Below are 57,671 nucleotides of genomic sequence, written 5' to 3'. Positions count from 1 at the left end.
CTACCAGCCTTTCCTGGCGAAGCTCATCGGCCGCGCGGGGGATCCGCAGGCGGACTTCCCCCTCACCTCCAAGCCGTCGGGCACGGCCGAGATGTCGGTCCGGGTCCAGGGACAGACGGTGGATCCGTCCCTCTGGACGTACGACGCCTCGCGCAATGCCCTGGTGTTCAAGTCCGCCGCGGTGCCGAAGACGGGCGAGAACATCCAGATCCGCTACCGCAGCATCTGCCAGGCTCCTCCCGCGACTCCATAAGGAGCCTGGAGCGGCGCGGACGTCACCCCGGTGGCCGGACTCCGTCGGGCCACCGGGTCTTCGCGTTGTGCTTCATGTTGTCGGGCAGCTTCTTCGGCAACAAGGCCCCGCGCAGGTCAGCGCCAGAGAAGTCGGCGTAAATGAGTTTGGCGTCGCGGAAATCCGCCTCCCGCAAGTCCGCTCCGTCGAAGCGGGCACTCGACAATTCGACACCACCGAAGCGGGCCTTGCTCAGATTCGCTCCGGTGAAGACGGTCCGAAAGCACTTGCCCTTGCTGAAGTCCACGCCGCTCAGGTTGGCGTTGCGGAAGATGGTGTCGAAGAGATCCACTCCCGCGAAGTTCGCGCCCGCCAACTTCGCCCCGGTGAAGTCCAGCACCGCCAGCTTGTACTTACGCAGATCCAGCCCCTCCAGCTCGATGCCCTGGAGCGGCGTGGGGAAGTCCTCGCCACGAGCCTCCACGTACCGCTCACGCCAGGCGTTCCACCTCTTGGCGCCGTCCTTCACCTCGCTGCGCAGCAGGGCGCGCGCCTCCGCCGCCGTCGGCAGCAGGAGCTTCATCAGCGCCTTCTCCGTGAAAGGCTTGTACTTCGCCCCCTTGGCCTTCAGGTCGGACTCAACCTTGGCGGAAGGCTTCTCGCCAAGCACCAGGTGGGTGACCTTCGCGTCCGGCTTGGTGGCCACCTCGCCGCCCAGTTCCTTCACGGTCAGCTCCCGAAAGTCCGCGCTGGTTTCCTTGAAACGGCCGACGAAGAGGAAGCGCGTCCCCGCCAGGCGCTTCTCGAACAGGGCTTCCGCCTTCGCAGCCGCTGGCTGAGCCCCTGCTCCCTCCGAGCCCTCCACTCCGAGCAGGAAGGGCGCCTCGGTCTCCGGCTTCACGTCAGCCAGGGTCTTCACGACCACGTTGCCATCCGGCCCCACATACGCCACGTCACTTCCGAGTACGGCCAGCGGCAGTTCCTTCCCCTTCTCACTCTCGGGCCAGACATCCTCCGCCTCCTGGGGCTTGAGCCAGCGCGGCTTCGCCGGGTTGCTCACGTCCGCGAGGAGCAACTGTCCCGAGGAGTCCGGCACCGCGATGAGCGCCGCGCCCACGAAGGCCACCTGCCCCAGCCGCACTCCCGGGCGCTTCAACTGCGCCACCAGCTTGCCGCTGCGGGGATCGGCCAACACGACCGAGCACTGCGCATCGTTGTTGTTGTCGGTCCCATCCACGCTGACGGCGATCCAACCCCGCTCGGAGACAGCGAGCCCGCGTACGTGCATGTCTCCCTCCTCGCTCTCGAACGCGAGCGGGATGTCGCGGATCAGCTCCGGCTCCTCTCCAAGCCGCCAGATATGGAGGTTCGTGTCCGCGGTCACCAGCCACGCGTCCTTCGGGCCAAAGGCGCACGCCCGCGCTGAATTGTCGTGCAGAAGCGCCGCGATGCGCGAACTCCGCTTCAGATCCCACACCTCGACGTTTTCCTGGGCCGGCGCCGCGAGCAGCGCGCCTCCCCGAGAGAGCGCCAGAGGGCCCGAAGCGTACGTGGAGAGGGCAAAGGCCGAGGCCGCGTCGGGATCGAGCTTCTCCCCGACGAAGATGTTCTCGTAGTCCAGCCGCACCAGCAGCCCCGACTCGAGTGCCTTTACGTCGGTCGGAGGGAACCCCGAGAGAATCTCCGTTATCTCGCCCGTCTTGCGATCCCAGGAGACGTAGGTCCTCCCCGATGCAGCCAGCACTGCCTGGGGGGTGAGCGCGAGGCCTTCGAGCCGCGTAGGCGCCGCATTCCGCACAACGGGCTTTCCGTCCTCCGCCGACCAGACACTCAGGGCGCCCGCGGTGGATCCGGTGGCAATCCAGCGGCCATCCGGAGACAGCGCCGTCACCGCGCCCTGCGCATGCCGCCAGGGGACCTCGATCACCCACCCTTCTTCGCCATCCGGAACGCGCCAGGAGCGCAACCGGCGCTCGTTGCCCAGCGAGTACGCACTCTTTCCGTCCGGCGAGAAGCCAACCCACCGGCAGCCCGCATCGCCCCCCTCTGGGAACTCGTGATGGCCGAGGATGGGCGAGAGGGGCTTGAGGCCCTCCACCTGCAGCAGCTCGATTTTTCCCGCACCATGGCCGACGAGGAGCTGCTCTCCGTTGGAAGAGAACGCGAGGGTCAGAGTCTTGGTGCCCTTGCGCTTCGCCTGTTCCTTGCCGCTGCGAGCATCGTACAGGCGGACCATCCCCTTCGAGGAGCCGGTCGCCAGCAACCCACCCTCCGCGCTGAAGGCGATGCCGTAGATGTCCCCTTCCTTCTCCTTCAAGGTATGGACGACAGTGCCCTTCTTCGCCTCCCGGATCTGGGCAGTCTCATCCTCCACGGTGGCAAGCAACGCGCCGTCCAGGCTCACTGCGGCCAGGTGAAGCGCCTGCTCGCCCTTCACCGTCCAGACCGTCTTCCCGCTCGTGGAGACCCGCTGCACCTTCCCCCACGTCGAAACGATGAGATCTCCTCCTGGCAGGACACGAATATCCCTCCAGGTACCTTTGATCTCCTGCTGGCTGGCGACAGCGCCGTCCTCCATGTTGAAGGACACACACCGGGAGGAACCCTCTCCCGGCATGAGTGCCACCAGGGTCTTTGAGTCCGAGGAGAAGCCGATCCCCAAGAACGTGCCGGGAGCGTTGAATCGGGACGAGCCATAGACGTGACGGGGGGTCATGGCGGCGCCATCTAACGCAAACGATCCAGCGGTTCGAGGGACAAGGCGGCTGGGGAAAACCACAACCTCCAGCCACCTCCCTCACGAGAACGTCACTTCACGGTGAACACCAGATCGTCGGTGTCGCTGTACGTCCCAGCGCCGCAGGGCGCGCTGCCCTGGGTGCGGAAGCGCGCACGGACAGCCTGGAGGGTCCCCGTGGGCAGCACGTACGTCGTCGACAGCGTCTGGGCTCCCGGGGCGCTCGGCTTCAACGTGGTGAGGAACTGCCAGTCCGGAGCACCCGCGTCCGCCGCGGTGTAGAGATCCAACCTGTCCCCGGCCGGCTGCGTCCAGGCCCAGACGGTCGCGTCGATGCGCACCGTCTTGCCAGCAGCGAAGGGCGTGCCATCCACGGACACCACGCGGATGCGATCGTTCGACTCGTCCACATGGAAGGTGCCAGCATTCCCGTCCTCGCACGAGCCGTACAAGGTGTTGGACGCGTTCGGCTCCGGCCCCAGCAAGCCACGGCCGAGGAGCAGCAGGCCCGAGTCACAGCTCACATCCGCCGTGCCACACCGGGGCGTCTGGAGGACAGGGTCATAGGAGGCCATGCCTCCACCGGGACCCACGTCGAAGATCATGAACCCGTTCGTCCCCACGTTGACGGTGATCTCCGGGCGCTGGTCTCCATCGAGGTCCGCGACCAGGAGGCTGTCCTGCGCACCCACATTGGTTCCGAGCACCTCGCTGCTCCACGCCTCGGCGCGGCTGGAGCCGTTGACGATGCGCAGCCGCTCCCCGTTGGCAAAGACATAGTCCTTCACCCCATCCGAGGTGAGGTCCACCACCCCCAGGCCGTTGATCGAGCCGGTCGTCGAATAGAGCGTCTGGCTCACGGTGCCGGTCGTGGCGTTGATGACCTGGATGGCTCCGGAGCTGGTGCCAATGAGAATCTCCGATCGCCCATCTCCATTCATGTCCACCGTCTCGAGCGCGGAGACGCCGAGCGTTCCCGTCGTGAGCTGCACGGTCCGGGTCGCCGCATCAATGATGAACAGGCTGGACTGGGCTGCGATGATCTCCAGAGCAGGATCCTCATCCACATTGGCCACGCGCAGCAGCGACAGCGACGAGACTCCCGGAGTGGGAGTGCTCCACTTCAGCGCGCCCGTCGCGGCGTTGTAGACGTAGATCCCCACCGTGCCGCCCGTCTGGTTGGCCACGGAGGTCACCACCTCCAGGACACCGTCCCCATCCACATCCGCCAACTGCATCCCGCGGAAGCTCACGTCATCGAGCTTGATGCGCCACTGCTCAGCATGGGTCAGCCCGTCGTAGCAGAGGAGCACCGCGTCGTACGTGATGCTGCTGGTGACGAAGATCTCCTGCTGGGGGTCGGCATCCACGTTGGCGGTGCGGATGCGCCACAGCCCCGTCCAGTCGAGGCCGGTGGGCTCACCGCTCTGGTACTCCAGCGCGTGGGTGGCTCCGTCATGGATGAAGAAGAGGCCATCGCCATAGCTGCTGTCGGACGTGTAGCTGCCGGACAGCAACTCGACCTGCCCATCCCCGTCCACATCCGACGCGGTGAGCGCGTAGAAGGGACCGCTGATGTCCAGGCTCTGCCAATCACGCACGTGTGTCACCGCGTCCGCCACGTAGAGCCGATCCGGGCCCGTGGACGTCGCCCCCGCTCCCCAGAAGATCTCCCTGGCCCCATCCGCATCCGCGTTGCCCACGGCGATCTCCGTCACGCCATGCTCCGGGTTGCTGACCTTCCACTTCTCGGCACCCGTGGCGCCGTTGAGGATGTGGATGCTGCCCCACTGCGCATCGCCATAGACGATCTCCTGGGTGCCATCGCCCTCGACGTCCGCCACGCGCACGGCCGCCAGGTTGAACACCGGCACGGAGTAGGAGAGCTGACGCGTGTCGCCCTGGTAGACGCGCAGGCCCGTGGTCCAGGCATATCCGGCCACGATCTCATCGAGCCCATCCCCGTCGAGGTCTCCGACCCGGACGATGCCGCCGAAGGTGTCCGGGTTGTTCCACTCGACGGCGCGGCTCTGCCCGTCCACCACGGTGCCGGTGTTGACGACGATCTCCAGCGCGGCATCCCCGTCCACCTGCCCCACGGCGAACGACGAGCCCCCCATGTTGGTGCCGCGGAACTCCACAGCTCCGGTGTTCGCGTCCAGGATGAACAGCGTGGAGTTGCTGAAGTAGGTAGCGTCGGAGAAGACCAGCTCGAGGGCTCCATCCGCGTCCACGTCAGCCACCGTCAGCCCAGTCGCGACACTGGACGGCAGGGTGAGCGTCTTCTGCACCGTCAAGGTCGCGCCGTCGTACACCTGGAGCTGATTGCCATTGGCGACGAAGATCTCGAGCGCGGGGTCCGCGTCGAACTGCGCTACGCGCAAGGCCGAGATGGACAGCCCATTGGAGCTCACCCAGCGCTGGACATACTCCTTGCCCTGACTGGACGCGATGTACCAGTACGAGCCGGCACTGATGACCGCCTCGGAGTGCCCGTCAGCATCGACATCCACGACGTAGAGTCCCTTGGAGCCGATGTTGTAGCCAAAGATGGATCGGAACCACTCACGCGTGACCTGCAGCTCTCCAGAGGCCGCTGCGGGAGCAATGGACTCTGCCGAGAGTCCAGCCCGCCGGGAGAACATCTCCGGGGTGGACCCGCGCGTCGGCTCCGGGAGCGGAAGTGCAGGATGAGCGGAGTCATCCATGAGGTACTGCTCTCCGGTGGCACTGAGGATCTCGCGCCCCTGCAGATCATACTGGGCGGGATTCCCCGGCCGAGCCGGAGACTGCAAGGTGGACGCATCTGCCTTGGGAAGAATGCACAGGAACACACCAGCCAGGATGCAAGTCAGGCGCTTCATCGTTGAACGGCTCCTTGCCTTCTGAGTCGAGGGCACATGCGGGCCGAAAATCCCCCCCCGCTGCCGAAGTGAGCCCACGAGCCCGAAAATGATGCAGGGAATCTCGAGGCGCCTTTTCAGGCCGAACGCAGCAGACGAGGCAGGGCGCTGGAGGCGGGGGACCCGAGGCTCCGTCATCCCTGCCGGAGCCTCCCGTGAAACCTCCCCCCGAAGTTCATGTGGGCGCCCCACCGAGGTCCCCCCTCCCCTCGGTCACGCGAGCCACCACCGCCTCCAGCACCCTGCTCTGGTGACACCCCTCTGCCGAAAATCGGCTCAGGAGGGCCGCCCAGAAATCCCCAGAGGATTGAGGCACCGAGCTGAAAAATGATGCATGGAAAGGCTCACGCGCCCGGCGTTCATGCCTTCATCGGGTCCAAGGTCGGACTTGGGTAGCCACTGCCCGACAGTGAGCTCGAGCCTCCGAGCCAGGGGGCGCGAGGCGCTGCGGGTGACAGAGGTATTCAAAGGCCTGGAGTCCCTGGAGAGCGACAGGCGGCGAGGAACGATGCTCACCCAGTGTGGAATCACGCCGAGATTCCCCTGCTCCCCGGTCTGATTGTCTTTGCGCGTCAGCCGAGTGGGAGCGGTGTCGAGGGCGGAAGTTCCCATCAGCTCGGACATCGAGACGGGAGCGAGCGAAGGGGCCACGGTCTCTCCCACGAGCTCGCCGAAGCCGTTGTATCCCCACGCCCACACCGTACCGTCCTGGCGCACAGGCACGGAGTGCTCCCAGCTCTCGACAGCAGCCAGACCACTCAGTCCCGATACCGGGATGGATCGCTCGGCCTCCCGTGCCGGTTCTTGAAGAATGACCGGCTCCGCGCCTGGCACGCGGTCAGTGACACACAGCTCCACGGATAGTGGAGCGGGAGCAACGAACAGCAGCACCGCGGCTGCCTCGCTGAGACGCCTTCGTATCTGTGAGATGTGATTGTTCACGAGGGTGCTCACTTCGCGCGAGCGAGTGGCTCCCTGACACGAAGAAGCGAGGCAGCGTTTCGGGACGGAACCCCCGAAATCCCAAGCGCCGCTGACCTCTCGCGCTGATCAGGAGATCCGCTTTCCGTGGTCCCTGTAACTACTCTCCCGCCTCTTTCCGGGAATCCGCCTTGAGTGCGCGCAGCGGCGCATCCCGCCCCACCACGATGAAGGGCGCCCAGTAATGGGGATGTGGCTGGCTGTGACGCAACGCGCGCATCGCCTCACGCAGCGCGGCGGCTCGGCCCTGCCCCTCGAGCAGGTTGCGGTAGTAGGACTCCATCAGTTGCCGCGTCGTCTCGTCGTTCACCTTCCAGAGGCTCATCACCACCGTCTCCGCTCCCGCCACCACAAAGGCGCGTCTCAGCCCGTACACACCCTGGCCGAGCTTCACGTCCCCTCGTCCCGTGTCGCACGCCGACAGCACCACCAACTGCGTGCCCCACAGGTTCAGCCCTGCAAGCTCCAGCGCTGTCACCATGCTGCTGTCGGGGGCGGACTTCGCGGCGCCGGATGAGGAAGGCGTCAAGGCGCGCGTTCCCGCAAGAACGAGACCTGAGCGCAGCAACGGATCCGGCAGGCGCGCCAAGGGAGGCGCACGCCCCAGCGCACCAAAGTTGCCCAGGGCACGAGCGCCTTCGGGCACAGGCGCGTCTTCGAGAAAGAAGCCGTGCGTGGCCAGGTGCAGCACGCCCGGTGTGGGCAGGTTCAGCAGCCGCTCCTTGGTGGCCTCCGCGCCCAGGAAGAGCTGCGTCTGGGGAATCAGCCGTCGGATGGCCTCGGCCTCCCGGCGCGTGCCGGGCAGCGGCGTCCAGGACCGCTCCGCCAGGTCCGAGCGCACCGAGGAGAAGAAGCTCTCGAGACTCGTGGAGCGCTCGGCCTGTCCAGGCACTCCCTGGGATGAAGCGACAGACATCCGGGGCGGAGGAGTGAAGTCGGGATCCGCCAGGACCACCACCCGCGAGGAGGGAGCCATGTCCTGCGTACGAGGCAGCACGTCCTTGCCAGAGGTGAGATAGGTGATGTCGAAGGCGTCGACGAGGAACTGGCGGCCATCGTGCAGGGCCGCGAACGGAACGAGGCCGAGCTGCCCGTCCGGCGAGAGCAGGAGCCGCTGGGAGTGGTTCAGCAACGGCAGCAGCGGTTGGAAGACCCGCCGGTAGAGTTCCTGGGCCATCGCCTGGAAGGAGGCATCCCGATCGGCCAGGGCACTGCGCAAACGTGAGGCAGCGCCATCGATGGGCGCGGCGGGTCCCAGGTCCAGGGCACGGATGTCTACACCGGGCGCCAGCACCAGCGCCAGATAGCGGAGCTGGCCGGCCCCCTTGGCTGCGGACGCACCAGGCCTCGGCAGAAGAGGACGATCCGAGTAGGCGATGAACTCGACGAGCGCGCTGTCCTTGGGGAGCGACGCGGCGACGCGATCGACGATCTCCCCGGGAGAGGGCAACCCCGCCAGCGCGCGCAGCGGCGCGGACCGTCGGGCGAGCTCCGCCTCGAGGGCATCTCCCTGGCGGGCGAGTGTCTCGAGGTGACGCTGGTACTCGACGGGATTGAGAGGGCCAGGCCCATCCAGGGACTGCTTCGCGAGCCGGGTCCGAAGTCCTCGCAAGCGGTCCAGGGCTTCTCGATCCTGGAAGCCCAGGCTCCGATAGATGATGCGCGAGGTGTCGGCGGTCTCCTCGACGGAGCGGCCCTTGAGCAGGAGCGCGGCGCTGAGTGCCAGGCGCCGGACCCGGGCATCACTTGGATGGGCTCGCAGGAGCGCATAGAGACGCTCCTCATCGGCTCGCAGGTATTGGAGGAAGCTGGCCAGGCGCGACTCCGAGAAGTCGAGTGCCTCCTGGCGCAGGCGCTGCTCGGAGATGGCGAATGCACGCGTGTACAGCGGCAGAGCCTCATCCAGGCGCTGCTGAGCCAGCCGGATCCGCGCCAGGTTGTTGAGCACGTTGGCCACGAGGGGATGCCTGCTGCCCAGGCTCTTCTCGTAGATGGCGAGCGCACGCTCGAAGAGCGCCCCCGCGCGGCCGTAGTTCCCCTGCTCTGCATAGGAGAGGGCCAGGTTGTTGATCGTGCTGGCCACGTCGGGGTGGTCCTTGCCGAGAACCGCCTCCCGGATGGAGAGAGCGCGCTCGAGGAGTGGCCGGGCCCGCTCATACAGCCCCTGGTTCGCATAGAGGATGGCGAGGTTGTTCAGCGTGGAGGCCACATCCGGGTGGTTCTTCCCCAGCACCGCCTCCTGGATGGAGAGCGCCCTCTGGCAGAGCGGCTCAGCCCGAGCGTAGAGCCCCTGCGCCGAGTAGAGGCTGGCGAGGTTTCCCAGGGAGTCCGCGACGAGCGGGTGCCTGGCGCCCAGGGCCTTCTCGCGGATGGCGAGCGCGCGCTCATAGGGCGGTCCCGCACGGCCATGGAAGCCCTGCTCCATGTAGAGGCTGGCGAGGTTGTTGAGCGGATAGCTGATGTCCGGATGGTTCTTGCCGAGCGCTCCCTCCAGGATGGAGAGAGCGCGCTGGTAGAGCGGTTCGGCGCGCTCGTACAACCCCTGCTCTGTGTAGAGGATCGCGAGGTTGTTGAGGGTCTGGGCAAAGGATGGATGGTTCTTGCCGCGCACCGCTTCCTTGATGGAGAGCGCACGCTGGTAGAGCGGCTCGGCTTGCTTGTACAGCCCCTGGGCCTGGTAGAGCCGGGCCAGGTTGTTGAGCAGCGTGGCCACATGGGGGTGCTTCGGGCCGAGGCTCGACTCCCAGATGGAGAGTGCTCGCTCGTAGAACGGTAAGGCCCTCTCATAGAGCCCCTGGTTCGCATAGAGGACCGCGAGGTTGTTCAGCGTGGAGGCCACGTCCGGATGGCGCTTGCCGAGCACCGCCTCGCGGATCGCCAGCGCTCGCTGGTAGAGCGGCTCGGCCCGGGCGTAGAGCCCCTGCGTGGAGTAGAGCCGGCCCAGGTCATCGAGCGAAGTGGCGACATCGGGATGCTCCTTGCCGAGCGTCGCAGCCTGGATGTCCAGTCCACGCTGGAGCAACGGCTCGGCTCCGGCCGTGTCCCCCTGATTCAGGTGCAAGGTTCCCAGCAACTCCAGGCATCGGGCCACCTCCGGGTTCGTGCGCCCGAGCGCAGCTTCTCGCAAGGCCAGCGCACGCTCGCCCAGGGCGATCGCCTCCGCGTACCGGCCCGCTTCCCGGAGCCTCGTCGCCTCTTCGAAGGCCTTCTGGGCTTCCTGCAGCCGCGCATCGGCGCGCCCTGCTCCCGACGCCACACCCCCTGTCCAACACACGAGCGCGATCGCCAGCCACCTCGCGCCCTGCCTCATGAACTCTCCTCCGGTATTACCGGGGAGAGAAGGAGGCGCAGACTCGCACGCCAATCGCGGCGTCTCGCTGCGTCGGATCCCCGGCCGAGATGTTCACGATATACGCAGCCAGGGAGTCGTAGTACCAGGCTCCTCCCCGGTAGACGACGCGCCCAAGCTCCGGTGTCACGGACCTGGCAAGCTCGTAGGCGTTCCCCGACATGTCCACCAACCCGAACGGGCTCACCGAGGCCGGGTGCGAGCCGACCATGTCCGGCCCGAAGTCCGTGGGCTGCCTGTCATACGTCGTGTCGATGTTGGCATCATCCGGCCCGAGCTCGTCGCCATGGGGGTAGCGGCGGCCGTCCGCGCCCCTCGCGGCGTACTCCCACTCGTGCTGGGTACACAGGCGTGCCCCCGGCAGGCGCTTCGTCCGGTCGAGCCAGTAGAAGTACCCGCCCAGGTCCACAGCGGAGATGCCCACCAGGGGGAACTTGCGCCAGTCGGCCGTGCCTCGCTGGGGGCGTGCCGGATACTGGAAGGGCTCTCCCTCTCTCGCCGTGATGACGATGTCCTCCGAGCGGTAGAGCGTGAAGACCCAGCCCGCGCCCCGCTCCCAACGCAGCGTGACCGCGCCGGACGGACCGAAGTGCGGCTGCTCGAGGATGCGCCTCGCGGGCGCGTCCGGAGGCAGATCGTTCAGGTAGTCCAGCCAGTCGCCCATGGTTACCTCCGTCCGCCCGATGAGGTAGCCCTCGCTGAGACAGAACCGGTGGAGCGGCGGGCTGAGCAGGTTGATCCGCATCACCTCCGGCTCCGCGCTCCCCAGCAGGAAGCAGCCTGGGGGGACGTAGACGAAGCCCTCGGGCACCGACGTCGGCATCACGAGGTGGACCCGCTCATGGGCACCATGGGTGAGCAGCACCGGCACGTCCACCGGCGCTCGCCCAGGGTGGGTGAAGTGGAGGAGGTAGGAGCCCTCCGGCAGCAGCACGCGGGCCAGGGGCGTGGGACCCAGGGCGCTGGCCTCCGGAACAGGCTCTCGCCGCAGCGCCCCTTGCGCTGGGGTGTAACGCTCGATCTCGACATGCGCGCCAGGAGGCTCCGTCACCAGTTCGAGCTCGGCGCGAGCCTCGAGCCGCTCGCGCCACATGGCCCCCTCCTTCGAGGTCTCCACCATCTGCTTCAGGCGCAGCATCCGCTCGGCTCGCTCGCTCTGTTGGTGGAACCGCTCGGCGAGCAACACCCGCTCGTAGGTGACCTCCGCGAGCAGCCGGCGCAGGCCCGCGTGGGTGCGATCCCGATCCAGCGCCTTCTCGAGGATCTGGCTCGCATGGACGTAGGCCGTGTCAGCCTGATCGCGCAGGGCGAGCGCCTCCGCCCACTGCCGCCGGGTGGTCTGCCCGAAGGCACGAGGCCCCGCCAGGATCTCCGGATCCACGGAGGGAGAAGGACGGCCATCGAACACCGCCAGCGCCTCCTCCCGCCGCGAACTGGCTCGCTCCGAGAGGGACCGCCCCTCCGAGAGCGCGGCCTGAGCCTCCTCGATCTGGGCGGCGGTGTGGCGCGTCTCCGCGAGGCTCGCCTGCAGGCGGACCCCACCATAGGAGACACCTCCTGCGAGCACGATCCCGAGCACGACGAGCGACCGGCCCCACCGCTCCCGCGCCACGGCACGCCGGGAGGCCTGGAGGAAGGCGCGCTCGCTCGGCCCGAGCGTGGAAGTGTCGAGCAGCCGCGCCTCGTCGAGCTGGCGCTGCCTCCAGAGCGCCTCCTTGGCGCGGAGCATGCGCTCCCACTCCGCGCTCGCTGCCTCGAGCCGCTTGCGCACCGCGCGATGGCCGATGTCGGCGTCAAGCCAGCTCCGCAGCGTGTCCCAGCTCTGGATGAGTGAGTCGTGGGCAACCTCGCAGCGAGGCTGGCCTCCCACGGTGCGGGTGTGCAGCAGCCGGCCCTCCACCAGCGCGCGGAGTGCGGCGCGAGAAGCCTCATTCGAGGCCTCGAGCAGCTCCTCCTCGCCGCGCTCGACGCGCGTGCCCTCCGCTGTCACGAGCCGAATCAAGAGGCGCCGTGCCGCCTCGCGCTCGGCGGGCTTCAGACGCATCAGCACGCCGTCCGCATGCCGTGACAGCGCTCCGGCCACGCCGCCCATCGCTTCAAGCGCGGCCTCGGTGATGAGCTCCTGCGCCGCGCTGCGCCGCTCCCACAGCTCCGCGAGCGCGAACTGCAAGAGGGGCAGGCTCCCCGCGCCGTTCGCCGTGGATGCGACGAGCGTCTGGATGAGCCGGTGGGACTCGAAGACCACACCGCGGCTGCGCGCGGGACCGACGATGGCCTCGCGCTCGCCCTCTGGTGACATGGGACGAAGGATGTAGAGCGCCCGCTCGGCCTCCTCGCCCAGCCCTGGCAGGGCGCAAAGGCGCGTCAGGAAATCACCGCGCACCGCCAGCAGCACACGCACCCCGGCCGCCGGCAGGGCGAGCTCTCCGAGGACACGGGTGAAGTGCGCGGCCTGGGTGGCATCCGAGAGGGTGATCAGCTCTTCCAACTGGTCGACGAAGAGGAGCAGGCTCCGCCCGTCGTTGTGCACATCACGCAGCGCCCTGCCAAGCCACGCCGACGGCCCCTCGAGCTCGGTGACGAGCTCCGCCTCCTTCCGCCCGAGCACCGGCGCGAGCGCGGCAGCCAGGGCCTCCAGCGGACGGGCTCCGGGCCAGAGGGTGATCGTCGTCCGCCCGCGGCCGTCATCCAGGGCGCCCGCGGCCACACGTGGCAGCACCCCAGCACGGCACAGAGAAGACTTGCCGACCCCAGAATCCCCGGCCACCAGGACCAGGGGGCGGTAGCGCAACCGCTCGATCACCGCGCGGATGTCGGCGTCGCGTCCGAAGAAGACATCCCGATGCTCGGCCTCGAAGGGTGCGAGCCCGCGGTACGGATTGCCCGCCACCAATGGAGCAGGCTCGCTCACCCGCTCCAGGTGCTCGAGCACCTCACAGAGGGCCTCGGCCGAGGCGAACCGATCGAGCGGATCGCGCGACAGGCATTGCGCGATGACGGCGGCAAAGTCCGGATCCGCCCCTGGCCCGGGCGCGAGCGGTGGAGAAGGAGCCTCCTCGGGCCGGCCGGTCGTACGGCGGGGCATCTCGCCGGTACACAGCTCGTGGAGGATGAGGCCCAGGGCATAGATATCGCTGCGCGGAGTGGCCGGAGCGCGCCCCAGGAGCTCGGGCGCCATATACGGCAACGTCCCCACCATGAGTTGGGACGCGACCGATGAAGTGTCCTCTCCAGGCTCGAAGCGCTCAGCCAACCCGAAGTCGAGCAGCTTCACCTGCCCTTCCTCGGTGAGCAGCACGTTGGAAGGCTTGAGGTCCCGGTGGAGCACGCCATGGCGATGCGCCGCCGCGAGCCCCCGAGCCAGCCCGACGCCCACCTTCAATACCCGCCGCCACTCCACCGGCAGGGGGAGCTCCGCCAGACTCTCCCCCACCACGTACTCGGAGACGATGAACGGATGGCCATTCACCTCGCCGACACGAAACACATTGACGACATTCGGGTGCTGCAACCGAGCCAACGCACGGGCCTCAGTCTCGAAATACTCGCGAACCCAGGGTTCCGGGTGACTCGCGGCGATGAACTTGATCGCCACGCGTCGATCCAACCGGGTGTCGTGCGCCAGGTAGACCACGCCCATGCCGCCACGCCCGAGCAGACGCTCGATGCGGAACTCGTCGAACGCATCGGGAGGAGTCCAGTCCACCCCATGTGAACCCTGCTCGACGGCAGCGGGGGCGGTCTCCTCCAGCTCCGCCTCGTCCGAGCCCAATCCACCGCGAGTGATGGAAACGATGAGGCTCCGGCAGGCCTCGCACCCGGCGGCATGGCGGTGCACCAGGGCGAGTTCACCGTCCGGCAACCGGCCATCGACGATGTCCAGCAGGACCTCGTCCGTCAGACAATCGGCCGCGGATGCCCCGTCGTCGTTCACCTTCGACAGACTCATGGAGGGAATGACCTCAGGCTAGCGACCGGCCGGGTGCCATTCAATGGCACACATTGCGGGTCTGGCAAAACGCGTGGTACTGCATCGGCAATGGAACAGGTGTCCGGGCTGGCGGCGACGTTTCTCGCGCACGCGAAGGTGCGCTTCGTTCCACAGCCCGATCCCGCCGCGCTCGAGCCCCTGCTGGCCAGCGCCTGGGAGGGCTCCCGCACCCAATGGCCTGGAGTGGAGCTCCCTCCCACGGTGTTCGTCGCGCACCTCGCTGAGCGCCTGTCCGACACGAACCCTCCCGTCTCCGTCGAGTCGCTCCTCGAGCAGGTGTCCACGGAGGAGCTCTACCTGGCGTGCGCGTGTCTGCGGGGTGTCCCCACGGCCATTGCTGCCTTCGAGCGGCAATACCTCGCGAAGCTGCCCAAGCTGCTCAAGAGCCCGGGACAGCCCGCGGCGATGATCGACGACGTGTGCCAGCTGGCGCGCGAGAAGCTCCTGGTCGCCGCTCCTCCGGAGAAACCCAAGCTGGCCGAGTACTCGGGCCGAGGCTCGTTGATGGGCTGGGTGCGAATAACCGCCGTGCGCATCGCCACCCGGCAGCGCATGGCCGAGAAGCCCGCGCCCGACCGGGAGGCGGAGACGATCTTCAAGGCCCTGCCCGCACCGGGGCTCGACGCGGAGCTGGACCTCATCAAGCGGCGCTACCACGCCGACTTCAAGGCAGCCGTGCGCGAGGCCTTCAGCGGGCTGTCGGACGACGAGCGCCATCTGCTCCGCCTCTACTTCGTCGACCAGCTCTCGACCTACGAGCTGGCCACGCTCTACCGCGTCAATCAAGGGACGATCTCCCGCTGGTTGAAGAGTGCTCGGCAAACCGTCTACGAGGAGACCCGACGCCGCCTGCAGTCCCGGCTGGGCCTCACCACCCGCGACTTCAAGAGCTTCCTCGCCGTCCTCGACAGCCAGCTCGAGCTGAGCATCAGCCAGCTCCTGGGAGAGGACGACGCGAGGCCCCGTACCACCGGGCCTCGCTGACCACGGCCACGCCTCACGGCGTCTTGTACGACATGTTGCGCAGCATCGGCTTGCCCGGAGCCGCGCCCGCACGCTGAACCGTGCAGCGGTCCCCCTCGCCCAGCTCGAGCGCCGCGCCGGTGCGGAACCGGTCGGGGCACTCCTGGAGGATGGTCGACATGGCCCGCCCGTCCCGGGTCTTCGCCAGGCAGAGGGCTCCATCCGGCGCCCACGCCGCCTCGAACGCGGCCCGCCGGGGATCCCACTCCGACGAAGTCTCCGTCGTCCGCGTGAGCACTCCGAGCCTGTCGTAGATGTCGATGATGGTGTCCTGGTGCGTGTGGCTGCGCCCGTTGCCGCAGTAGTCCGCGCGGGCCATGCGCGTACACGCCTGGTGCAGGTCGGCCAGCGACTGGCCGTCACGGCTCGCCCAGGGCTTGTAGCCCCAGCGGATGCACTTGGTGATGGCGCCGTTCTCGCACGCAAAGGTGAACTTGCCAGCCGAGGCCTTGTGCGCACCGCTCGCGTCCCAGACGCCTGCTACCGCGAGCGCCCGGGGATCCGGCACGCGGTCCAGGGCAACGCAGGGGTTCTCCCACTCCTGGGCCACCGCGTTCCAGGCCTCGATGCGGTACCACGTCACCTCGGGATCCTCGGTGGAGGGCTCGGCGCCGCAGAGGGCGATCTCCACGGGCTTGCCGTCGCTGTCCGTGCCCTGGAGCACGGTGCCGACGATGCCCTGGGTGGCGGAGGCCTGGGTCACCAGCCGGCTCCCCTCGAGCTTCAGGGCCTTCACCCCGGCGTCCGCCTGTCGCAGGGGCTCGAAGTCGGCGGAGACGAGCACGCTGCGGTTCTCATCGGTCGGCTTCTCGGTGTTCCAGTCCCGCTTGGTGCCCCACAGCATCGTCCCTTGAGGCTTGTTGGTGCGGTAGGAGCCCTGGGACTGGCACCGGCGCGCGTAGCGATCGGCCACCGGAACGGCGGGGGCCACGCTCGCGGCCTTGGAGCGCTCGGACTTCGCGGAAGAGGGGCCGGCGGCATGCGCCAACGCCGGCAACTGGAGACACATCCAGGTCAGCAGGAGCTTCTTCATGGAAGTCATGGTTCTCTCCTTTGGGTTGGCAACGGTGGGCTGGACCCGGCGACCCACGGCGAGAGAGAGCCAGCAACCCGGCGAATGATGCAGCGAATCCACGGCCCGGAGTCCAGGAACCCGCCGTGGACCCCAGCCAGACCCACCTTGCTCCCCCAGGAGTAGCCCCCAGGGCTGTAAAACCCGCGAGACGGACTTCCGATCACCGCCCCCACACGGCTATCGTTCCCGGTACGTGGAGACCTTCGGGCGCTATGAGCTACTGCGCAAGCTCGCGGCAGGCGGGATGGGGCAGGTGTATCTGGCCCGGCAGAAGGGGCCCGTCGGCTTCCAGAAGCTGCTCGTGGTGAAGCGGCTGTTGCCCCACCTGTCCGAGGACGACGAGTTCATCCAGATGTTCCTGGACGAGGCGCGCATCGCCGCGCTCCTCAACCACCCGAACATCGCGCAGATCTACGACCTGGGAGAGGTCGACGGCATCTACTACATCGCCATGGAGTACGTGCATGGCGAGGCCATCGCCGAGGTGAACAAGCGGGCCACCCAGCGCAAGGGAGCCATGCCGCTGGCCCTCAAGTGCCGCGTCATCTCGGATGCGGCCGCGGGGCTCGACGCAGCGCACCATGCGCGCAGCCCCTCGGGGCGCAAGCTGGCGCTGATCCACCGGGACGTGTCTCCGCAGAACGTGCTGGTGGGCTTCAACGGCGCGGTGAAGCTCATCGACTTCGGGGTGGCCAAGGCCATCAACAAGTTCAGCCAGACGACGGCGGGCCAGATCAAGGGCAAGCACGCGTACATGTCTCCGGAGCAGGCCAAGGGCGAGCCGCTGGACCACCGCTCGGACGTGTTCGGCCTGGGCACGGTGTTCTACGAGCTGCTCACCAACACCCGCCTCTTCAAGCGCGAGACGGAGATCGCCACCCTGAAGGCCGTGGTGGGCACCAAGGTGACGCCCCCGTCCGAAGCCGTGCAGGGCATCCCCAAGGCGCTGGACGCGGTGGTGCTCAAAGCGCTGGCGAAGAACCGGGACGAGCGCTTCGCCACCGCGGGCGAGATGCAGCTGGCCATCGAGGACTTCCTCTTCAAGCAGCAGCTTCCGGGCACCACGGCGCACCTGGCCGCCTTCATGCGGGAGATCTACGCCGAGGAGCTGGAGGAGGAGTTCTCCAACGAGCCGACGATCATCGCGTACGATCCGCGGCTGCCGAACCGCAAGGCGCCCCCGCCCCTGTTGGACGAGTCCGCGCCGACGACGCAGATGCCCGCGCACAAGCCACCCTACGCGGATGCGCCGGCCTCCAAGCCCTCCACGGTCAACCCCATCCCCAAGGCGCCCAAGGCAACGCCAGCGCCCAAAACGAGCGCCGAGTCCTCCAACAAGGAGACCTCCAAGAAGACCTCCCGGACCGGCAAGGGCGACAAGTAGCGCCGCCCGTCCGGCCTCAGAGGCTGGCCAGGGCCACCCGGTAGAGGGCGCGGTAGCCCATGCGCGGCGCGGGCTCGAAGCGGTCCGCGCTGAAGACGTTCTTCAGCAGGTCCTTGCCCTCGTCCGACTCGCCCAGCCCCAGCAGCGTCGACTCCAGCGTGCTGGCCAGCTCCGCCGACACGCTCATCGCCACGGGCACCCCATCGTTGGGCGCCTCCTCGGTGTATGCGAGCAGTTCGAACTGATCCGCCGCCTTGGGCCCCAGCACCTTCTCCACGCCCGCGCTGAAGCTCAAGCCCGTGGAGGCCGGCGGGCAGAAGACTCCCGCCACGTCCGCCGCCCCCGAGAGCACCTCCTCCAGCGCCCCTCGGTAGGAGCTCGTGAAGTGCTGAGCGGTGAAGGTCCGCGACGGCTCGATGCCCTGGGACTTCAAGTACGCCACCGGCAACAGGTAGCCGGCCACCGCATCCCGGTCCACCCACGCCGCCGTGGTGCCCTTCAGGCGCTCCAGCGACAGCCGCTTGCCCGCACGGCACACCAGCGCCGCCCGGTAGGACGACATGCCCAGCCGCACGCCCCGCACCAGCACCCTCACCCCCATGGCCTCCGTGCGCGCACACACGAACGGGGGCGCCCACGCCGCGTCCACCTTCCCGGCCAGCAGATCCTTGGCGAGCGCCTCATAGCTGGGCGCCACGCTCACCTCCACCTGCTTGCCGAGCGCGTTCTGCAGGAACGCGAGCAACTTGTCCGCGCGATCCCGGGCGTTCTCGCTGCCGAGCGAAGGCGGCAGCACGAACCGGAAGGCGTTGCGAATCGGAGTCGGAACGTTCACGGACATACGCCCGCCTAGGCCCCCGCTCCCTGATCGAGGCGCGACACCTCGTCATCCGCCAGTCCAAACGTCGCCTGCAACAGATCCAGGATGCGTTGCTCGGCGGCGCTGGCCTTGCCCGACGCGTGGGCGATCTTCGTCGCCAGCCGGTAGGCCTTCACCCGCTGCGGGTGCGTGGCCAGCCCGTGGGCCAGCACCTGCAACCGCTGCGGCAACCCCTCGGTGGCCAGCGCGGACACCGCCTCGCTCACGAAGCCCTGAGCGCGCTCCGGGCTCACGTTGTGGAAGAGCGGATCGGCCGCGAAGCTCTCCACCAACGCCCGCGCCTCCGCCTCCTTGAGCTTCCCGTCCGCCGCGCTCACCAGCACCATCACCTCGGCGTACAGCCGCTCCAGCGGCTCACCCAACGCCTCGGACAGGCTGCCACCCTGCTCGATGATGTCGATGATCTGCGCCACCTCGTCCTCGGAGATACCGAGGGCGGCCTGCATCGTCTTGAGCAGGCCCAGTTCCATGCGCGTGGCGCGCTGGTCCGCGAAGGCCACCGCCGCCGCCAGCCCGAAGGCCAGCATCCGGTTCTTGTGGTCCGGCAGCCGCGTGCGCAGCGAGCTGAGGATCTCCTGCAGATCCTTCGCCTGGGACATGCGCTCGGCGCCCGACTGCACCAGGGCGTTGAGCTCCTCGGGCTTGGTGCCCTCGAACTCGGGGCGCTCGATGACCCGGCGCAACAGGGCGCGCAGCTCCACCTGGGACACCGAGCCATCCGCCATGGCGGCCAGGAGCATGGCCTCCACGAGTGCGGCGTTGCGCTGCTTGCGCGCGTTCAGGGCCTGCTCTCGAGCCATGGGCTGGCGCTCCCTTCCTTGGGCTGCGGGTTGGACATCGCGGCCTCTTCCTTCGCATCCGGCGACAGAAAATCGAAGAGGTTTCGATCCAGCAGGTGGCTGGGCCGCACATTGCCCATGGCCGAGAGGATGCTCTGGCGCACATTGGGAATGTCCTTGCCCAGGTCCTCCACCAGCTTCTGCATCCGCTTGCGCTGCAGGTTTTCCTGCGAGCCGCACAAATCGCACGGGATGATGGGGAACTGCATCAGCTCGGCGAACTTCGCGATCTCCTTCTCCGGCGCATAGCACAGGGGGCGGATGACGGTGTTGCGACCGTCATCGCTCTTGAGCACCGGCGGCATCGCCTTGAGCGAGCCCGCGAAGAAGAGGTTCAGGAGCAGCGTGTGGATGAGATCGTCCCGGTGGTGCCCCAGGGCAATCTTCGTGCAGCCCATCTCCACCGCCGCCGTATAGAGGATGCCCCGGCGCAGCCGGCTGCACACCGTGCACTGCGTCTTCCCGGGCGGGGTCTTCTCCAGCACGATGCTGTAGGTGTCCTCCTTCAGCATCTTGTAGGCGTAGCCCTCGCGCTGGAAGTAGGACTCCAGCTTGTCCGCGGGGAAGCCGGGGTGCCCCTGGTCCAGATTCACTGCGAGTAACTCGAAGCGCACGGGCGCGCGCCGCTGCAGCTCTCGGAGCAGGTACAGGAGGGTGTAGGAGTCCTTGCCACCGGACACCCCGACCATGATGCGGTCGCCTTCCTGGATGAGGCCGTAGTCCGCAATGGCCCTCCCCACGTGACCGAGCAGGTTCTTTTCCAGCCTTTGGATGTCACTCATGGCGTGCCCATCCTACCGGCGGCCGGAGAAAAAACACGTCACACGTACACTTCCCGGTCCGCTAGCCTGCCCGCCCCAATGCCGACCTTTCCCCAAGGTGCCGTAGATGTAGTGGACGCTCCGGGAGCCCAGGCTGCGGCTCGCGCGCTGGAGGGGACACGAGAGCTCGCCGTGGACCTGGAGGCGGACGCCATGCACGCCTTCCGAGCCCGGCTGTGCTTCCTCCAGGTCGGCACCGACGCGGACGTCTTCCTCTTCGACACGCTCTGCCCCGGGGTGGATGCCGGCCTGCTCGCTCCCTTGATGGCTGACCCGGAGCGCACCAAGTTCTTCCACGCCGCGCAGGGGGACCTGCAGTACCTGGCGGAGACGGGCGTGAGGGTGCAGGGCCTCTTCGACACCCACCGGGCGGCCACGCTGCTGGGCTGGCCGAAGGTGGGCCTGGCGGACATCGCCCGGGAGCGGCTGGGCGTGGAGTTGCCCAAGGAGCACCAGCAGTCGGACTTCTCCCTGCGGCCCCTCCCTCCGGGGATGCGCGAGTACATCGCCAACGACGTGCGCTACCTCTGCGAGTTGGGCCGGCAGGTGCGCGAGGAGTGCAGCAAGGCGGACATCCTCGAAGAGGTGCTCCTGGACTGCGCGCGCATGTGCGAGGAGGCCGCGGTCCGTCCGGACGTGGGTGCGGACTTCAAGCCGAAGCTGCCGCGCTCGGGGCTCTCGCCGGCGCAGCTCACGCTGGCCACGGCTGTCGCCCACACACTGCACCGCAAGCGCCTGGAGTGGGCCGAGAAGGCCAACGTCCCCATGGGGCGGATGCTCTCCAACATGGCCATCGGCGACATCGCGGTGAAGCTGCCCACCAACCCTCGGGAGCTGGCGCGGGCCGCGGGCGTGCGCGGAGCCTTCGTGCGCGAGCATGGCGAGGAGGCGCTGGCCCTGATCCGCGAGCTGCTCGAGCAGTCCCGCCGTGGGGAGCTGAAGCTCGAGCGGGACGCAAAGGACGGGAGCCGCGATCCCAACCGGCGCAAGCGCGAGGACGCGCTCAAGACGTTCCGCTCGGAGAAGGCCACCGCGCGCAAGGTGACGCCCTCCGTGGTGCTCACCAACCCGCTCATGGATGCGCTCTCCTCCCAGCCCCCGCGCAACCTGGAGGAACTGGCCCTGGTGCCCTGGTTCGGCGAGAAGCGCGTTCGCCTCTATGGAACGGAGCTGGTGACGCTGTTGTCACAGTTCCCCTAGGTTTTTCCAGACTTCCTCGGAGATCGGCCCAGGGCTCCGGTGTGAGCCTGCGCGTACAGAGCGAAGCATCCACCAGCGATCAGATCCCCCTGCGCCGAGTGCGTGCGTGATCGGAAGCAGTTGCGAGCCCCAGGGCCATGCATAGCTTTGGTTCCGCTGTGGAGGTGGCCGGCATGACGGGTGCGAGAACGGGCGTGGCGAGGTCGGACATCACTCAGTGCATCACTGCCAGCTTGCGGTGCCAGGCCTCCTGCGAGGCGGGCATGGCCAGGCTGGTGTCCGAGGGCCACGCGGCAGATAGCGAGACGGTGCGCCTGCTCCGGCAGTGTGCGGAGCTGTGTGAGCTGAATGCGCGGGCACTGCAGAAGGACAGCGTGCTCGCACGGCGCACGGCGAGCATCTGCTTCGAGCTGGGCAGCCAGGTGGCGCGTGCGGCGTGGCTGGACACGAACTCGGCGAGCGCGGCCCTGGCGAGGGATGCGCTGTTCCTGGCGCGGGCCTGCCGGCTGATGCTGTTCGCGGCCTGAGCGCCCCGAGGAAAAGCTGACGGCTCAGAGCGAGGTGCCGTACAGCGCGCTGTACTTGCCGCGCAGGTACTGCAGGAAGTCCACGTCCGTGAGGCCTTGCCCCGTCACCTGACGGATGAGCTCCTCGGCGGGCAGGCGGAAGCCCTGGCTGTGGATGTGGGTGCGCAACCAGTCCGTCAGCGGGAGCAATTCGCCCCGGCGGATGCGGTCCGTGAGGTCCGGCAGGGCGCGCTCGGCGGCGCGGTAGAGCGAGGCGGAGTACAGGTTGCCCAGCGAGTACGTAGGGAAGTAGCCGAACTCGCCCCACGCCCAGTGGATGTCCTGGAGCACGCCCTCGACGTCATCCGGCGGCGTCACCCCGAGGTAGCGCTGCATGCGCTCGTTCCACGCCGCGGGCACGTCCTCCAGCGGCAGCTCGTCATGGATGAGCAGCAGCTCCATCTCGTAGCGCAGGACGATGTGCAGGTTGTACGTCACCTCATCCGCCTCGGTGCGGATGAATGAGGGGGTGACGCGGTTCACCGCGGCGTGGAACCCACCCACGTCCACTCCCGCGAGCGCCTGCGGGAAGGCCTCCTTCAGCGCGGGATGGAAGTGCTCCCAGAAGGCGAGGCTGCGCCCCACCACGTTCTCCCAGAGGCGAGACTGGGACTCGTGCAGGCCCATGGAGGGCGCGGCGGCCAGCGGCGTGCGGTAGTGCGGCTCCGAGAAGCCCTGCTCGTAGAGCCCGTGGCCGGCCTCGTGGATGGTGCTGAAGAGGGCGTTGAGCGGGTTGGCTTCGTCGATGCGCGTGGTCAGGCGCACGTCCCGCGGGTGCGTACCGCCGGTGAACGGGTGGATGCTCCGGTCCTGCCGGCCCGCTTCCAGATCGAAGCCCATGGCCTCCAGCAACTTCAGGGTGAAGCGCCACTGCGCCTCTGCCTCGAAGCGGCGGCCCGCGAGCAGCTCCGGCACCTTCCGAGGCGCCGCGGCGATGGCCGCCACCATGGGGATGAGCGCGTCGCGCAGCGCCGTCAGCACGGGGGTGAGCCGGGCCACGCGCATGCCAGGCTCATAGCCCTCCAGCAGTGCGTCGTAGCGCTCGCCGTCATGGCCGTAGGCATCCGCCTGCTCCCGGCGCAACTCGAGAATCCGGGCGAGCGCGGGCTGGAACAAGGCAAAGCGCTTCTCCTTGCGAGCCTGACGCCACGCCACCAACGCGCGGCTCTGGGCCTCGGCCAGGGCCTTCACCAGGGCCTGGGGCACCCGCACGGCCCGGTCCCGCTCATGGGTGAGCACCCGCACCATGGCGCGCGGGTCCTCGCCCAGCTCCGGCTGCTCGGCCGCCCAGGCGAGCACCTCTCCCAGGCGGGGGTCCACCAGGCGCTCGTGGTGGATGCCCTGGAGCGTCGAGAGCTGATGGGCGCGCGCCTCATCGGCCTTCGCGGGCATATACGTCTCCTGGTCCCAGGTGGCCAGGCCGATGACGCCCTGCAGGTCCTTGAGCTCCTGCATCCGGGCGAGCAGCGAGGGGAAGGTGCGGTCCATATCCCTGGGTTCTAAGCCATCCCGGGCGGCGCGTGCAGTGGTACCTTGCCGCGCCATGGCCACCATCCAGAAGTTCTTCATGGCGCCCGACGACGAGATCGCCTTCTTCCGCTTCCTCGAGCGCTTCGTGCTGGAGGTGTACCCCCGGCGAGTACCTCCGGACTGGCAGACGTTCCGAGCCAGCGAGGAGTGCGTGCCCCAGTTGCCCGAGGAGGATCTCTACCTGGTGGCGAGCGAGATCGGCCCGGCCCTCGTGGACAAGGTCAAACGAGGGCCGGACAAGGGCTTCTGGCGCGTCGACGAGGTGCGCTCGCCCGTCATCTTCTTCGAGCGCTGCCAGAAGAACGAGGAGGGCGAGCTGCTGAGCGGGATGCTCTGGGCGGAGCTGGACGTCACCCCGCAAACGGGCCGGAGGGATGCGGCTCCGGACCGTTTCCGGCGTCTGTTCCTCGAAATCGAGGAGTACCTGAAGAAGACCTACCGCAAGGGGGACCCGAAGGACTTCCTGGTGGGCCCCAAGGCCGCGAGGCTCTTCAAGGAGGGCCTGGTGCTGCGCAACTCCGAGCACCGAGGCGGCACCGTGACTCCCTTCAAGTGAGCCCCCTCGCTCCGGGGCTCACGCCTCTTCGTCCGGCTCCTCGGGGGAGATGAGGTCCACCGGCCGGACCAGGACCTTCTCTTCCATCAGAGCGCTTTCGGTCCGCATGATGGACTGAAACTCGTCGTGCAGGGACTGCCCCGTCTGGTGCCGATCCTGGGGCCTCTTCTCGAGCAGCCGCAGGGCGAGCCGGCTGAGGCTCGCGGAGATGCGCTCATCCACGGTGGACGGAGAGGGAGGCACCCGCTCTTCGATCTCGATGTTGAGGAGCTCCCGGGGCAGATCCAGCGAGAACGGAGCGCGGCCGGCCAGCATCTCGTACAGCGTCACGCCCAGCGAGTAGAGGTCATCCGTGAGCTGGTAGTCGTAGTACGCATTCGGATCGCGGTAGTGCGTCCGGTGGAACCGGATTGACTCGGGCGAGCGGCAGTGAGGCGTGGCGGGCGGCAGGGGCCCCTCGGTGATCCGGGCCGCGTGCGGGTAGTTCGCGGACCCGAAGTCCACCAGCACCGGCTCTCCATCGCTGAAGCGCACCAGGATGTTCGAGCCCTTCACGTCCCGATGCCGCACGTGCTCGCGGTCGAGCGCATCCAGCGCCAGCGCGATCGTGGAGAAGAGCTGGCACATCTGCCGGAACGTGGGCACGCACCGCCGGCGCCACTCATGGAGCGTGAGCCCATCCACGAAGTCCATCAAGACATAGGAGTAGCCCGTCTTCGGGTGCGGCCAGTGCCCACAGCCATAGGTGCGAACGACGTTCGGGTGGCGAACCCGCAGGAGGCTGGCGAACTCCTTCCTCAACCGGGCCGCCGTCTGGTTCAGATCATCACTCTGGATGCGGCGCAGTGCGAACTTGATGGCGAAGGGGTCTCCCTCGTAGTCCACCAGGTAGACGGCGCCGAACGCTCCGGCCCCCAGCTTCCTGCGGATGATCCAGTCCCCCACTCTCTCTCCCGGGACCAATGCAATCGGGTGCGGCATGTAATCCGTCATGTACCAAGCCTCCGCTACCCTACCTATCAGGTAGGTCGGAAGCAATCTAACCCGTAGGGTCCTCCCCGGCCAGCACGAAAGACGCACGAAGGCCCGCCCTCGTCAGAGGGAAGGCCTGGGCCCATCCTACCTGGCAGGTCCTGAGTGGGGTTCGGGAGGGGTTCAGGTCCCGGTGGCGACCGGGGCCATCTGGTGGAGCTGGGGCGCCTCGTTCTGGAACTTCAGCTCGGGGTGCTTCTCCTCGGCGTGCTGCAGCGCCCAGTCATCGCGGAAGAGCACCAGCGGCAGGCCGTCGCGGTCCTGCACCGTCTGCCGGTTGCCCTCCCAGTCGAACGCCTTGGGATCGAAGTTGGGGCCCACCACCCAGCGCGCGTGGCTGAAGGGCAGCCGGTCCAGGGCGATCTTCGCGCCGTACTCGTGCTCGAGCCGGTACTGGAGCACTTCGAACTGGAGTGCGCCCACCACGCCCACGATGGGGTCCTTCATGCCCATCTGGAGCTGCTGGAAGATCTGCACCGTGCCCTCTTCCGAGAGCTGCTCCAGACCCTTCTCCATCTGCTTGCGGCGCAGCGGGTCCTTGCTGCGCACCACGGCGAAGTACTCGGGGCTGAAGCGCGGCACGGTCTCGAAGACGACGCCCTGGTCCTCCGACAGCGAGTCTCCAATGCGGTACTGCCCTGGATCGAACAGGCCGATGACGTCTCCGGGCCACGCGTCCTCGATGGCGGTGCGCTCGGCGGCGAGGAACTGGCTCGGCTTGGCCAGCCGCACCTCCTTGCCCAGCCGCGAGTGGTGCGCGCTCATGCCCTTTACGTAGCGGCCGGACACCACGCGCAGGAACGCGATGCGGTCGCGGTGCGCCGGGTCCATGTTCGCCTGGATCTTGAAGATGAAGCCGGAGAACTTCGGCGCGGTGGGCTGCCGCGGCCCGTCCTTCGTCGGCCGGGACGTAGGGGCCGGAGCCAGATCCAGGAAGGCATCCAGGAAGGGCCGCACGCCGAAGTTGGTCATCGCCGAGCCGAAGAACATGGGCGTCAGCAGGCCCGCGTCGCTCTTCTCGCGGGTGAACTCGTCCCCGCCCACGTCCAGCAGCTCGATGTCCTCCTTGAGCTGCGCCATCTCGCGCTCGTTGAGCACCGAGTGGAGCTCCGGTGAGTCCAGGGGCACCGAGCGCTCGGCCACCTCCTTCTCACCGTGGTTGCCCTCCGCGCTGAACACGTGGACCACGTTGGCGCGCCTGTCATACACGCCCCGGAACTCCGGCCCCATGCCGATGGGCCAGTTCATCGGATAGGAGCGGATGCCGAGCACCTGCTCCAGCTCGTCCATCAGGTCCAGCGGCGCGCGGCCGTAGCGGTCCAGCTTGTTGACGAAGGTGAAGATGGGGATGCCGCGCATGCGACAGACCTTGAAGAGCTTCTTGGTCTGCGGCTCCACGCCCTTGGCGGCGTCGATGAGCATCACCGCGGCGTCCGCTGCGGCCAGGGTGCGGTAGGTGTCCTCGGAGAAGTCCTGGTGGCCCGGGGTGTCCAGCAGGTTCACCGCGTGGTCGCGGTAGACGAACTGGAGCACGGACGAGGTGACGGAGATGCCGCGCTCCTTCTCCAGCTCCATCCAGTCGCTGGTGGCGTGCCGCCGCGCCCGCTTGGCCTTCACGCTGCCAGCCAGGTGGATGGCGCCACCGTAGAGCAGCAGCTTCTCGGTGAGGGTCGTTTTACCCGCGTCGGGGTGGGAAATGATCGCGAAGGTGCGCCGCCGGGCGACCTCCTGCTCGAGCTCGGATGCCATAACAGGAGCCCAACTATCACGGAGCGCCTGTTTTTTCGCGGCGTTATCGCGCCGGACTTGCCCCCTCGGGTTCCAAGGGCTCGAATCAGGGCCTCTCGCCTCTCCTCCAGGAGCAACCATGAAGCGGACCCGCTACTCGACGGTCACCCCTTGGGAGCCCCGTGTGGGCTACTCGCGCGCCGTGCGCGCCGGCCCCTTCATCTATGTCACCGGCACCACCGCCACCGACGCGGAGGGCAAGGTCGTCGGCGCCGGAGACCCATACGCCCAGGCTGTCCAGGCGCTGCGCAATGTGAAGACGGCCATTGAGAAGCTCGGGGGCAGCCTGGAGGACGTGGTGCGCACCCGCCTGTTCGTGACGGACATCTCCCGCTGGGAGGAGGTGGGGCGAGCGCACGGCGAGTTCTTCGGCAGCATCCTCCCGGCGACGTCCATGGTGGAGGTGAGCCGGCTCATCGACCCGGCGATGCTCGTGGAGATCGAGGCGGACGCCGTCTGCGACGAACCCGCTTGAAAAGCGGAAGGGGGCTGACGGACCTCCCCCGTCAGCCCCCTCCACCCCCACCGGAATACGGGGCAAGGTATCCGGTGGTTGCCCCGAGGGTTCCTCTACAGTTCAGCCGTCACATCGCCGGGCACGGGCTCCGGGTCGGCCGGGGCGTCCGGCTCCTGGGAGATGTCGCTCGGGTCATCGGACGGCGGGCTGATTTCGCCGGCGAGCTCCGTGCCCGGGCAGGCCTCACGCATTCCGACGACCGAGCCCGCGACGACTTCGCAGCTGGCCGGAGTCTGAAGCTGGGCCTTGGTGCACAGGCGGAGGATGCGGAACTTCTCGACCTCCTGGCGGTCCCAGCACGCGCTGCCGATGTAGAACCTGCCCTCGGCGATGTCCCCGCCGCTGGCGATGATGTCCGCGCGCCCACCGAGGCCGGGGATCCACCGGACGGCCGCGATCACGTTCTCCTTGGCGGCGCTGGAGGTGCCCTCCAGGTTGTACTTGCCGAGCACGCGCACGCGGGTGGCCCCGGAGGGCTGGCGGCGGTGGCCCACGAAGGCGCCGGTGACGGGCTCGTGGTTGGCCGGGTTGGGCGTGAAGTTGCTCAAGCGGTAGGCCAGCGTCTTGTCATCGCCCACGGTGTGAGCGAACGAGGCCATCAGCTTGCCCTGGCCGGTGACGGCGCCCGGCGTGGACACGGCCTTGAGGTTGTCCAGGTTGATGGCCAGGGTGCCGCGGCCACGGTGCGCCACCACGCCCTTGGTCACCCCTCCCGCCGCGACGAGCTTGTTGGCCGAGCCATCCGTACTGCCCAGCGGCCGCGCCTCCAGCTTCCAGACGAAGCGCTGCGGCGTCACCTTCTTGATGGTGAACGTGAAGGTCGCATTGGCGCGGTCGGACGGGCCGTACACCAGCACGTCGCCCGGCCTGGCCTCCGCGGCGCCCTTGTTCACCAGCTCCACCATGGGGGTGATGGCCTCCTTGATCGCGGAGTTGAGCGCCTGGACCTCCAGGCGCGCGTTCTCGAGAAACTCCGGGCCCTGGCCGTTGAGCTCGCCCTGGTTGACGCCGAAGCCGTCGACGATCATCGCGGCGCCTTCCTCGGCGGCCGCCTCACCGTTGATCTCCAGCGCGGTGCCGGACAGATCCGGGGTGGCCTCCACGTACTCGGCGTCATCCACCGAGTCCTTGCCACCACAAGCGCCCAGCACCAGCGCCGCGCCCAGCATCATCGACTTGCTCATCCGCATCATGACCTGCTCCTTCGAAATTCCGGGTTGAGAACCGACCGAGCGCCATTGCCGTGCGCTCACGTCCGCTCAAACCCAGCGGGAGCAGGTTGGTTGCGGGGATATTTTCGGCCGGATTTCCAGGCCGGATGCACCTCGGGGCAGGTGTCGTACAGGACACCCGCCCCGAGCGTGACTCAGGTCGCGATGGCGGGAGTGCGCCCCACCTCGCGGACCTCGAGCTGGATGTTCCGCCGCGAGGCCGTGCCACTGAAGCTGCCGAGTACCTCGACGATGTCATGGTCGATGAAGTCCGAACGCGAACCATCCACCACGACGCGGGCACCTTCGGGGATGCCCTCCAGAGCCTCCTGCAGCGAGGCCTTGTTGAAGAAGTACACGTCCTTCTTGAGCTTGATGACGAACTGCTCGCCCTGCCGCTCCAGGGTGTAGGGCGTGCGCATCGCGTTGCGCAGGGCGAAGACCACGCTGACGATGACGCCCACGAAGATGCCGCGCAGCAGGTCCGTCACCAGGATGGCGCCCAGGGTGGCCACGAAGGGACCGAGCTGCGAGACCCCCAGCTTCTGCATCTCGCGGAAGAGGGCGGGCTTGGCCAGCTTGTAGCCCGTCGCCAGCAGGATGGCGGCGAGGCTGGCCAGGGGGATGCGGTTGAGCAACCCCGAGGCCAGCAGCACCGCGCCCAGCAGCAGGGCGCCATGCACCATGGTGGAGGCCTGCGTCCGGCCTCCCGCGTGGATGTTGGCGCTGCTGCGCACGATGACCGAGGTGACGGGCAGTCCGCCCAGCAGACCGGACACGGTGTTGCCCAGGCCCTGGGCCACCAGCTCCCGGTTGAGCGGAGTGCGGCGGTGGTACGGGTCCAGGCGGTCCACGGCTTCCAGCGACAGCAGCGTCTCCAGGCTGGCCACCACGCCCAGCGTCAGGGCCAGGACCCAGACGTCCGGGTTGCGGATCACGCTCCAGTCCGGAGCGCTCAGCTGCGCCAGCAGGCTCGACGGGCCATCCAGCGGGATGGTCACCAGGAAGCTCTGCCCGAGTGCCAGCCCGGGGGCCACGCGCAGGAACAGCTCATTGAGCAGCGTGGCGACCACCACCACCACCAGAGCGCCCGGAACCAGGGCCAGGCGCTTCGGCCGGAACTTCTCCCATCCCACCAGCAGCGCCAGCGACAGCACGCCGAGAAGCAGCGCTCCCTTCTCGACGCCCGCCAGCCCTCCCTCGGGCAGCGCCAGCTTGCCCCCGTGGAGCCCCAGCGCATGCGGCAACTGCTTGAGGATGAGCAGCACGCCGATGGCCGCGAGCATGCCCTTGATGACGCTGGAGGGCATGAACGACACGAGCCGTCCCGCCTTGGAGATCCCCAGCAGGAGCTGCAGCACGCCAGCAATCACCACGGCCACGGCGAAGGCCTGGAAGGAGCCCACCTTCGTGATGCCGGCGAGCACGATCGTGGCCAGGCCCGCGGCGGGTCCGCACACCGATAGGGGAGAGCGGCTGATCAGGGGAATGATCAATCCGCCGATGATGCCCGCCACCAGGCCGCTGAGCAGCGGTGCCCCCGAGGCCAGGGCGATGCCCAGACACAGCGGTAGTGCCACGAGGAACACGACCAGGCCGGCCGGGACATCGAACGCGAGGTTCTTGAGCGGAGAGAGCTCCGCCCCCGAGGAGTTCACTTCAGGAGAAGCGGTATTCATGAATGTGGGATGGGTGAGGAAAGGAAGAGGAAAGAAGTTCCGGCCGAGGAACGGCCGTTAGCCCGCGAGGCGCTCCGGCGTCCGAGACTCGGCGTCCTGAGGCTTCTGCGCGACCAGGGGCACGAACTGCCCGCTGACCGGCTCGTAGTTGAACACCTGTCCCGTCTCGAGCTTGTAGACCCAGCCGTGCAGCGTGAGGGTGCGGTTGTCCAGGCGCTCGCGGACCGCGGGGTGCGTGCGCAGGTTCTCCAACTGCACCAGGACGTTCTCCTCGGCGGTGGCGGTGACCAGCGCGTCGCCGTGGAGGTGCTGGTAGTTCTCCTTCATGATCCGCTGGGTGTTCTGGGCGTTCTTCAGCCACTCCTTCATGACGGGCAGGGGCTCCAGCGCCTTCGGATCCAGCAGCCCCTTCATCGCGCCGCAGCCGGAGTGGCCGCACACGACGATGTGCTGGACCTTCAGGCCCACCAGGGCGAACTCGATGGAGGCGGCCTCGCCCTGGCTGCCCTGCGAGTACGCCGGCACGATGTTGCCCGCGTTGCGCAGGACGAACAGATCGCCCGGCCGTGTCTGGGTAATGAGGGCGGGATTGATGCGGCTGTCCGAGCAGGTGATGAACATCACCTCGGGGCTCTGGCCCTTGGCCAGCTTGGCGAACAGTTCGCGGTGGGGGCCAAAGACTTCGGACTGGAAGCGGTGAAGACCCTCGATCAGCTTCTGCATGGCAAATGTCTCTCGTTGGGCACGGCTCTCCCGTCGTCGGCCCCGTGCGAGCACGCAGGCCGGAGGAGATCCGGGCACCCGGTTGAAAAAAGTGGGAACTGGAAGGGAAAAGGGAACCAGTGAGGACGCACGCGTACCCCGTGCGCCCGCACGACACTCGGAGATCAGGCCCTGGACAGGGCGGTTCTCAGACGAGGCCGTCTGGAGGAGGATCGATGCGGAGCGGGATCAACGCGCGGCGCGGATCCTCATGCTCGATCACCGGGTCGTGGAATCGCGGTGCGCTCGAACGCGGGACACGGAGCACCAGCCATGCGTTCGTGGGGAACCCACTTCTTCCGAGACGCCGGGCGAAACAGGCCTTGAGGCTGCTGGGCGACTCCGTCTGCTCGTCGGAGCGACCCTCATGCTGGTGTTCCGACGTTTCCGAAGGCGGAGTGACCGGCACCGCGCATGCGCCCATGACAGGCCGCCACGGCAGAGCGCTCAGCGCCAGGACGACTACCAACGTCAGCGCTGTGTATGTTCTACGGGCCAGGTCTCTCACGGCACTCCCAAAAACAATCTACTTATTCCGCTATTCCCGCGCAACCGGAAAAACATACCGCACACTGCGTTAATTTAAATTCCACTGTCGGAAGCGTTAATAACGGTATTTTTAGACCGCCTAACAAAAGATTAGGCCTGGAGACCATGCCCCTTTGGGCAGATTGCTCCAAAATTTACTGTCGTCAGAGGTCATCGGTCGAATTCTGGCGGCTGCATGTGGCGCCCGAACACGCGGGTCGGGCTGCTGATTTCCGACCGGTCGGTAGCTCTATCATGGACGCGACGATACGTCCCAGGCGGGCAAATAGCCGCTCTGCCTCCGAGACGTGCCAGAAGTTCCGGGTGCACGCGGCCACGACGATGGGATGGTCCGGTTGCAGGTACAGAAGGCCCATGTCGCAGGCACGCCGGTGCTGCGTTCCAGTCTTGTGAGCCCAGATCGCTGTCTCGGGGAGCCCGGCGGCGATCCGCCCGCGGCCGGTGTGACACCCGCGCATGAGGGTCCGTGCTCGCGCGCAGCTCTCCGCGCTCAGCCCTTCACAGCGAGCCACCTGGGCGAGCAGCTGTCCCATCTCGCGCATGGAGGCGGAGTTCACGTGTTCGGCGTAGTAGGCCCCGAAGGCGAGATCGAGCTGCTGCCCTGTCCACGCGGGTGCATGCCCCAACAACTCTGAGAGGAGCCGAGCACGGGCGCCCAGCGAGTCACGCTGGCCCAGCGAGCGGATCTGCTCGGGGGAGAGCTCTCGCGCCCTCGGGTCCAGCCTGGCGTAGATGCCGCGGCGCTCTTCCAGGAGCGATGACAGGGGGCCCGTGTGGATTCCGCGGGCGGCGAGCTGCGCCTCCACGTTCTCCAGGCCCACGCGGTGGATGAGGAGATCCGCGGCGGCGTTGTCGCTGTCCCCCATCATGTATTCGAGGAGCTTCGCGATGGAGAGCCGCGCGCCAGGCCGGGTCGACCCGAGCCGGTGCATCCCATCTCGAATGTCGTCCGCGCTGAACTCGAGCTCTTCGTCCCAGGAGAGCTGGTGTTGATCCACTTGATGCAGCACCTCGAGCATCACGGCGATCTTGATGGCGGACGAGAGATAGGTCGGCGTGTCGGCGTCGTACGCGTAGGAGTCACCGGACTCGACATCGAGGACATAGAGCGAGAGTTCGCCCTCGAAGTCTCTCGCGGCCTCATCGACGAGCGTGTGGAGCCGCGAGACCCACGAGGATGCAGGCTGGCTCTGAGCCTGTGCTGGGCGCGAGGCCAGAGTCGCGACGAGGAGCATGCCCACGACCGCGGCCCTGGCCATCGCATCACCCTTGCCGGAACACTACCGGCTCACCCTCCACCGCCACCCGCGCCGCCCATGCCGGTATCCTCGAACTTGTCGGACGGCTGAGAAGCCGACTGATCGACGGACGCATCATTAGAGGCACCGCTCTGGGGGGCAGGGCTGCTGATTCCGGAGTCGTCCGAAGTGCTCCCCTGCGTGGACGAGCCACCGATCCCCGTATCCTGCGACGTGCCGCTCTGCGAGCTCGAGCTGCCGATGCGCGTGTCCTCCGACGTACTGCTCTGCGAGCTCGAGCCGCCAATGCCCGTGTCCTGAGATGTGACGTTGCCCTGCTGGCTCAGGGACTGGTCCGTCGAGTTGGAACGCGCGGCCCCTGAGTCACGGGTGCCAATGACTTCGCACGAGAGTCCCCCTCCTCCCGTGCCCGCATAACTCCCCGCGCTGTCGACCTTTGCCGTCTGGGCTCGGCCTTTCCCTGCGGTCTGGGCTCGGCTTTCCGAGCTGTGCGCGCATCCCACGCCGAGCAACAACGCCCCTGCGATGACCCCAAGAAGTTTTTTCATCGTGTCTCCGCCCGTACCTGTCAGTGCAGGAACGGTGGGGACACCCGAACGGATCGACAATCCGTCCGACGACGAACAGACAAGGAGGGCTTCCGGGTTTGGCGGTCACCCTGGCGAGCACACGAGCCCTGTCCTGCCTCTCGATTCTCCCGAGGCTGCACCAAGGGGTCCGCTCAGTTGCGTCCCCACTGGCGTGGGCGCTCGAAGCGGAAGAAGCCACCGGCCTCCTCCTGAGCGACAACCTCCGCCTCGGTGCCAAAGTAGCGCTCGCGCACTTTCTGGAGCTTCGCCTCCAACTCGGAACCGGAGAGCTGCTTCGCCAGCGCCTCGCGCTCCGCCATGTACCGGGCGCCGGCCTCCCAGCGCGCATCACGCGTCTGGTCCAGCGTGTCCCAGCGCTTCAGCGCCTCCTCATCCAGCCCCATCTCCTTGCGGATGGAGCGCAGGTTCTGCGTGCGCTCCTGGGGAGCCATTGCCGTCAATTCCTGCTGGACCGAAGAGAGATCCAGGAAGCGGTTCATCGCCTCCTGGCGGTGCCGCTCCAGGTACGCCTCCGTCTGCTCTCCATAGATCTCATGCAGGCGCTGCTTGTACGTGGACAGCTTCTCCTGAAGCGGCGCACCCTGCTTCGCGTCGAGCGACACGAGCGTGTCCGACACCGCCTGGTTCTTCATCTCGGAGGCCCAGATGCGCTCCGCCGCCTCCTTGCCGAAGAGCCGGTTGCGCGCGTCCCACATGGCGGCGCGGCGCTCCTTGTCGCTCAGCCCGCGAAGGTACGAGTCGTTGTCCCTCACCCACTTCTCGTAGTCCACGCGGTTGCGGAGCGTGGCCGCCAGCTCGTCATACATCTCCGGGAACGCCTTCTTGAGGAACGCGAGCAGCTCCTCCTCCCAGTGGTCGGGGTTCCGCTTCTGGAAGAACCGCATGAGATCTTCCAGCATCTTGATCTGGATGTAGGGCTCCTTCAGCTTCGCGCCGAACCGCTCGCGCATGTACGCGGCGAGCTGATCGAGGTCCTTGTCCGGATCCGCCAGGAGCGGTGGGATCGCGGGGGCAGGCTCGTCCGCGCCGGGCACGGCTGCCGCTGTCGGAGTGGGCGCGGAGGGGCGCTCTTCGCGCGGGCGAGCACTGGCGCTAGCAGGCGTCGCGGACCGGGGGCTCTCGGGCGCCGGGGCCTGATGGAAGAGGAACAGGCTCACGAGCAGGGCCAGGAGGGCCACCGCCGAGCCGCCGAGAATCTTCTGGGTCCGCGACTTCATGGCGGCGCTCTCTCCTGGCTCCCGCTGCCGCGAGGCGGCGAGGGCGCCCGACAGATCCAACAGTGTGGATCCGCCGAGCGCCCCGGGGTACGGCGATCACTCGTTGGAGTAGATGTACTGGAAGATGGCCGCGTAGAACTCCGGCTCATCGAAGGTGTCCGGGCCCACGCCAATCACGTCGATGTGGTCCTGGTTGATGACGCTGGAGGTAGAGGTCATCTGCGCCGAGGTGGGCGCGTTGAGATCGGTCACGGCGGACACGCTCGTGTCGTTGGTGACGGAGTCGAAGACGAAAGCGTTGTCGGTGTACTTCAGGCGGGTGCCCATCTGCTGGGAGTTGATGCCCACCAGGCCGTCGTCATCGTCCTCGTCCTTGATGCCATCACCCTTGCCGGCGGCGCCGTCCTTGTCACAGTCGTCGAGGCAGTAGCCATCTCCGTCGATGTCGAAGAGGAACTCCTTGAGCAGGTAGAGCGCGGGGTTCACGCTGATGCCGCGCTGGGCGGTGATGAGCGAGCCCCACTTCGCCGCGTAGGTGGTGCTGATCGGGTAGGCGGCGTTGAACGCCTTCATGCCCGTGGTCTTCCCATCGTTGGGATCGAAGTCGTCGTAGACGAGCTGCTTGGCGCCCGCGACGCCGTCATTGCCCGACTGGTAGATGGTGTCACCGTAATAGGTGGCCAGAGCGTCGACGACGCTGGTGACGCCAGGACCGAGCTTGAGGATGTACTGGGCTACCGGCGAGCCCCGGTGCGGCGAGGAGACGCTGATCAGCACCTTGACGGCGGTGTAGCCCTTGCGCTCGCGCAGCACGCGCGCGGCCTTGCGGATGTCGATGCCACCCTGCGAGTGCCCGATGAGGTTCACATACTGGGAGCCCGCGGTGGTCATGAAGCCCTCGATGTCGTTGGCCAGATCGAGCCCGCGGACCTCCGAGGTCTGGAACGCCTGCACCTGGGCCACATAGGCCTTCTGGGTGCTGGCGAGATCGTTGTTGCAGTAGATCTCGAGCAACTCGTCGCAGGGATCGCCCACGAAGGTGCCGTAATCGTCACCCCAATAGTCGTACCCGAGGATGTTGTCGAAGCCCGCCATGCCGTGAGCGAACACGACGGGGTATCGCGTCTTGCTCGCGCCAGCATGGGCCGGCATGGCCAGCCCGAGAGCGCCCACGGCCAGCAGCGCCGGGAGCAGGGAGGGGGTGTTTCTCATACGGACTCCTTGAAGGTGGGGTTCGGGTGACAGCACCTCAAGGTTGACTTGAAAGTCAATACAATGCACCGCATCAATCATTGGCGCAGTGCATCAATTTCATACAACGCGTTGCATCAAAAACTGACGCACCGCACCATGCGCAGACATGAAGCCCCTCAGGGCAGCAGCGGGAGTCTCCACAGCTCGTTGCCGTGAACTGTGTCATTGGCAACAAAGAAGACCGAGGAGCCCACGCGGATGAAGCTCTGGGGGAACGAGGAGCCCGGCTGCGCGATGTCCTGCAGCATCCGAGTGTTCCCCACCGAGCCTCGGCTCACCCAGAGCTCCAGGCCCGTTGAGTCATTCCAGCCGCTGAAGAGGATGCGGTCATCCAAGGCGAAGAGCGTGGAGCCGAACTCGTCGGAGAGGCTCAGCGGGTGGTGGAGCATCTTCGTCCCGGAGCCCGTGCCATCCGTCACCCAGAGCTGCACGTCTCGCGGGGCCGGTCCGGAGCCGTAGACGCCGAGCGCGAGGAAGAGCTTCCCGCCCGCTCCAACGGAGGTCGTCACAAAGGTTGAGGAGTCCGGATCGCTGTAGGGATTGGGCAGCGTGGCGACGAGGCTCACCTGAGTGCCACCCGAGGCGGCGTTCTTCACCCGGAACAGGCGCATCGAACCATTGGTGGGCTCCGCCATCGCGAGGAACAGGGAGCTGCCCACGGGCTCGAGGATCTGGAGGAACCCGCTGTCCGAGCCGGGCGTCAGGTCCGCGACAAGCACGGTGCCAGTGGCGGTGCCATCGCTCCTCCACAGCGCGGTGCCATGGTCGGGATCGGCGGCGGTGAAGAAGAGATACCGCCCCAGGGCCTTCAGGCCGAAGGGGTAGGAGCTCTCGGCGCCCGGGGCAATGTCCTTGACGAGCATCGTCCCGGCGGGAGTGCCATCGGTCTTCCACAGCTCGGTTCCGTGAGATGGATCCGAGAGGACGAAGAACAGGGTGCTCCGAACAACGGCCTGCACGAATGAAAGCGAGGTGTCACTGCCGAGATCCTTCACGAGCACGGTGCCAGCCGCGGTGCCATCACTCCGCCACAGCTCGGTGCGCGAGGGAGCCGTGGGCGTCTCCGGGATGTAACGGAGGAAGACCAGGATGTTCCCCACGGCCTTCAGGTTGTATGGGGCCGAGCCCTCTGCTCCCGAGACGATGTCCTTCACCAGCCGAGTGCCACTGGAAGTGCCGTCGCTCACCCACAGCTCGCTGCCGTGCTCCACGTCGTCCACTACGAAGAAGAGCCGTGAACCGAGGGGCGTCAGCTCACTGAGCTGGCTGGGGAAGGTGGTCCCTGGGGCGGGAGGGAACGTCTTCACCGCCCGGGTGCCCGCGGGGCTTCCATCGCTCCTCCACAGCTCGCCGCGACCATCCTCGAAGTTGGCGGCGAAGAAGAGCCGGCCTCGAAACGCCACGAGGCTCTCCGGGTAGGGGCCCCACCAGGGAGGACCGCTGACGGGCGGAAAGAGGTCCTTCACCAGATGTGCGGTTCCCAGCCTGGGGCGCCCCGCGAGTTCCGGGGGCTCCTCTCCGAGAGGCTCGGCCGGGGCGCTGAGTACCGAGCGCTCGTCCTCCTGCAAGCCTTCATCGGAGAGCGCCCCGCCGCACCCCACCAGTGCGAGCGAGCAGACCCATCCCATGCCACGCCACCCTCTCATCCCAGCCTCCTTTGGATTGGTGTCGAGGAGGATGGGACCGGGGAAGCACTTTGCCCAGTGCCCGGAGAAGCGCGCGGGAATATTGCAGCGAGGCAGGCTGGACGCTCAGCTGCTCGCGGACGTGTAGTGCCCGATGGAGCGCAGCCACACGCGGCGTGAGACGAAGGCGAACAGCATGGAGCCCACCACCGCCGTCACCAGCGCCCGCAGCGGCAGCCTCCCGAGCATCGCCTCCGCCGGGAACGTCGTCATCAGCGCCAGCGGGATGATGAACGTGAACACGAACGCCAGCGCGCCCTTGAACACCGCCGAGGGCCAGCGCGCAGCATCGAAGATGGACTGGAAGAAGTACGTGAGGTTGTCCACCTTCACCACGAAGAACGCCGCGCTCACCGTGAGGATCCACATCGAGTAGAGCAGCAACGTGCTCGTCACCAGCAGCAGCATCGCGGCGAACAGGCCGGGAATGGACGGCCCCCGCCCCAACAGGTGAAACGCGTACACGAAGATGATGATGCCCGTGAGCACGTTCGTGGCGCGCCACGGCTCGAAGCCCGTGGTGGATACCAGGAACTGCGCGTCCGCGGGCTTGAGCAGCACGAAGTCCAGCGTCCCCTTGCGGATGTGATCCACCACGCTGTTCAGGCTTGGAGTGATGGCGCCCTCCAGCACGCCCTGCAGCAGCGTGAACCACCCCACCACCAGCAGCGACTCGGCGAAGCTCCAACCCGCGATGGCATCACGCCCTCCGTACACGACGAAGAGCGGCGCCATGGCGGTGAACGTCCAGAACACCGAGATGATGCCCTCGACCAGGAAGTCCCCCCGGTACTGCAGCGCCAGCAGGCTGGCCGATCGCAACTGCACACCGAGCAATCCCAGATAGCGTCGCAGCATCCCCCTACCCTCCGTACGCCGCGAAGCGCCGCAGGCCCCGCCGCCACAGCGTGACGGTGAACCCCAGCAGCACCACCACCCACAGCCACTGGCGCGCGACGAGCCCCAGCGTCTCGGGCAGCGAGTACACGCCCGTCATCACCTCGGCCGGCAAGCCGATCTGGTAGCGGAACGGCAGCCAGTCCGAGATGGTGTTCATCCAGTCGGGGGCAATCCCCATCGGGAACATGTACCCGGAGAAGATGAAGAACAGCACCAGCCAGATGTCCATCACCTTCTGGCTGCTCTCCATGAAGAGCGCCATCGTCCCGATGCACACGTTGGCCAGGAAGGTGATGAGCCACCCGCCCAGCATCGACACCAGCAGCAGCGGCCAGCCCCACCAGTGCTGAGGTACTGCCTTGGGCCCCACCACGAGCACCGCGATGACCGCCACCGGCACCGCGACCAGGACCCGCATGGGCACCGCGCCCAGGTTCTCCGTCGCATAGGCCCACAGCGGGGAGATGGGCCGCAGCAGCCGCATGGCCAGCGTGCCCTGACGCACTTCGTAGTTGATCTGCCAGGCCGCCCACGCCCCGGTCAGCTGGCGCACCACGAACGTCGCCAGGAAGTACCCGACGAAGCCCGACGGGCCATAGCGCCCCACCGGCGCATCCCGAGCCACCGCCGTCCACAGCGCCATCATGATGAACGGCATCGTGGTGGACAGCACCCAGATGAGCAGTTCGGCCCGGTAGGCAAGCGCCTCGGAGAACCCCACGCGCAGCAGCGTGGGCAGTGCCCGAACCGTGGTGCGCAGGCTCACGCGCCCACCTCATCGGCCGTGGCGGCCCTGCGCGCCTTGTTCTCGGAGAACAACTCGCTCATCACCTCTTCGAGCGGAGCGTTCTCCACCGTCAGGTCCCTCACCGGCAGGCTCGCCAGCGCGCGGCTGATTGTGGCGCTCAGCGCCTCCGGAGGCACCTGGAGCACCGCCGAGGTGGGCTCGTGCGACACCACGCGGCCCAGGGGCGCCAGGGTCGCGGCCTCCACGGGCTGCTCCAGCCGGAACACCACCCGCTTCTCCGGCCGGACCCGCTGCACCAGCGCCTCCAGCCCGCCGTCGTAGCTCAGCATGCCCTTGTCGATGACGATGACGCGCGGGCACAGCGCCGCCACGTCGTCCATGTAGTGGCTGGTGAGGATGAGCGTGGCCCCGAACCGCTCGTTGTACGCCTTGATGAAGGAGCGCATGGTGGCCTGCATCGACACGTCCAGACCGATGGTGGGCTCGTCCATGAAGAGCAGCTTGGGCCGGTGGATGAGCGCCGCCGCGAGCTCGCACTTCATCCGCTCGCCCAGGGAGAGCTGCCGGGTGGGCTTGTTGATGAGCTCCTCCAGCTCCAGCAGCGTCACCAGCTCCTCCAGTGTCTGCTTGAACTGCTCGCGGGGCACGTCGTAGATGGCCCGGTTGAGCTCGAACGTCTCCGCCGGCGGTAGGTCCCAGAGGAGCTGCTGCTTCTGCCCCATGACGAGCATGATCTTCTTCAGGAACGCGTCCTCACGGTGGCGAGGCACGTGGCCATCCACCGTCACCTCGCCGTCCGAGGGGTGCAGCAGCCCCGAGAGTACCTTGAGCGTCGTCGTCTTCCCCGCCCCATTGGGTCCCAGGAATCCCACCCGCTCGCCTGGGCGGATCTCGAAGGAAATGCCATCCACCGCCTTCACGGTGGTGTAGTCACGATGGAAGAGCGAACGGAAGGCGGCCTTGAGGCCGGGCGGGCGCTTGTGGACTTTGTAGTGCTTGCGCAGCCCTCGGACGGAGATCATGTGGGACAGGGTTTAACGCGGTCGCCGCTCAGAGGCGACCCCTCGTTGGGAGCCAGTGTCGATGGCGGACGCCTATAGCAGGGATCTGGAGCGGTGGATTCCGCGGCTCATCGCCGTCTGGAGAAAGGCTCGCCGCAAGGGAGACGGGCCCGAGACGCGTCTGACTCCTCAGGAAGTGAAGGAGGTGGGAGCGGGAGTGAAACAGCTCTCGCTCGGCCTCACCCGGGAGCGTCAGCTCGCGGGCGCCAAGTACATGGACGACCCGAAGCTGCTGGGTGCCTACCTGCTCTTCTATTGGCCGGTGTCGTATGCCCAGGCGCGTCAAGCGCTCGGCGAGCTGCCCAACCGTCCCCGGCAGGTGCTGGACCTGGGGAGTGGACCGGGCCCGCTCGCCTTCGCCGCGCTGGATGCGGGAGCCAAGGAAGTCATGGCCGCGGACCGGAGCAAGCCAGCGCTGACGCTCGCCCGGGAGCTCGCCGCGGAGGCAGGCGAAGCGCTCGCCACCCGGGAGTGGGATCCCACCCGGAAGGCACCTCCCCCCGAGGGCCAGTTCGATCTCATCACCATGGGCCACGTCCTCAACGAGCTGTACGGGACCGGAGAGGGCGTCACCGCGCCCCGGGCCGCGCTGCTGGAGCAGATCCTGGGGCAGGTGAAGAAGGGCGGCAGCCTGCTCGTGCTGGAGCCCGCGCTGCGGGAGACCTCGCGCGCCTTGCTCAAGGTCCGGGACGTCCTGGTGAGCAAGGGCTACGGCATCCGCGCGCCGTGCATGTTCCGAGGTAACTGCCCGGCGCTGCTGAAGGAGAGCGACTGGTGTCACGCGGAGCGCCCGTGGCCCATGCCGCGCGTGGTGGAGGAGCTGGCGCGCGCCGCGGGGCTGCACAAGGAGTCGCTGAAGATGAGCTACTTGATGCTCGCGCCGAAGGGCGAGGCCTGGCCTGAACTCCCCCAGGGACGGCTCTTCCGCATCGTCTCCGAGTCGCTCGAGGGCAAGGGGCGCCAGCGCTACATCGGCTGTGGCGCCGAGGGCCGCGTGGGCCTGGCGCTGCAGGAGAAGCACCGCACGGAGAAGAACGAGCGCTTCTTCAAGCTGCACCGGGGAGACGTCATCTCCGTGACGGAGACGGAGGCCAAGGGAGATGGCTTCGCCCTGGACGATCGCTCGGAGGTGAAGATCGTCGCACACGCGGGCAAGGGCATCCCGCCCCCCTCCTCCGAGGAGCAGCCGCGCACTGCAACACCTCCGCCAGCAGGGCCGGACACTCCGGCCTGAGGGGTCAGGTTGACAGGGAGCACCCGTCGCTGCATCTTGTCCGCCATGAAGTTCGTCCAGCTCACCACTACCACGACCACCACTACCCGCACTGGCGGGCCGGCGGTCGTGCGCATGAGCTGAACGCGCGGACACCGCAGCCCCGCCGGAACACCGGACGGGGCGCTCCGCGAAATGCTTCAGCACCCCGCTCCGGTCCGGCGCTTCACCCACCGACACGGAGAACGACAATGCTGAGCGAACACGATCATCGATCCCTGGGCGACCGCCTGGACCTCTTCCACCTGCAGGAGGAGGCCCCCGGCATGGTGTTCTGGCACCCGCGAGGGTTCATCCTCTACCAACTCCTCGAGGAGCGCGTCCGCCGCGAGCTGGCCGCGGGTGGCTACCGCGAGGTGAGAACGCCGCAGATCCTCGGCCAGCGAATCTGGGAGAGCAGCGGCCACTGGCAGAACTTCCGCGGCGACATGTTCGTCGTGGATGATGGCGAGCGGCCCTTCGCGGTGAAGCCCGTGAGCTGCCCTGGCCACATCCAGATCTTCCAGCGCATGGCGCCCTCGTTCCGCGCCCTGCCCATCCGGCTGGCGGAGTTCGGTCTGGTGCACCGCAACGAATCCTCCGGCGCGCTGCTCGGGCTGTTCCGGCTGCGGCAGTTCACGCAGGACGACGGCCACATCTTCTGCATGGAGGAGCAGGTGGCCGATGAAGTTGCGGCGTTCTGCCGCTCGCTGCGGGCCTTCTACCGGGACTTTGGCTTCGAGGAGGTCCAGGTCGCCTTCAGCAGTCGTCCCGCCCAACGCGCGGGGAGCGACGAAGTCTGGGACCGAGCCGAGGCCGCGCTGCTCGATGCGGCCAGACGCGAGGGACTCGATTGCCGGATGCAAGCCGGCCAGGGCGCTTTCTACGGGCCCAAGCTGGAGTTCATCCTGAAGGACCGGGCCGGGCGCGAGTGGCAGTGCGGGACGATCCAGTTGGACTTCGTCCTGCCCGAGCGCTTCGACCTCAGCTACGTGGACTCGGGCGGGGAGCGGCGGCGTCCGGCCATGCTGCACCGGGCCATCTTCGGCAGCGTGGAGCGCTTCCTCGGCATCCTGCTCGAGCACCACCAGGGCTCGCTGCCCGCGTGGCTCGCGCCGGAGCAGCTCCGCGTGCTCCCAGTGGGTCAGGAGGCGCACGCCTACGCTGCGCAGGTGAGGGAGCGCCTGGAGGCAGCGGGGCTCCGGGCTGGAGAGGACGCACGAAGCGAGACGCTGTCACGTCGAATCCTGGACTCACACCATGATGGCGTACCGTTCGTCGTCCTGGTGGGAGCTCGCGAGCAGGCGGCGCACTCGGTGCAGCTCCGCGAGCGGAACGGAGCACAGCGACAGGTAGCGCTGGAGTCCGCAGTGGCGGAGCTCGTGGAGTCCTGCCGCGTTCCCTGACGCGACGAGCCGGGCGCGGTGGGCCTTCCGAGGTCCACCGCGCCTCTGCTCAGGCCCCCTCAGTCTCCCTATGGCCGGAAGAAGGGCAGGCAAACAGGCTCTGCTAGGGTGAGCGCCCATGTCCACCGCTCCGCTCCGCACCCTCTATCCCCCCATCGAGCCCTACCATTCGAGCCGTCTCCGCGTGTCCGCTCTGCACGAGCTCTATTTCGAGGAGAGCGGCAACCCGAAGGGCAAGCCGGTCCTCTTCGTCCACGGCGGCCCCGGCGGCGGCACGGACGCCAAGCAGCGACGCTTCTTTGACCCAGCCGCGTACCGCATCATCCTGTTCGACCAGCGCGGCTGCGGACGAAGCACGCCGCACGCGAGCGTGGAGGAGAACACCACCTGGCACCTCGTGGAGGACATGGAGGCGCTGCGCCGCCACCTGGGCATCGAGCGGTGGCAGGTGTTCGGCGGCTCATGGGGCAGCACGCTCGCGCTCGCCTACGCACAGAAGCACCCGGAGCGCGTCACGGAATTGGTGCTGCGCGGCATCTTCCTGGTGCGCCAGCAGGAGATGCGCTGGTTCTACCAGCAAGGAGCGCACTTCTTCTTCCCGGATGCGTGGGAGGACTTCCTGGCGCCCATTCCTCCGGAGGAGCGAGGAGACCTGCTCCAGGCCTACTACCGGCGACTGATGGGAGACGACGCGCGGGTGCGCCAGGAGGCAGCGCGGGCCTGGAGCGTCTGGGAAGGCCGCACCAGCTACCTCCTGCCCAACGCGGACCTCGTGGCGCATTACGGGGCAGACGCCTTCTCGTTGGCCTTCGCGCGCATCGAGTGCCATTACTTCGTCCACCGCGCCTTCTTCCGCAGCGACAATCAGCTCCTCGAGGACGTGCCGCGCATTCGCCATATCCCGGGTGTCATCGTCCAGGGCCGCTACGACATCCCCTGTCCCGTGGAGAGCGCCTGGGCGCTACACAAGGCCTGGCCCGAGGCCGAGCTGAAGATCATCCCTGACGCCGGGCATGCGGCCTACGAGCCGGGAACCACCTCCGCGCTCGTGGAAGCCACGGACAAGTTCCGAGGGTGATGCAACGCGGTTGCGAGCCACTCATGCGCATGCGTGAACCGTCCCGGCATGTCACGGTTCTGTCGCATCCAGAATGGGTGAAAGTCTACAGCTCGCGCCAAACCCAACCGGTGAGAAGAAACCGAGCCATTGGAGCAAACCTGCTCCATCGGTCAGGCGACGTATTCAGCGAAACCTTCGAAATAACGTTCGGATAATCCTTTCAACTGCTCTGGCTGGGCAGGCACCTCGGCACTCGGACGCGAGCGCGCGCTGGATGCAGTGAGAGTCGCCTCCCGCCAGAACCCACCCAAAGGAGCTCGTCACATGAACGCCACCAAGTCGCTGGGTCCGTCCAACAACCTGCACTGCTGGGGAGGAGCCGGCCAGAAGCAGGGGCTGAACGCCGCCGAGAAGCAGTTGGTGAAGGCCGCCGTGCAGACGGTCACTGCCGCCACCAAGCTGGTCACCGCGGAACTCAACCTGTTGGCCAAGACCACGGGCGCGCAGCCGGGCGCCCACTGCGGCTGCGATGACGTCTCCTCCCCGAGCACGCCCTCGGCTCCTTCTCCGAGCGACTCCAGCCACCCCTCCGGCAGCCTGAAGACGGACGACAAGGGCGTGGTCACCACCCCGGGCGGCTACAAGATCGAGGCGACCGATAAGTACGACTGGAAGATCACCGGTCCGGACGGCAAGCAGACCAAGATCTGGGGCGACCCGCACGTGTCCGAGGGCGACGGCGGCGAGTGGCAGTTCAAGCGTGACAGCACCTTCGTGCTCGGCGACGGCACGCGCATCAACGTCACCTGCAAGCCGGTCGACAACGGCGCCACGGTGACGGGCAAGCTGGACATCATCTCGGGCAATGACCGGGTGCAGATCTCCGATATCGACAAGGGCAAGGGCAAAACGGGCCAGGTGACGCAGGACGGCTTCCAGCACGTCAATGACTTCGGCGGCAAGGACGTGTTCGTGATGGGCAAGGAGACGGATGACTGGTCCTTCACCGGCAAGGAGGTTGTCGGCAGCGAGAACCAGGGCGAGACGTTCAAGCTGGGCAATGAGCTGGCGGCGGGTGGCTCCACGCCTCCGACCACCTCCAAGCCGACGGAGAAGCCCACCACCAAGCCGACCGACTCGCTCAAGCAGTTCGCCGAGCTGTTCCGCTCGCTGTCCTCGGTGTTCGACGCGCTCAAGGGCCTGGGCTCGCTGCTCAACAACCGCACCAGCCAGAACACCGGCATCGTGCCCCAGCAGCAGAAGAGCTCCGAGCCGGTGGAGGATCGCCGCCGCAACGTGCTGCAGCGCTCCTTCGAGCAGATCGGCCGCATGCTGGACACGGTGGCGCGCTTCCAGAAGCTGAGCCACGCCATCGAGGCCAGCCGCAACCAGCGCTTCGTGGCCTGAGAGGCGTAGCGCATCGAATCGCATGAGGTTGGGAGGTGGGCGACTTGGAGAGTCCACCTCCCTCTCTTCGTCTCTGCTGGAGGCAGCCGTGAGCACCCAACTGCAGGCCAAGGTTTCCGTGTCGAAGAAGGACGTTCCTCCCGAGCTGGCGCAGAAGCTGTTCCTGGGAGAAATCACCCCCGGGCAGTTCCTCGGCATGTCCACCGAGCGGCTGTACAAGCTGGCGGGCATGGGCCACGAGATGTTCAAGTCGGGCCAGCTCCAGGGCGCACGAGACGTCTTCGAAGGGCTGGTGGCTGCTTCGCCCTACGACAGCGTCTTCCACTGTCACCTGGCGGCAACCTACGCGCGGCTGGAGCGTTTCGAGGAGGCGAAAGCTTCCTACACGCGTTCGCTCGAGCTCAACATCGCCAACGTGGATGCGCTGGTGGGACGGAGCGAGCTGTACCTGCGCGAGCGGAAGCTGGCCGAGGCGCTTCAGGACATCCAGCAGGCCCTGAAGCTGGATCCTCAGGCCACCCGGGACACCACGAAGCGGGCTCGCGCCACGCTGCAGATGCTCCAGAAGATGGCCGAGGGTGGCAAGGCCGCGTAGGACCGCCTGGAAGAACTCACAGGCGGTTGCGGACACCCCAGAGTTCTCAGCCCCAGCGAGAACCCGGGCCGCGGTGCTGGGCGGGGACCCACACCCACTGCTCCACCGTCTCGTAGTGCCCGGCCACCCACTTCTGCTCGTAGTGCCCGGAGTTGCACGTGCCGCCCCGCGCGACGAAGCGGCACTTGTCCGCGACCCACACCTTCTCGTAGCGCCCAGCCACGAACTGCTGCACCCGCTTCAACTCGTACCGGCCCTGCTGGTTGCGAGGAGCGGGAGGCTGCGGCGAGCGGCGCGCCTGCCCGTTGTACGCGAACGCCTGCGTCTGGATCTCTTGAGCCGCCGTCGCCGTGTGCATGTCATCCGCGCGAGCAGCAGAACCGATGAGCAACGAGCCGAGAGCCAGGGAGAAGATGCCGGTCTTGAGGTCCATGTTCGCTTCCTCCGTTGTGTTGCCGTGTTGTCCTTTCTGACGGAGGCCCGCCCCGGGCATTCACTCCTCCCCTTGCTGCATGTGGGATGCACACCTTCTGAGGGGAAGAATCGGGTTCACAGAGCTGTGACACAGGCGATTCCGTGAAAACACGAACAAATAGTTAAATCGGCCCCATTTGGTGTATTGAGCCGGCTCCCTCGTAGTTCCCCTGAGGAGCTCCTGATGCGTCGTCTTGGCTCAGCCCTTCTTGCCGCGAGCGTTCTCGCCGGTTGCGGTGGTGTGGAATCCGCACCGTCCTCCGAGTCTCTCGAGTCCCCTGCCCTCGAGCGCCAGCAGGCGCCGCTCACCACCACGGATGTGGATGTCGCCCCGGAGTGCCAGGGCATCCTCACCTTCGTGAACACGGTGCCCTACGCGACGCTGGACGCCTATCTGCCCAGCGATCTCGCCAACGTCCTCGTCGCCCAGCGGGCGACAACCCCCTTCGTGACGCTGGCGCAGTTGGACGCGGTCGCTGGTGTCGGTCCGGCCCGGCTGGATTCGATCACCACCGGCGCCCGCGCCAACGGCTTCATCGGCTCCAACTGCGTTGGCATCCTGGATGAGCTCGCGATCTCCAGCGACGACTCCGCCGCGATCGCGTCGCTGGTGAACACCATCAGCGACAGCGAGCTGCACGACGTCCTTCCGGACGCGTGGAACGGTGCCGTGAACCTGCTCAACCTGCGTCCCTTCACCTCCGCCAAGGCCATCTCGGAGGTATCGGGGATCGGCCACGCGAGCCTGCGGAACATCCGCAACTCGGCCACGCTGAGCCGGCCGTTCGAGGCGCTCGTCGCCGCGGTGAATGCGGCGCCCCAGCCGGGCAACTCCGGCGCGTCCCTGGCCCGCCACTTCGACTGGTGGGAGGTCGTGATGACGGCCGACTACGGTGGGCGAGGCAGCCTGGAGTGCTTCGGGCTCGAGCCGAGCAGTGTTCCTCATGACGCGACCGTCCGCGACAACCTGGCTGATGCCGCCGAGGTTCGTGAGGCCGTCGCGAACACGGTGAACGTCGCCAACTACTACCACCAGATCTCCGACCCACTGATCAAGGCCGGCAAGGACAACCTCGCCGCGCTGACCGAGAATCGCAAGTTCAAGGGGTGTAAGCGCACCTACGAGCCCGATCCCTGGAGCAGCCACACCATCGCCATCTTCGTCGACATCGAGAATGGCTTCAGCGTGATGACCCACACCTATTGGGCTGAGTAATCCCTCCCGGGCGCCGCGCTCTCATCACGACGGGCAGGCTCCAGCACGGGGCCTGCCCGCTGTTCTTCAAGACGACGACGAGATGCGTCACCGGTTTTGCATGGATTTACCGAATAGTGACCTATATAGCCCTTCCCGGTTTATGAAACCGCTTTCGGCAGCGACACCCCACTGAACGCTCGAGGGGCTGCGCTCTTCGAGACTGGGAGAGGTTGCAATGGGCACAGCAACGAGCAGCGCTTGGAAGTCCTGGTGCGGTCGGCTCCTCATGGTGGCGTGGCTGAGCGCGGGCTCGGGATGTGGCAACCCAGCGGACATCTCCGGCGAGCAGGAGCTGGTCTCGGTGCAGCAGGCTGCTGCGACGGTCTACGAAGCGGAGTCCGCGACACTGTCCGGTGGCGCCGTCGTCGCGACCGACCACACGGGCTACTCGGGCACCGGCTTCGTCGGCGGCTTCATCGACTCGAACAAGGGCAATGCCGCCGCGCAGTTCACCATCACCGCTTCCGCCGCAGGCACTTACGACGTGGTGCTGCGCTATGCCAACGGCACAGGCTCCGCGCAGACCCTGAGCCTCTACGTCGATGGCACCAAGGTGGGGCAGATCTCCCTGGCGGCCACCACCAACTGGGACTCCTGGGCCACTCGGACCGACACGCGCTCCCTCACTGCCGGTACCCACACCCTGCGCTACAAGTTCGACACGACCGACTCCGGCAACGTCAACCTCGACAACATCAGCGTCAGCGCGCAAACCACGCCACCGCCTTCAGGCTCGGGTCCCTTGTACGAGGCGGAGTCCGCGGCGCTGTCCGGTGGCGCCGTCGTCGCAACTGACCATACGGGCTACTCGGGCACCGGCTTCGTCGGCGGATTCACCGACTCCAACAAGGGCAATGCAGCCGCGCAGTTCACCATCACCGCTTCCGCCGCGGGCACTTACGACGTGGCGCTGCGCTACGCCAACGGCACGGGCGTCGCACAGACCCTGAGCCTCTATGTCGATGGCACCAAGGTGGGGCAGATCTCCCTGGCGGCCACCACCAACTGGGACTCCTGGGCCACTCGGACCGACACGCGCTCCCTCACCGCCGGTACCCATACCCTGCGCTACAAGTTCGACACGACCGACTCCGGCAACGTCAACCTCGACAGCATCACCCTGAGCGATCCCATCGTCCCTCCGCCTGCTCCCCCGCCTCCTCCCGCAGGGTCAGGCTTCGTCTATGAGGCGGAGGACCAGTTCCTCTCCGGAGGCGTCGCCAAGGAGTCCGCCTACCTGCGCAACTTCTCCGCTCCCGGCGCCAGGGTCATCTTCACGGTCAACATGGCCTCCGCGACATCCACCACCGTGGGGCTGCGCTACCTCAATGCCTCGGCGAGCAACAAGACCCTGAACGTCTACGTCAACGGCCTCTATGCCTTGACCACGACCCTGCCCTCCACCGGCTCCACGACCTGGTCGGGAAAAACCGAGACCCTGAGCCTGCGCCGAGGCCTCAACACCCTCTCCTATCAGTACGACTCGGGGAACACCGGCGGCGTCCTCGTGGACGCCCTCACCGTCGTGAATGGCCAGGCCTTGACGGCTCGCGGCGCCACGCTGCCCTACCAGGAGCTCGAAGCCGAGGCCGGCACGACCAACGCCCAGGTGCTGACCGCCAACCGCAGCCCGGGAACAATCGAGGCCGAGTCCTCCGGCCGCCGAGCCGTGAAGCTCACGCAGACGGGCCACTATGTGCAGTGGACCGCGCCCCAGACCGCCAACTCGCTCGTCATCCGCTACAGCATGCCGGACGCCGCAGCCGGAGGTGGCATCAACGCGACGCTCAGCCTCTACGTCAACGGCACGAAGACCCAGACGCTGAGCCTGACCTCCCGGTATGCCTGGGTCTACGGCGGGTATCCCTATGGCGACAGCCCCAGTTATCCGCACAAGCCCAACGAGTGGGATCCCGGCGCGCACCGCTTCTATGACGAGAGCCGCTTCCTGCTGTCCTCCATCCCCGCGGGCGCCACCGTCAAGCTGCAGAAGGACAGCGGAGACACCGCCGCCTCCTACACCATCGATCTGATCAACCTCGAGCAAGTGGACGCGGCACCGGCCATGCCCGCGAACTTCGTGAGCATCACCGACTTCGGCGCCATCGCGAACGACACTGGAGACGACGTCCAGGCCCTCCGCAACGCCATCACCAGCGCGAAGTCCTCCGGCAAGGGCGTGTGGATCCCTTCCGGCACCTTCCGCTTGTCGGACCGGGTGAATGTGGACAACATCCAGGTGCGCGGCGCGGGCCCCTGGTACACCGTCCTGCAAGGCGTCGGCGGCAAGGGCGGCTTCTATGGCACCGGCAGCAACGTCAAGGTGCTCGATCTGGCGTTCTTCAACGACTCGGTCCAGCGCAACGACTCCGCCGATCACGCGGTCTTCGAGGGCAACTTCGGCACCGGCTCGCTCATCCAGAACCTCTGGATCGAGCACGCCAAGGTCGGCTTCTGGCTGTCTCCCGGAACGGATGGCCTGTACGTCGTCGACGGCCGCATCCGCGACACCTTCGCGGATGGCGTCAACATCTACGGCGGCGTGAAGAACACCACGATCAGCCACTTCAACGCTCGCAACACCGGCGATGATGCCTTCGCCATGTGGTCGGATGGCTCGCCCAACGACAACTGCACGTTCCGCTACGACACCGCGCAGAACCCCAACCTCGCCAACACCTTCGCCGTCTACAACGGCAAGGACAACAAGGTCCTCGACAGCGTGGCCTCGGACACCCTCTACGGCGCCTCCGCGGGCGTCTTCCTCTCCAACTGGTTCTCCGCCCTGCCCTTCACTGGCACCACCGAGGTCCGGCGCATGACACTGAACCGGACCAGTGGCGTCTCCCCGCCCGTGGACTGGGACATGCCCACCGGAGCCCTGTTCATCCTCGCGACGACCCAGAGCATCACCGGGCAGATCGTCGTGGACGGCGTGGAGATCAACGACAGCACCTACTCGGGCATCAAGCTCGCCTTCGGAAAGGGCCCGAGCTCGTCTCCCCCCGCGAACAACACCTATTCCATCAGCCCCGTGAGCATCAGCAACGTCACCATCACAGGCGCGGGCTCCTACGGGTTGGAGTTCTACAATGTGCTGGGCACCGGCAACTTCAGCTCCGTCACCGTGACGGGTGCCAGCCTGGGCGGGCTCAGCAACCCCAACAACAAGTACACCCTCGTCCGCGGCTCGGGGAACAGCGGCTGGTAGGCGCACCCTCCCCCGGCCTGTAGACTCCCAGGCCATGGAAGGCCGCCCGTCTCTCCTCGAATCCCTCGTGCCCCTGCTGCTCGTGTCCGGCCCCTTGCTGTCCGGGTGCCGGAACGAACCCGAGCAGACGGCCGCGCAGAAGCTGAGCCAGCAAATGGCCCAGCGACTGCGGGAGACGCGCGAGTGCGCCGGGTGCGATCTCACGGGCGCCTCGCTGGAGGGCGCGGACCTCGAGGGAGCACGGCTCACAGGCGCGAGACTCGAGGACGCGAAGCTGAGCAGGGCCCGCCTGCGCAACGCCGACCTGAGCGGTGCCAACCTGTCCGGCGCCGATGCGCGAGGGGCGGATCTGCGCGGCGCACGCCTGGACGGCGCCTGGTTCTCGCACGTGAAGTTCCAGGGAGCCCTCCTGGAAGGTGCCGACCTGCGCACCGTGAAGGAGCTGGAGTCCGCCAACTTCGAGGGAGCCAACCTGCGTGGCATCAACCTGGAGCAAGGCAGCTTCCAGGGACCAGAGGGGCCCTTCCGCCGCACCGAGGCCTCACACGCCTACGCCGTATCCACCGGAGGAGGATGGCTGGTCCGCGCGGACCTCTCCGGAGCCAGGCTCCGCTATGCCGTCCTGACCCGGTGCAACCTCGAGGGGGCCATTCTCCGGGGAGCGGACCTGCGCGACGCCTACCTCATCGAATCCAACCTCCAGGGCGCCGATACCCAGGACGCCCAGCTCTCGGGCGCCACCTGGGAGGACGGGAACAAGTGCGCCGCAGGCTCCGTGGGAAGCTGCCGGCGCAAGTCCAAGTGAGGCGCAGGCCCGTCAGCGCTTCTTGGTCGTGAACTGCCGCTCCAGCGGCGCTTGCACCGTCGCGTGGAGCTTCACCCGGCTGGTCGAGTGCGCCACCGTGGCGAGGTACGGGATGCTGCCGGGCACAGGCGGCTCTTCCGCGGCCTTGGCAGTGCTTGCAGTCGCGGGCTTCTTCACCGGCATCTCCAGCCGCCCGAAGTTCCGCTCCCTGATGATGGTCGCATAGTGCTTCAGCACGACCGACAACCGCAGCACCTGCTCCTCGAAGTCCGTCTTCAAGCCCCACCTGCGCTTCCAGAGCATGAGGCTGACCAGCGCCGCCTGGAACCAGGTCACGTAGTTCGCATTGTCCGGATTGGCGAAGAGCACACGCGCCGGCTCCATGTGCGCCACCAGCGTGAAGACCAGATCCAACAGCGTCTTCTGGGAGGAGCTGAGCTTCTTGCCCTCCAGTTGCACCTCGATGCCCGCCAGGCGGTTGATGAACTTGTTGAAGGTCTGCTGCTGCTCCTGGGCGGCCTTGATGAAAGCGTCCTCGGAGGTGACCTCCACCTGCACGACGGGGAAGCTCTTCTTCTGCGAGTTCCCCTTCCCCACGAGCTGATGGGCCGGAGTGGCGCGGGTGTTGTCGAACACGTCGATCTGCTCGCTGAGCGTGTTGGCCACCAGGTTCCAGAGCGGCCCCTGCAGCGTCTGCGGGTTCACCTCCAGGAAGGTGATCAGCGGCTTGACGAACTCCGTGACGTAGATGTCATCCGCGAGGCACATCAGCGGGAACTTGCCCTGGCGCAGGCGGTTCTCGAAGGCCACCTTCGTCTTCTTGAGCCCTCCCTCTATCAGGTCCAACTCCCGGATGAACTGCGCGGCCAGCGCGCCGCTCAACACCTTGCGGGTCTTCTTCCCGCTGGGGTCCACCGACTTGTGCACATCGTAGGTGATGCCGTCCCGGAGCACGGTGACGGCCCCACGCAGCTTCGTGAAGATGTCATGGACCCGCGATAGCAACAGCAGCAGGTGGGAGTAGAGCTTTGTGGCCTCGGTCTTGCCGAAGTGTACCCCCTGGATGTCCACCTTCTTCAGATCGTCGGAGATGGACTTGGGCAGATCCTCGAAGTCCTTCCAATTGATGCCGTCCAGGAAGTTCTTCACCGTCTTCAGCTCACTCCACTGCGTGCCCTCCTTGAGGAAGGAGATGTTCAGCGACTCGATGAACGCCTTGAACAGGCCCTGCGTGGAGGCCATGTCCGTGCCCAGTTTCGTGCAGAGGGTGCCGATCTCGTCGACGCCCACCGCCTTCATCATGTCCGTCATCGGATGCAGCGAGAAGTCGGCGATGATCCGCTGGGTGATGTCGTACCGGCAGAAAGCGTTGATGATCTGGCAATCGTCGTGGAAGACCTTGGTGTCCACCTGGTGCAACTGGGTGAAGAAGGGCGTGGACAGGTAGGTGACGCTGCGGATCTTCCACTGCTTCGGCCAGACCTTGGCCGCCTGGCGGGTGAGCTCGTTGATGACGTTGCCGCCGTGCGAGTGGCCGATGAAGTGAAAGTGGACTTCTTTCTTGAGGTGGGCCTGGTAGTAGGGAAGCTCGCCCTGGGCCCCACACAGCCGGTTGGCCAGGTACGTCCCGGCCCCGATGCGTGCCTGCACCGAGTTGTCTCCCGTCCACCCATGCGCGGTGAAGACGTGCAGGTTGGTGTACCGCTTGCGCAACGTCTCGAGCGTCAGCACGAAGTGATCGTTGCCCAGCCAGTACCAGTTCGAGTCCGCCTTGTTCTTCAGCGCCTCCTCGAGCGACTGGAACCCCGGCTTGGGATAGCTCAGGGAGCGCTTGGCCGAGTCCAGGTTGCCGGGATCCACGGTGCCGCCCACCAACACCACGATGTTCGGAATGTCCTGCGACATCAGATCCTCCCCCGGCGCATGGCGCTTGGACGGCAACTGCAGGGAATCAGTGGAAGGGCCACAGTGTAACACCTGCCACTCCCGAAACGCAGAGCATGTTAAAGGAGGGCGCCATGACCCTCTCCTTCGGACACGTCTTGCTTGCGTCGCTCGCACTGGCGGGCTCCAAACCGCCTCCTTCTCGCAGCGCCACTCCCGCCGGCGGCAGCGGGCCTGCACTCTCGCACCTGAAGAGCCGGGAGCCTGAAGGGTGCGACTGGGTGCGGCAACCGATCCCCTCGGGAGAACCCCAAACCGTCTTCTCCTTTGACAAGAGCTGCGCCTCGGCCGTGGTGGCCTGGAGCCGCGATGGCAAGCAGGGGCTCGTCTTCGTCAGCGCGGATGGCCCGGACAGCAGCTCCACCGCCTGGAAGGTGGATCTCGTGAACCGGACCGGCACCCTGCTGGACCTGGGCGGACTCCCCGAGGAGAAGGGGCCTCCCGACAAGGATCTGCCCGTCATCGAGCAGTTGACCTTTGATCCCCAGGGCCGTCCGGTGGCGCTGGTCAGCTACACCCTCGTCCTGCATCCCCCGGAGCCCTCGAAGGACGGCAAGCGGTACATCTCCCTCGATGGCGAGAACTTCCCGGTGGTGGATGGGTCTGGAGACCCGGGGCTCGTCATGGCCTACCGACTCGAAGGAGGAACCTGGAAGCGCGTCGAGGCGAAGGCGGTCAACTCCGGTGGCTTCGAGGCGCTCAAGCTGACGAAGACGCTGCAGCGCACGGCCTCGCAGAGCAGTGTGGGGCAGGCCCAGGGCAAGGCGCTCGCGCCCAAGGATCCCGCCCAGAAGCTGCTGAGCGCTGCCTTCCCGGACAAGAAGAGCGACGGGGAAGGCAAGTGGCTGCGGCTGACCACCCTGGGAGGGCCGCTCTTCTACCGGCGGGAAGCCGCGGGAGATGGCTTCTCGGACGCGGCTCCCGTGCGCTGGGGAGCGGGCAACAAGCTGGCGCCGGTCGAGGGCGTCCCCGATGCCAAGGAGACCGCCGTGTCCTTCCAGCTCCAGAAGGAGCTGCTGCTGGTCGACTTCTCGGCGAACTCTCGCCCCAAGACGCTGATCCTCAACGCGAAGACGAAGAAGATCCTCATGTCCCAGGAGGATCTCATCGCCCCCGCGTTCTGGCCTCAGGCCGCCAAGCGCTGAGCCCCCGCGGAATCGCCGACTCCCGTGAAGCTGGTTTCGAGGTTCTTTCGTACTGTCCTCGAAATTCAAGAAGCGTGGTGGCCCCTCCCTTCGCCACCCGCTCAGCGCCCGAGGACCTCGTGCGGCCGGGGGCGCTCGCCGTCAACCAGGCCAATGGATTGGATACGCGCTGGTTGTACAACCAGCGGCTCAACCTCACGTACTGCGTGAGCACGGCCTTCGGCGCGAACTACAGCCGCGTGGTACAGGCCATGAACAGCGCGGCCTCAGCCTGGCACGCAGCGGCCAACGTGCGCTTCGTCTACGTGAGCGCGCAGGACGGCGCATACAACGCCTCCAACGCCAACGTCCCCTTCAGGTGTCCGTGAGTTCCCGTGATTGACGGGCCTGTCATGGCTCCTCTGTAATCTCGCGTGCTGCTCCCGGCCCGAGGGGCATGCTCAGGAGGCTTCATATGCCACGCTCGGCAGTTGTGCTGCTGGTTGCGTTCCTCGCGGGGTGCAGCAGCCCCACTAAGGTTGTCCGCTTGGAAACAGGCCAGGGCGAGCCCCGCGTCCATGTCCCACGCCGCGATGTGGAACCGGTGGAGGTGAGCCAGGAGGAGTTCAAGGAGGCTGTGGCAAAACATGCCTCCTCCGTGCCAGCCGTGGAGAGGCCCCTGGAATATGCCGGGCGGCTGCTTGGAGTGCCCGAGCGAAGCGGCTGGTACTGGTACGAGGGCAGGAGCCAGCGCCTCATGGCGTCGGAGCCGGGGATCACCCGGAACCTGCATTTGTTGCCCGAGGACGAGGAGCTGAAGCGCTGCTACCTGCTGTGGTGCGAGCAGACATGGGGCTCCGGGGATTGCCTGCGCCTGCTGGTAGACAAGCCTTTCCTTGATGGAGATGCCAGGTACGCGCTGGCTATGGCCATTGCCCAGAGCAAAGTGCTGGGGGCCATGAAGGAGGAACTCGGGCGATTGGTAAGCCCCCAGGCGGTGGTGGCGACAGTGGTGGGCGGCCTGACCATGTACGCCATCTTGCTCGCACTGCCCGAGCCTTTGAGCAAGGGCATCGCCGCGCTGATGACGGTGGGGGCCATCGCATACCTGGGCTGGGACACGGTGTGGCGCCTCATCGATGGGTGGCTGGTGCTCATGAAGGAAGTGGATAAGGCCACCACCTTCGATGCCATCGCTGCGGCCGGAGAGAAGTTCGGGGACACGATGGGGGAGAAAGCAGCGCGAGCCTTCGTGATGCTGGGCACAGTGGCGCTCGGGAACACGGCGACGAGCATGGCGGCAACGCTGCCGACATTGCCAGGAGCCGGGCAGGCAGCGGTGGTGGCCGAGACGCAGTTAGGCATCCGCTTCACGGCCCCAGCTCTGGCTGAGGTAGGAGCCGTCGTCATCGCTGCCGAGGGTGTCACCATTGCGCTGGCCCCCAACTCAGTCGCCATGACTGCGCGGGCTACGGGCGGTGCAACGGGTGCGACCAAGGCCGACTTCATGGCGTTCAAGTCCATGAAGGACTTCAAGAACGCGCTGGGCTCTGCGGGCGAGGGCAAGAACTGGCATCACATCGTCGAGCAGACCCCGAGTAACCTTGAGCGCTTCGGCCCTGAGGCTCTGCACAACACCGAGAACGTGATTGCGGTCGATGCCGACACCCACGCGAAGATCAGTGCGTATTACTCCTCGAAGCAGAAGTTAACGGGCGGCATGGTCGTGCGTGAATGGCTGCGCACAAAATCATATGAGGAACAAAGAGAGTTTGGACTGAAGACCTTGAGGCAATTTGGAATCACCCCATGAAGACAGCACAATTCAAGGGTCTCACCACAGGCCAGCTCGTGGAAAAATATCGGGAGCTATCCGCGAGGCACGGGCACGCAATCGAGGCAGGCAATCATAAAGCTGCTAATCGCGACTTCGACGTGATTGTGGCAATCAACAAGGAGCTCCGTGCGCGAGGAATCGAGGCGCATAGGCAACTCTTGAGTTTGCTCAATGATCAGGAGCCAGGGACTCGATGTTGGGCTGCTACAGATGTGCTTGCGTTCGCACCGCAAGAAGGCGAACGGGTACTTGCTGAACTTGCAAAGATGCCAAAGAGTTTGGTGGGACTCACCGCCGGAATGACGCTGCAACAATGGAAGGCGGGAGAGTACAAGCCTTGGTGATGGAGGCAGCCGAGCAATTGGTGCTTAAGACTCAGAACTCACCGAGGAAGAACATCATGGATGCGACCCAACTCGAAACTGACAGCGCCTACACAAGATGGCTTGGTAGAAACCGTAGTGGCTTTGTTGCGAACGTGACGAAATCTTTAACCAAGTCGTACTACGTCGTCCACTCTGCCGAGTGCTCAAACATAAGACCAGGGTCGTCACGCTCAGATCGTCCAGGAGCATTTACTGAGCGGGCCTATCGCAAGGTGGTAGGAACAGCCCTCGAAAGCATCATAGACTGGGGCGACAGCAACGGCTTTCCATCCACTGCACGGCGAGCATGTCAGCGTTGCCTGAAAGGGGTGAAACTGCCATCACCAAGGTTGCCGGTCATTGTTGCCGAGCGGCGCTCTCGCCCTTTCGACGCAACACGACCGCCAAAGCTCTTCACTCAAGGTGCTCGGCACGCATTACCGGAGGAAACGCTCGTCTTGCGCGAGAAGGCAACAAGGGGGCATTACGAACTGCTAGCACCAAACGCGCTCCGTGCTCCCCGAGGGATCGGATGATGGTTCCCCGCTCTGGGAGGGCGGAACTTCGAGGGAGTAGAGGACGAGACGATCGTCCAGCCAGGGGAGGCGCAGTTT

General features: G+C 66.8%; 42 protein-coding genes and 1 pseudogene (1 of these 43 running past the window's edge). 19 read left to right on the top strand and 24 right to left on the bottom strand.

The window, feature by feature from the left end; genetic code table 11:
- A protein-coding gene (locus KY501_RS49920; RefSeq protein WP_224372619.1) for a choice-of-anchor D domain-containing protein crosses the window boundary here: on the top strand, window positions 1-253 show its 3' end. It extends 2,753 nt beyond the left edge of the window; the window shows 253 of its 3,006 coding nt (coding positions 2,754-3,006); its start codon lies beyond the left edge, outside the window; the stop codon is at window positions 251-253.
- Window positions 254-275: 22 nt separating this feature from the next.
- On the opposite strand, the gene KY501_RS49915 is transcribed toward KY501_RS49920, so the two are convergent.
- The 4 genes from KY501_RS49915 to KY501_RS49900 all read right to left on the bottom strand — a co-directional run bounded on the left by KY501_RS49915 (window position 276) and on the right by KY501_RS49900 (window position 14,151).
- Window positions 276-2,948: a pentapeptide repeat-containing protein gene (locus KY501_RS49915; protein ID WP_224372618.1), complete on the bottom strand. Its 2,673-nt coding sequence runs from the start codon at window positions 2,946-2,948 to the stop codon at window positions 276-278.
- Window positions 2,949-3,040: 92 nt separating this feature from the next.
- Entirely contained in the window at window positions 3,041-5,833 is a 2,793-nt protein-coding gene (locus KY501_RS49910) for an FG-GAP-like repeat-containing protein (RefSeq protein ID WP_224372617.1), read from the bottom strand.
- A 1,120-nt stretch (window positions 5,834-6,953) separates the two neighbouring features.
- The gene (locus KY501_RS49905; protein ID WP_224372616.1) at window positions 6,954-10,163 is read right to left on the bottom strand and encodes a CHAT domain-containing tetratricopeptide repeat protein; all 3,210 of its coding nucleotides are present in this window, start codon (window positions 10,161-10,163) and stop codon (window positions 6,954-6,956) included.
- A 16-nt stretch (window positions 10,164-10,179) separates the two neighbouring features.
- On the bottom strand, window positions 10,180-14,151 hold the full coding sequence (locus KY501_RS49900) for a bifunctional serine/threonine-protein kinase/formylglycine-generating enzyme family protein (protein ID WP_224372615.1): 3,972 nt from the start codon (window positions 14,149-14,151) through the stop codon (window positions 10,180-10,182).
- Window positions 14,152-14,241: 90 nt separating this feature from the next.
- On the opposite strand from KY501_RS49900, the gene KY501_RS49895 reads away from it, so the two are divergent.
- Window positions 14,242-15,177: a sigma-70 family RNA polymerase sigma factor gene (locus KY501_RS49895; protein WP_224372614.1), complete on the top strand. Its 936-nt coding sequence runs from the start codon at window positions 14,242-14,244 to the stop codon at window positions 15,175-15,177.
- A 13-nt stretch (window positions 15,178-15,190) separates the two neighbouring features.
- Here the strand turns inward: KY501_RS49895 and KY501_RS49890 are convergent, their stop codons facing one another.
- A complete protein-coding gene (locus tag KY501_RS49890) occupies window positions 15,191-16,258 on the bottom strand; it encodes an ADYC domain-containing protein (protein WP_224372613.1) in 1,068 nt (355 codons plus the stop codon).
- Window positions 16,259-16,484: 226 nt separating this feature from the next.
- Here KY501_RS49890 and KY501_RS49885 point away from each other — a divergent pair, with 226 nt between their 5' ends.
- Window positions 16,485-17,675, top strand: coding sequence for a serine/threonine protein kinase (locus tag KY501_RS49885; protein ID WP_224372612.1), 1,191 nt, complete (start codon window positions 16,485-16,487; stop codon window positions 17,673-17,675).
- Between the two features lie 16 nt (window positions 17,676-17,691).
- Here the strand turns inward: KY501_RS49885 and KY501_RS49880 are convergent, their stop codons facing one another.
- Genes KY501_RS49880 through ttcA form a run of 3 tightly spaced genes read right to left on the bottom strand, consistent with a single transcriptional unit; the run spans window position 17,692 to window position 20,176 of the window.
- Window positions 17,692-18,516, bottom strand: a complete 825-nt coding sequence (locus tag KY501_RS49880; RefSeq protein WP_224372611.1) for a phosphate/phosphite/phosphonate ABC transporter substrate-binding protein — start codon at window positions 18,514-18,516, stop codon at window positions 17,692-17,694.
- An 8-nt stretch (window positions 18,517-18,524) separates the two neighbouring features.
- The gene (locus KY501_RS49875) at window positions 18,525-19,355 is read right to left on the bottom strand and encodes a tellurite resistance TerB family protein (protein ID WP_224372610.1); all 831 of its coding nucleotides are present in this window, start codon (window positions 19,353-19,355) and stop codon (window positions 18,525-18,527) included.
- A complete protein-coding gene (ttcA, locus tag KY501_RS49870; protein ID WP_224372609.1) occupies window positions 19,334-20,176 on the bottom strand; it encodes a tRNA 2-thiocytidine(32) synthetase TtcA in 843 nt (280 codons plus the stop codon). Before ttcA ends, KY501_RS49875 begins: the two co-directional genes overlap by 22 nt.
- 78 nt (window positions 20,177-20,254) lie before the next feature.
- Between ttcA and KY501_RS49865 the strand changes: the two genes are divergently transcribed.
- Both KY501_RS49865 and KY501_RS49860 read left to right on the top strand, forming a co-directional pair.
- On the top strand, window positions 20,255-21,415 hold the full coding sequence (locus KY501_RS49865) for a ribonuclease D (protein WP_224372608.1): 1,161 nt from the start codon (window positions 20,255-20,257) through the stop codon (window positions 21,413-21,415).
- Between the two features lie 173 nt (window positions 21,416-21,588).
- Entirely contained in the window at window positions 21,589-21,942 is a 354-nt protein-coding gene (locus tag KY501_RS49860; RefSeq protein ID WP_224372607.1) for a four-helix bundle copper-binding protein, read from the top strand.
- Between the two features lie 24 nt (window positions 21,943-21,966).
- Here KY501_RS49860 and KY501_RS49855 read toward each other — a convergent pair whose 3' ends face one another.
- The gene (locus KY501_RS49855; RefSeq protein WP_224372606.1) at window positions 21,967-23,469 is read right to left on the bottom strand and encodes a carboxypeptidase M32; all 1,503 of its coding nucleotides are present in this window, start codon (window positions 23,467-23,469) and stop codon (window positions 21,967-21,969) included.
- A 55-nt stretch (window positions 23,470-23,524) separates the two neighbouring features.
- Between KY501_RS49855 and KY501_RS49850 the strand changes: the two genes are divergently transcribed.
- The gene (locus KY501_RS49850; protein ID WP_224372605.1) at window positions 23,525-24,067 is read left to right on the top strand and encodes a hypothetical protein; all 543 of its coding nucleotides are present in this window, start codon (window positions 23,525-23,527) and stop codon (window positions 24,065-24,067) included.
- 18 nt (window positions 24,068-24,085) lie between these two features.
- On the opposite strand, the gene KY501_RS49845 is transcribed toward KY501_RS49850, so the two are convergent.
- Window positions 24,086-25,060 (bottom strand): serine/threonine protein kinase, encoded by a 975-nt coding sequence (locus tag KY501_RS49845; RefSeq protein WP_224372604.1) that lies wholly within the window; start codon window positions 25,058-25,060, stop codon window positions 24,086-24,088.
- 162 nt (window positions 25,061-25,222) lie between these two features.
- Complete coding sequence (locus KY501_RS49840) at window positions 25,223-26,848, bottom strand: peptide chain release factor 3 (protein ID WP_224372602.1); 1,626 nt, start codon at window positions 26,846-26,848, stop codon at window positions 25,223-25,225.
- 118 nt (window positions 26,849-26,966) lie between these two features.
- Here KY501_RS49840 and KY501_RS49835 point away from each other — a divergent pair, with 118 nt between their 5' ends.
- Complete coding sequence (locus KY501_RS49835) at window positions 26,967-27,362, top strand: RidA family protein (RefSeq protein ID WP_224372600.1); 396 nt, start codon at window positions 26,967-26,969, stop codon at window positions 27,360-27,362.
- A 95-nt stretch (window positions 27,363-27,457) separates the two neighbouring features.
- Here KY501_RS49835 and KY501_RS49830 read toward each other — a convergent pair whose 3' ends face one another.
- From KY501_RS49830 to KY501_RS49780, 11 genes are all read right to left on the bottom strand, one after another.
- Window positions 27,458-28,597: a hypothetical protein gene (locus KY501_RS49830; RefSeq protein WP_224372598.1), complete on the bottom strand. Its 1,140-nt coding sequence runs from the start codon at window positions 28,595-28,597 to the stop codon at window positions 27,458-27,460.
- Window positions 28,598-28,770: 173 nt separating this feature from the next.
- The gene (locus KY501_RS49825) at window positions 28,771-30,294 is read right to left on the bottom strand and encodes a SulP family inorganic anion transporter (protein ID WP_224372597.1); all 1,524 of its coding nucleotides are present in this window, start codon (window positions 30,292-30,294) and stop codon (window positions 28,771-28,773) included.
- Window positions 30,295-30,351: 57 nt separating this feature from the next.
- Complete coding sequence (locus KY501_RS49820; RefSeq protein WP_224372595.1) at window positions 30,352-31,017, bottom strand: carbonic anhydrase; 666 nt, start codon at window positions 31,015-31,017, stop codon at window positions 30,352-30,354.
- Between the two features lie 731 nt (window positions 31,018-31,748).
- On the bottom strand, window positions 31,749-32,864 hold the full coding sequence (locus KY501_RS49815; RefSeq protein ID WP_224372593.1) for a serine hydrolase: 1,116 nt from the start codon (window positions 32,862-32,864) through the stop codon (window positions 31,749-31,751).
- 29 nt (window positions 32,865-32,893) lie between these two features.
- Window positions 32,894-33,412 carry a hypothetical protein gene (locus tag KY501_RS49810; protein WP_224372591.1) on the bottom strand — a complete coding sequence of 173 codons (519 nt, stop codon included), beginning with the start codon at window positions 33,410-33,412 and terminating at the stop codon, window positions 32,894-32,896.
- A gap of 173 nt (window positions 33,413-33,585) precedes the next feature.
- Entirely contained in the window at window positions 33,586-34,671 is a 1,086-nt protein-coding gene (locus KY501_RS49805; protein ID WP_224372589.1) for a hypothetical protein, read from the bottom strand.
- A 96-nt stretch (window positions 34,672-34,767) separates the two neighbouring features.
- Window positions 34,768-35,883 (bottom strand): esterase/lipase family protein, encoded by a 1,116-nt coding sequence (locus tag KY501_RS49800; RefSeq protein ID WP_224372587.1) that lies wholly within the window; start codon window positions 35,881-35,883, stop codon window positions 34,768-34,770.
- A gap of 158 nt (window positions 35,884-36,041) precedes the next feature.
- Complete coding sequence (locus tag KY501_RS49795) at window positions 36,042-37,571, bottom strand: ELWxxDGT repeat protein (RefSeq protein ID WP_224372585.1); 1,530 nt, start codon at window positions 37,569-37,571, stop codon at window positions 36,042-36,044.
- Window positions 37,572-37,676: 105 nt separating this feature from the next.
- Complete coding sequence (locus tag KY501_RS49790; protein ID WP_224372583.1) at window positions 37,677-38,468, bottom strand: ABC transporter permease; 792 nt, start codon at window positions 38,466-38,468, stop codon at window positions 37,677-37,679.
- A gap of 4 nt (window positions 38,469-38,472) precedes the next feature.
- Window positions 38,473-39,276 (bottom strand): ABC transporter permease, encoded by an 804-nt coding sequence (locus KY501_RS49785; protein WP_224372581.1) that lies wholly within the window; start codon window positions 39,274-39,276, stop codon window positions 38,473-38,475.
- Window positions 39,273-40,280 carry an ABC transporter ATP-binding protein gene (locus KY501_RS49780; protein ID WP_224372579.1) on the bottom strand — a complete coding sequence of 336 codons (1,008 nt, stop codon included), beginning with the start codon at window positions 40,278-40,280 and terminating at the stop codon, window positions 39,273-39,275. The genes KY501_RS49785 and KY501_RS49780 overlap by 4 nt, the downstream gene beginning before the upstream one ends.
- Before the next feature lie 61 nt (window positions 40,281-40,341).
- Between KY501_RS49780 and KY501_RS49775 the strand changes: the two genes are divergently transcribed.
- The 5 genes from KY501_RS49775 (at window position 40,342) to KY501_RS49755 (ending at window position 46,039) form a co-directional block, all read left to right on the top strand.
- The gene (locus KY501_RS49775; protein ID WP_224372577.1) at window positions 40,342-41,553 is read left to right on the top strand and encodes a small ribosomal subunit Rsm22 family protein; all 1,212 of its coding nucleotides are present in this window, start codon (window positions 40,342-40,344) and stop codon (window positions 41,551-41,553) included.
- A 230-nt stretch (window positions 41,554-41,783) separates the two neighbouring features.
- A complete protein-coding gene (gene thrS / locus KY501_RS49770) occupies window positions 41,784-42,977 on the top strand; it encodes a threonine--tRNA ligase (RefSeq protein WP_224372575.1) in 1,194 nt (397 codons plus the stop codon).
- Window positions 42,978-43,095: 118 nt separating this feature from the next.
- The gene (gene pip, locus KY501_RS49765) at window positions 43,096-44,055 is read left to right on the top strand and encodes a prolyl aminopeptidase (protein ID WP_224372573.1); all 960 of its coding nucleotides are present in this window, start codon (window positions 43,096-43,098) and stop codon (window positions 44,053-44,055) included.
- Between the two features lie 306 nt (window positions 44,056-44,361).
- A complete protein-coding gene (locus KY501_RS49760) occupies window positions 44,362-45,444 on the top strand; it encodes a DUF1521 domain-containing protein (protein WP_224372571.1) in 1,083 nt (360 codons plus the stop codon).
- 88 nt (window positions 45,445-45,532) lie between these two features.
- Entirely contained in the window at window positions 45,533-46,039 is a 507-nt protein-coding gene (locus KY501_RS49755) for a tetratricopeptide repeat protein (protein WP_224372569.1), read from the top strand.
- 46 nt (window positions 46,040-46,085) lie between these two features.
- Here the strand turns inward: KY501_RS49755 and KY501_RS49750 are convergent, their stop codons facing one another.
- The gene (locus KY501_RS49750; protein WP_224372567.1) at window positions 46,086-46,472 is read right to left on the bottom strand and encodes a hypothetical protein; all 387 of its coding nucleotides are present in this window, start codon (window positions 46,470-46,472) and stop codon (window positions 46,086-46,088) included.
- Window positions 46,473-46,697: 225 nt separating this feature from the next.
- Between KY501_RS49750 and KY501_RS49745 the strand changes: the two genes are divergently transcribed.
- From KY501_RS49745 to KY501_RS49735, 3 genes are all read left to right on the top strand, one after another.
- Window positions 46,698-47,729 carry a hypothetical protein gene (locus tag KY501_RS49745; protein ID WP_224372565.1) on the top strand — a complete coding sequence of 344 codons (1,032 nt, stop codon included), beginning with the start codon at window positions 46,698-46,700 and terminating at the stop codon, window positions 47,727-47,729.
- A 217-nt stretch (window positions 47,730-47,946) separates the two neighbouring features.
- Window positions 47,947-50,982: a CBM35 domain-containing protein gene (locus KY501_RS49740; RefSeq protein ID WP_224372563.1), complete on the top strand. Its 3,036-nt coding sequence runs from the start codon at window positions 47,947-47,949 to the stop codon at window positions 50,980-50,982.
- A 67-nt stretch (window positions 50,983-51,049) separates the two neighbouring features.
- A complete protein-coding gene (locus KY501_RS49735) occupies window positions 51,050-51,787 on the top strand; it encodes a pentapeptide repeat-containing protein (RefSeq protein ID WP_224372561.1) in 738 nt (245 codons plus the stop codon).
- Window positions 51,788-51,799: 12 nt separating this feature from the next.
- On the opposite strand, the gene KY501_RS49730 is transcribed toward KY501_RS49735, so the two are convergent.
- Window positions 51,800-53,692 (bottom strand): lipase family protein, encoded by a 1,893-nt coding sequence (locus KY501_RS49730; RefSeq protein WP_224372559.1) that lies wholly within the window; start codon window positions 53,690-53,692, stop codon window positions 51,800-51,802.
- 113 nt (window positions 53,693-53,805) lie between these two features.
- Between KY501_RS49730 and KY501_RS49725 the strand changes: the two genes are divergently transcribed.
- The 4 genes and pseudogenes from KY501_RS49725 to KY501_RS49710 all read left to right on the top strand — a co-directional run bounded on the left by KY501_RS49725 (window position 53,806) and on the right by KY501_RS49710 (window position 57,036).
- Entirely contained in the window at window positions 53,806-54,876 is a 1,071-nt protein-coding gene (locus KY501_RS49725) for a hypothetical protein (protein WP_224372557.1), read from the top strand.
- Between the two features lie 77 nt (window positions 54,877-54,953).
- Window positions 54,954-55,244 carry a hypothetical protein gene (locus KY501_RS49720; protein WP_224372556.1) on the top strand — a complete coding sequence of 97 codons (291 nt, stop codon included), beginning with the start codon at window positions 54,954-54,956 and terminating at the stop codon, window positions 55,242-55,244.
- 86 nt (window positions 55,245-55,330) lie between these two features.
- Window positions 55,331-56,353, top strand: a pseudogene (sitA5, locus tag KY501_RS49715) (SitA5 family polymorphic toxin); the annotation flags it as partial.
- 311 nt (window positions 56,354-56,664) lie between these two features.
- Complete coding sequence (locus KY501_RS49710; RefSeq protein ID WP_224372552.1) at window positions 56,665-57,036, top strand: DUF2019 domain-containing protein; 372 nt, start codon at window positions 56,665-56,667, stop codon at window positions 57,034-57,036.
- Window positions 57,037-57,671: the final 635 nt, after the last annotated feature.

This window comes from Hyalangium versicolor (genome assembly GCF_020103695.1).
Taxonomy (GTDB): Bacteria; Myxococcota; Myxococcia; order Myxococcales; family Myxococcaceae; genus Hyalangium; species Hyalangium versicolor.
This window is presented reverse-complemented; position numbering and strand designations above follow the sequence as displayed.

Bases quoted from the DNA above. Each gene is read 5' to 3' on its own strand.
- ttcA (WP_224372609.1), bottom strand. From the start codon at position 20,176: ATGAGTGACATCCAAAGGCTGGAAAAGAACCTGCTCGGTCACGTGGGG.
- KY501_RS49905 (WP_224372616.1), bottom strand. From the start codon at position 10,163: ATGAGGCAGGGCGCGAGGTGGCTGGCGATCGCGCTCGTGTGTTGGACA.
- KY501_RS49775 (WP_224372577.1), top strand. From the start codon at position 40,342: ATGGCGGACGCCTATAGCAGGGATCTGGAGCGGTGGATTCCGCGGCTC.
- KY501_RS49830 (WP_224372598.1), bottom strand. From the start codon at position 28,597: ATGATGCGGATGAGCAAGTCGATGATGCTGGGCGCGGCGCTGGTGCTG.
- KY501_RS49820 (WP_224372595.1), bottom strand. From the start codon at position 31,017: ATGCAGAAGCTGATCGAGGGTCTTCACCGCTTCCAGTCCGAAGTCTTT.
- KY501_RS49810 (WP_224372591.1), bottom strand. From the start codon at position 33,412: ATGAAAAAACTTCTTGGGGTCATCGCAGGGGCGTTGTTGCTCGGCGTG.
- KY501_RS49805 (WP_224372589.1), bottom strand. From the start codon at position 34,671: ATGAAGTCGCGGACCCAGAAGATTCTCGGCGGCTCGGCGGTGGCCCTC.
- KY501_RS49910 (WP_224372617.1), bottom strand. From the start codon at position 5,833: ATGAAGCGCCTGACTTGCATCCTGGCTGGTGTGTTCCTGTGCATTCTT.
- KY501_RS49875 (WP_224372610.1), bottom strand. From the start codon at position 19,355: ATGGCTCGAGAGCAGGCCCTGAACGCGCGCAAGCAGCGCAACGCCGCA.
- pip (WP_224372573.1), top strand. From the start codon at position 43,096: ATGTCCACCGCTCCGCTCCGCACCCTCTATCCCCCCATCGAGCCCTAC.
- KY501_RS49835 (WP_224372600.1), top strand. From the start codon at position 26,967: ATGAAGCGGACCCGCTACTCGACGGTCACCCCTTGGGAGCCCCGTGTG.
- KY501_RS49845 (WP_224372604.1), bottom strand. From the start codon at position 25,060: ATGACGGATTACATGCCGCACCCGATTGCATTGGTCCCGGGAGAGAGA.
- KY501_RS49895 (WP_224372614.1), top strand. From the start codon at position 14,242: ATGGAACAGGTGTCCGGGCTGGCGGCGACGTTTCTCGCGCACGCGAAG.
- KY501_RS49840 (WP_224372602.1), bottom strand. From the start codon at position 26,848: ATGGCATCCGAGCTCGAGCAGGAGGTCGCCCGGCGGCGCACCTTCGCG.
- KY501_RS49730 (WP_224372559.1), bottom strand. From the start codon at position 53,692: ATGTCGCAGGACATTCCGAACATCGTGGTGTTGGTGGGCGGCACCGTG.
- KY501_RS49795 (WP_224372585.1), bottom strand. From the start codon at position 37,571: ATGAGAGGGTGGCGTGGCATGGGATGGGTCTGCTCGCTCGCACTGGTG.
- KY501_RS49725 (WP_224372557.1), top strand. From the start codon at position 53,806: ATGACCCTCTCCTTCGGACACGTCTTGCTTGCGTCGCTCGCACTGGCG.
- KY501_RS49750 (WP_224372567.1), bottom strand. From the start codon at position 46,472: ATGGACCTCAAGACCGGCATCTTCTCCCTGGCTCTCGGCTCGTTGCTC.
- KY501_RS49855 (WP_224372606.1), bottom strand. From the start codon at position 23,469: ATGGACCGCACCTTCCCCTCGCTGCTCGCCCGGATGCAGGAGCTCAAG.
- KY501_RS49815 (WP_224372593.1), bottom strand. From the start codon at position 32,864: ATGGCCAGGGCCGCGGTCGTGGGCATGCTCCTCGTCGCGACTCTGGCC.
- KY501_RS49915 (WP_224372618.1), bottom strand. From the start codon at position 2,948: ATGACCCCCCGTCACGTCTATGGCTCGTCCCGATTCAACGCTCCCGGC.
- KY501_RS49890 (WP_224372613.1), bottom strand. From the start codon at position 16,258: ATGACTTCCATGAAGAAGCTCCTGCTGACCTGGATGTGTCTCCAGTTG.
- KY501_RS49850 (WP_224372605.1), top strand. From the start codon at position 23,525: ATGGCCACCATCCAGAAGTTCTTCATGGCGCCCGACGACGAGATCGCC.
- KY501_RS49710 (WP_224372552.1), top strand. From the start codon at position 56,665: ATGAAGACAGCACAATTCAAGGGTCTCACCACAGGCCAGCTCGTGGAA.
- KY501_RS49800 (WP_224372587.1), bottom strand. From the start codon at position 35,883: ATGAGAAACACCCCCTCCCTGCTCCCGGCGCTGCTGGCCGTGGGCGCT.
- KY501_RS49880 (WP_224372611.1), bottom strand. From the start codon at position 18,516: ATGTCCGTGAACGTTCCGACTCCGATTCGCAACGCCTTCCGGTTCGTG.
- KY501_RS49860 (WP_224372607.1), top strand. From the start codon at position 21,589: ATGACGGGTGCGAGAACGGGCGTGGCGAGGTCGGACATCACTCAGTGC.
- KY501_RS49790 (WP_224372583.1), bottom strand. From the start codon at position 38,468: ATGCTGCGACGCTATCTGGGATTGCTCGGTGTGCAGTTGCGATCGGCC.
- KY501_RS49745 (WP_224372565.1), top strand. From the start codon at position 46,698: ATGCGTCGTCTTGGCTCAGCCCTTCTTGCCGCGAGCGTTCTCGCCGGT.
- KY501_RS49825 (WP_224372597.1), bottom strand. From the start codon at position 30,294: ATGAATACCGCTTCTCCTGAAGTGAACTCCTCGGGGGCGGAGCTCTCT.
- KY501_RS49780 (WP_224372579.1), bottom strand. From the start codon at position 40,280: ATGATCTCCGTCCGAGGGCTGCGCAAGCACTACAAAGTCCACAAGCGC.
- KY501_RS49760 (WP_224372571.1), top strand. From the start codon at position 44,362: ATGAACGCCACCAAGTCGCTGGGTCCGTCCAACAACCTGCACTGCTGG.
- KY501_RS49865 (WP_224372608.1), top strand. From the start codon at position 20,255: ATGCCGACCTTTCCCCAAGGTGCCGTAGATGTAGTGGACGCTCCGGGA.
- KY501_RS49900 (WP_224372615.1), bottom strand. From the start codon at position 14,151: ATGAGTCTGTCGAAGGTGAACGACGACGGGGCATCCGCGGCCGATTGT.
- thrS (WP_224372575.1), top strand. From the start codon at position 41,784: ATGCTGAGCGAACACGATCATCGATCCCTGGGCGACCGCCTGGACCTC.
- KY501_RS49740 (WP_224372563.1), top strand. From the start codon at position 47,947: ATGGGCACAGCAACGAGCAGCGCTTGGAAGTCCTGGTGCGGTCGGCTC.